The organism is Streptomyces sp. NPDC007875 (genome assembly GCF_042868035.1).
GTDB classification, from domain to species: Bacteria; Actinomycetota; Actinomycetes; order Streptomycetales; family Streptomycetaceae; genus Streptomyces; species Streptomyces antimycoticus.
The window spans coordinates 360937-417451 of sequence record NZ_JBIADZ010000007.1 but is presented as its reverse complement, the minus strand read 5'-3'; the positions used below and the strand labels follow the sequence as shown (position 1 = coordinate 417451).

General features: G+C 71.3%; 53 protein-coding genes (2 of these 53 running past the window's edge). 26 read left to right on the top strand and 27 right to left on the bottom strand.

The window, feature by feature from the left end:
* Nucleotides 1-62, top strand: part of the annotated coding region (locus ACFYOY_RS17990; protein WP_388587960.1) for a biotin/lipoyl-containing protein (this coding region is incomplete at its 5' end). 1078 nt of the annotated region lie to the left of the window's left edge; 62 of its 1140 annotated nt are in view.
* 113 nt (nt 63-175) lie between these two features.
* Here ACFYOY_RS17990 and ACFYOY_RS17985 read toward each other — a convergent pair.
* Nucleotides 176-1354 (bottom strand): alpha/beta hydrolase-fold protein, encoded by a 1179-nt coding sequence (locus ACFYOY_RS17985; RefSeq protein WP_351881064.1) that lies wholly within the window; start codon nt 1352-1354, stop codon nt 176-178.
* A gap of 147 nt (nt 1355-1501) precedes the next feature.
* Here ACFYOY_RS17985 and ACFYOY_RS17980 point away from each other — a divergent pair, with 147 nt between their 5' ends.
* Nucleotides 1502-2095, top strand: coding sequence for a helix-turn-helix domain-containing protein (locus ACFYOY_RS17980; RefSeq protein WP_351881067.1), 594 nt, complete (start codon nt 1502-1504; stop codon nt 2093-2095).
* A gap of 19 nt (nt 2096-2114) precedes the next feature.
* Here the strand turns inward: ACFYOY_RS17980 and ACFYOY_RS17975 are convergent, their stop codons facing one another.
* Nucleotides 2115-3095, bottom strand: a complete 981-nt coding sequence (locus ACFYOY_RS17975) for a DeoR/GlpR family DNA-binding transcription regulator (RefSeq protein ID WP_388587956.1) — start codon at nt 3093-3095, stop codon at nt 2115-2117.
* Nucleotides 3096-3232: 137 nt separating this feature from the next.
* Nucleotides 3233-4681 carry an NAD(P)H-quinone dehydrogenase gene (locus ACFYOY_RS17970; RefSeq protein WP_351881070.1) on the bottom strand — a complete coding sequence of 483 codons (1449 nt, stop codon included), beginning with the start codon at nt 4679-4681 and terminating at the stop codon, nt 3233-3235.
* Between the two features lie 111 nt (nt 4682-4792).
* Here ACFYOY_RS17970 and ACFYOY_RS17965 point away from each other — a divergent pair, with 111 nt between their 5' ends.
* The 3 genes from ACFYOY_RS17965 to ACFYOY_RS17955 all read left to right on the top strand — a co-directional run bounded on the left by ACFYOY_RS17965 (nt 4793) and on the right by ACFYOY_RS17955 (nt 8738).
* The gene (locus ACFYOY_RS17965; protein ID WP_014061302.1) at nt 4793-5230 is read left to right on the top strand and encodes a gamma-glutamylcyclotransferase; all 438 of its coding nucleotides are present in this window, start codon (nt 4793-4795) and stop codon (nt 5228-5230) included.
* Nucleotides 5231-5380: 150 nt separating this feature from the next.
* Nucleotides 5381-6205 (top strand): purine-nucleoside phosphorylase, encoded by an 825-nt coding sequence (locus ACFYOY_RS17960; RefSeq protein ID WP_043237321.1) that lies wholly within the window; start codon nt 5381-5383, stop codon nt 6203-6205.
* Nucleotides 6206-7040: 835 nt separating this feature from the next.
* On the top strand, nt 7041-8738 hold the full coding sequence (locus ACFYOY_RS17955) for a phospho-sugar mutase (protein WP_388587952.1): 1698 nt from the start codon (nt 7041-7043) through the stop codon (nt 8736-8738).
* Between the two features lie 507 nt (nt 8739-9245).
* Here the strand turns inward: ACFYOY_RS17955 and ACFYOY_RS17950 are convergent.
* Entirely contained in the window at nt 9246-9905 is a 660-nt protein-coding gene (locus ACFYOY_RS17950) for a PH domain-containing protein (RefSeq protein ID WP_351881077.1), read from the bottom strand.
* Nucleotides 9906-10030: 125 nt separating this feature from the next.
* Between ACFYOY_RS17950 and deoC the strand changes: the two genes are divergently transcribed.
* The 7 genes from deoC to ACFYOY_RS17915 all read left to right on the top strand — a co-directional run bounded on the left by deoC (nt 10031) and on the right by ACFYOY_RS17915 (nt 17726).
* Nucleotides 10031-11026: a deoxyribose-phosphate aldolase gene (deoC, locus tag ACFYOY_RS17945; RefSeq protein ID WP_351882230.1), complete on the top strand. Its 996-nt coding sequence runs from the start codon at nt 10031-10033 to the stop codon at nt 11024-11026.
* Between the two features lie 6 nt (nt 11027-11032).
* On the top strand, nt 11033-12466 hold the full coding sequence (locus ACFYOY_RS17940) for an aldehyde dehydrogenase family protein (RefSeq protein WP_388587949.1): 1434 nt from the start codon (nt 11033-11035) through the stop codon (nt 12464-12466).
* Nucleotides 12459-13322, top strand: a complete 864-nt coding sequence (locus ACFYOY_RS17935) for an aldehyde dehydrogenase family protein (RefSeq protein WP_351881083.1) — start codon at nt 12459-12461, stop codon at nt 13320-13322. Before ACFYOY_RS17940 ends, ACFYOY_RS17935 begins: the two co-directional genes overlap by 8 nt.
* Nucleotides 13323-13466: 144 nt before the next feature.
* On the top strand, nt 13467-14492 hold the full coding sequence (locus ACFYOY_RS17930) for an amidohydrolase family protein (protein ID WP_351881086.1): 1026 nt from the start codon (nt 13467-13469) through the stop codon (nt 14490-14492).
* A gap of 124 nt (nt 14493-14616) precedes the next feature.
* Nucleotides 14617-15537, top strand: coding sequence for an amidohydrolase family protein (locus ACFYOY_RS17925; RefSeq protein ID WP_351881089.1), 921 nt, complete (start codon nt 14617-14619; stop codon nt 15535-15537).
* Between the two features lie 76 nt (nt 15538-15613).
* Nucleotides 15614-16966 carry an MFS transporter gene (locus ACFYOY_RS17920; RefSeq protein WP_351881092.1) on the top strand — a complete coding sequence of 451 codons (1353 nt, stop codon included), beginning with the start codon at nt 15614-15616 and terminating at the stop codon, nt 16964-16966.
* A gap of 118 nt (nt 16967-17084) precedes the next feature.
* Complete coding sequence (locus ACFYOY_RS17915; protein ID WP_351881095.1) at nt 17085-17726, top strand: ATP-binding protein; 642 nt, start codon at nt 17085-17087, stop codon at nt 17724-17726.
* Nucleotides 17727-17881: 155 nt separating this feature from the next.
* On the opposite strand, the gene ACFYOY_RS17910 is transcribed toward ACFYOY_RS17915, so the two are convergent.
* Nucleotides 17882-18664, bottom strand: coding sequence for a SigE family RNA polymerase sigma factor (locus ACFYOY_RS17910; protein WP_351881098.1), 783 nt, complete (start codon nt 18662-18664; stop codon nt 17882-17884).
* Between the two features lie 156 nt (nt 18665-18820).
* Nucleotides 18821-19594 carry a hypothetical protein gene (locus tag ACFYOY_RS17905; RefSeq protein ID WP_388587943.1) on the bottom strand — a complete coding sequence of 258 codons (774 nt, stop codon included), beginning with the start codon at nt 19592-19594 and terminating at the stop codon, nt 18821-18823.
* Between the two features lie 244 nt (nt 19595-19838).
* On the opposite strand from ACFYOY_RS17905, the gene afsQ1 reads away from it, so the two are divergent.
* The 5 genes from afsQ1 (at nt 19839) to ACFYOY_RS17880 (ending at nt 23866) form a co-directional block, all read left to right on the top strand.
* Nucleotides 19839-20513, top strand: coding sequence for a two-component system response regulator AfsQ1 (gene afsQ1 / locus ACFYOY_RS17900; RefSeq protein WP_174887374.1), 675 nt, complete (start codon nt 19839-19841; stop codon nt 20511-20513).
* Nucleotides 20514-20730: 217 nt separating this feature from the next.
* Nucleotides 20731-22302: a HAMP domain-containing sensor histidine kinase gene (locus ACFYOY_RS17895; RefSeq protein WP_351882232.1), complete on the top strand. Its 1572-nt coding sequence runs from the start codon at nt 20731-20733 to the stop codon at nt 22300-22302.
* The gene (locus ACFYOY_RS17890; RefSeq protein ID WP_351881102.1) at nt 22299-22913 is read left to right on the top strand and encodes a hypothetical protein; all 615 of its coding nucleotides are present in this window, start codon (nt 22299-22301) and stop codon (nt 22911-22913) included. Before ACFYOY_RS17895 ends, ACFYOY_RS17890 begins: the two co-directional genes overlap by 4 nt.
* A gap of 113 nt (nt 22914-23026) precedes the next feature.
* Nucleotides 23027-23602 (top strand): VanZ family protein, encoded by a 576-nt coding sequence (locus tag ACFYOY_RS17885; protein ID WP_351881104.1) that lies wholly within the window; start codon nt 23027-23029, stop codon nt 23600-23602.
* Nucleotides 23603-23662: 60 nt separating this feature from the next.
* A complete protein-coding gene (locus ACFYOY_RS17880) occupies nt 23663-23866 on the top strand; it encodes a PspC domain-containing protein (protein WP_014061318.1) in 204 nt (67 codons plus the stop codon).
* A 107-nt stretch (nt 23867-23973) separates the two neighbouring features.
* On the opposite strand, the gene ACFYOY_RS17875 is transcribed toward ACFYOY_RS17880, so the two are convergent.
* Both ACFYOY_RS17875 and ACFYOY_RS17870 read right to left on the bottom strand, forming a co-directional pair.
* Complete coding sequence (locus ACFYOY_RS17875) at nt 23974-24228, bottom strand: hypothetical protein (RefSeq protein ID WP_351881107.1); 255 nt, start codon at nt 24226-24228, stop codon at nt 23974-23976.
* Nucleotides 24229-24352: 124 nt separating this feature from the next.
* Nucleotides 24353-25519: an adenosine deaminase gene (locus tag ACFYOY_RS17870; protein ID WP_351881110.1), complete on the bottom strand. Its 1167-nt coding sequence runs from the start codon at nt 25517-25519 to the stop codon at nt 24353-24355.
* A gap of 103 nt (nt 25520-25622) precedes the next feature.
* Between ACFYOY_RS17870 and ACFYOY_RS17865 the strand changes: the two genes are divergently transcribed.
* Nucleotides 25623-26387: an alpha/beta hydrolase gene (locus ACFYOY_RS17865; RefSeq protein WP_351881114.1), complete on the top strand. Its 765-nt coding sequence runs from the start codon at nt 25623-25625 to the stop codon at nt 26385-26387.
* 166 nt (nt 26388-26553) lie between these two features.
* Here the strand turns inward: ACFYOY_RS17865 and ACFYOY_RS17860 are convergent, their stop codons facing one another.
* Nucleotides 26554-27906: an MFS transporter gene (locus ACFYOY_RS17860; protein WP_388587938.1), complete on the bottom strand. Its 1353-nt coding sequence runs from the start codon at nt 27904-27906 to the stop codon at nt 26554-26556.
* A 125-nt stretch (nt 27907-28031) separates the two neighbouring features.
* On the opposite strand from ACFYOY_RS17860, the gene ACFYOY_RS17855 reads away from it, so the two are divergent.
* Entirely contained in the window at nt 28032-28952 is a 921-nt protein-coding gene (locus ACFYOY_RS17855; RefSeq protein ID WP_388587935.1) for a LysR family transcriptional regulator, read from the top strand.
* Between the two features lie 594 nt (nt 28953-29546).
* On the opposite strand, the gene ACFYOY_RS17850 is transcribed toward ACFYOY_RS17855, so the two are convergent.
* From ACFYOY_RS17850 to ACFYOY_RS17815, 8 genes are all read right to left on the bottom strand, one after another.
* The gene (locus ACFYOY_RS17850) at nt 29547-30824 is read right to left on the bottom strand and encodes a thymidine phosphorylase (RefSeq protein ID WP_351881120.1); all 1278 of its coding nucleotides are present in this window, start codon (nt 30822-30824) and stop codon (nt 29547-29549) included.
* Between the two features lie 64 nt (nt 30825-30888).
* A complete protein-coding gene (locus ACFYOY_RS17845) occupies nt 30889-31311 on the bottom strand; it encodes a cytidine deaminase (protein ID WP_351881123.1) in 423 nt (140 codons plus the stop codon).
* On the bottom strand, nt 31308-32603 hold the full coding sequence (locus ACFYOY_RS17840) for an ABC transporter permease (protein WP_351881125.1): 1296 nt from the start codon (nt 32601-32603) through the stop codon (nt 31308-31310). The genes ACFYOY_RS17845 and ACFYOY_RS17840 overlap by 4 nt, the downstream gene beginning before the upstream one ends.
* Nucleotides 32600-33733 (bottom strand): ABC transporter permease, encoded by a 1134-nt coding sequence (locus tag ACFYOY_RS17835; RefSeq protein ID WP_351881128.1) that lies wholly within the window; start codon nt 33731-33733, stop codon nt 32600-32602. The genes ACFYOY_RS17840 and ACFYOY_RS17835 overlap by 4 nt, the downstream gene beginning before the upstream one ends.
* Complete coding sequence (locus ACFYOY_RS17830; protein ID WP_351882236.1) at nt 33730-35346, bottom strand: ABC transporter ATP-binding protein; 1617 nt, start codon at nt 35344-35346, stop codon at nt 33730-33732. Before ACFYOY_RS17830 ends, ACFYOY_RS17835 begins: the two co-directional genes overlap by 4 nt.
* Before the next feature lie 116 nt (nt 35347-35462).
* The gene (locus ACFYOY_RS17825) at nt 35463-36497 is read right to left on the bottom strand and encodes a BMP family ABC transporter substrate-binding protein (RefSeq protein WP_351881131.1); all 1035 of its coding nucleotides are present in this window, start codon (nt 36495-36497) and stop codon (nt 35463-35465) included.
* A gap of 354 nt (nt 36498-36851) precedes the next feature.
* Nucleotides 36852-37148 (bottom strand): hypothetical protein, encoded by a 297-nt coding sequence (locus ACFYOY_RS17820; RefSeq protein WP_388587930.1) that lies wholly within the window; start codon nt 37146-37148, stop codon nt 36852-36854.
* Entirely contained in the window at nt 37145-37732 is a 588-nt protein-coding gene (locus ACFYOY_RS17815) for a methyltransferase domain-containing protein (RefSeq protein ID WP_388587927.1), read from the bottom strand. The genes ACFYOY_RS17820 and ACFYOY_RS17815 overlap by 4 nt, the downstream gene beginning before the upstream one ends.
* 46 nt (nt 37733-37778) lie before the next feature.
* On the opposite strand from ACFYOY_RS17815, the gene ACFYOY_RS17810 reads away from it, so the two are divergent.
* Together ACFYOY_RS17810 and ACFYOY_RS17805 are read left to right on the top strand one after the other, a co-directional pair.
* On the top strand, nt 37779-38303 hold the full coding sequence (locus ACFYOY_RS17810) for a RibD family protein (protein WP_388587925.1): 525 nt from the start codon (nt 37779-37781) through the stop codon (nt 38301-38303).
* Nucleotides 38304-38523: 220 nt separating this feature from the next.
* A complete protein-coding gene (locus tag ACFYOY_RS17805; RefSeq protein WP_351881140.1) occupies nt 38524-39012 on the top strand; it encodes a hypothetical protein in 489 nt (162 codons plus the stop codon).
* 151 nt (nt 39013-39163) lie between these two features.
* Here the strand turns inward: ACFYOY_RS17805 and ACFYOY_RS17800 are convergent, their stop codons facing one another.
* The 5 genes from ACFYOY_RS17800 to ACFYOY_RS17780 form a co-directional block, all read right to left on the bottom strand.
* On the bottom strand, nt 39164-40384 hold the full coding sequence (locus ACFYOY_RS17800) for an amidohydrolase (protein ID WP_388587982.1): 1221 nt from the start codon (nt 40382-40384) through the stop codon (nt 39164-39166).
* Between the two features lie 206 nt (nt 40385-40590).
* Complete coding sequence (locus ACFYOY_RS17795) at nt 40591-41766, bottom strand: hypothetical protein (protein ID WP_351881143.1); 1176 nt, start codon at nt 41764-41766, stop codon at nt 40591-40593.
* Between the two features lie 116 nt (nt 41767-41882).
* Entirely contained in the window at nt 41883-42815 is a 933-nt protein-coding gene (locus tag ACFYOY_RS17790; RefSeq protein WP_351881146.1) for an N-acetylneuraminate synthase family protein, read from the bottom strand.
* A complete protein-coding gene (locus ACFYOY_RS17785; RefSeq protein ID WP_351881149.1) occupies nt 42816-44024 on the bottom strand; it encodes an acylneuraminate cytidylyltransferase in 1209 nt (402 codons plus the stop codon).
* Between the two features lie 194 nt (nt 44025-44218).
* Nucleotides 44219-45544 (bottom strand): DUF6716 putative glycosyltransferase, encoded by a 1326-nt coding sequence (locus tag ACFYOY_RS17780; protein ID WP_351882240.1) that lies wholly within the window; start codon nt 45542-45544, stop codon nt 44219-44221.
* A 223-nt stretch (nt 45545-45767) separates the two neighbouring features.
* Between ACFYOY_RS17780 and ACFYOY_RS17775 the strand changes: the two genes are divergently transcribed.
* The 3 genes from ACFYOY_RS17775 to ACFYOY_RS17765 are packed head-to-tail and all read left to right on the top strand — an operon-like array spanning nt 45768 to nt 49353.
* On the top strand, nt 45768-46745 hold the full coding sequence (locus ACFYOY_RS17775) for a glycosyltransferase family 2 protein (protein ID WP_078641949.1): 978 nt from the start codon (nt 45768-45770) through the stop codon (nt 46743-46745).
* Nucleotides 46745-48154 (top strand): polysialyltransferase family glycosyltransferase, encoded by a 1410-nt coding sequence (locus tag ACFYOY_RS17770; protein ID WP_351881152.1) that lies wholly within the window; start codon nt 46745-46747, stop codon nt 48152-48154. The genes ACFYOY_RS17775 and ACFYOY_RS17770 overlap by 1 nt, the downstream gene beginning before the upstream one ends.
* A complete protein-coding gene (locus ACFYOY_RS17765) occupies nt 48151-49353 on the top strand; it encodes an acyltransferase family protein (RefSeq protein ID WP_388587920.1) in 1203 nt (400 codons plus the stop codon). The genes ACFYOY_RS17770 and ACFYOY_RS17765 overlap by 4 nt, the downstream gene beginning before the upstream one ends.
* 27 nt (nt 49354-49380) lie before the next feature.
* Here ACFYOY_RS17765 and ACFYOY_RS17760 read toward each other — a convergent pair whose 3' ends face one another.
* A complete protein-coding gene (locus ACFYOY_RS17760) occupies nt 49381-50340 on the bottom strand; it encodes an NADP-dependent oxidoreductase (RefSeq protein WP_351881158.1) in 960 nt (319 codons plus the stop codon).
* Nucleotides 50341-50473: 133 nt separating this feature from the next.
* A complete protein-coding gene (locus tag ACFYOY_RS17755; RefSeq protein ID WP_351881161.1) occupies nt 50474-51055 on the bottom strand; it encodes a helix-turn-helix domain-containing protein in 582 nt (193 codons plus the stop codon).
* 189 nt (nt 51056-51244) lie between these two features.
* On the opposite strand from ACFYOY_RS17755, the gene ACFYOY_RS17750 reads away from it, so the two are divergent.
* Complete coding sequence (locus ACFYOY_RS17750; protein WP_388587916.1) at nt 51245-51715, top strand: nuclear transport factor 2 family protein; 471 nt, start codon at nt 51245-51247, stop codon at nt 51713-51715.
* A gap of 26 nt (nt 51716-51741) precedes the next feature.
* Nucleotides 51742-52833 carry a Gfo/Idh/MocA family oxidoreductase gene (locus ACFYOY_RS17745; RefSeq protein WP_351881167.1) on the top strand — a complete coding sequence of 364 codons (1092 nt, stop codon included), beginning with the start codon at nt 51742-51744 and terminating at the stop codon, nt 52831-52833.
* Nucleotides 52834-52902: 69 nt separating this feature from the next.
* On the opposite strand, the gene ACFYOY_RS17740 is transcribed toward ACFYOY_RS17745, so the two are convergent.
* The 3 genes from ACFYOY_RS17740 to ACFYOY_RS17730 all read right to left on the bottom strand — a co-directional run.
* Complete coding sequence (locus ACFYOY_RS17740) at nt 52903-53793, bottom strand: aminoglycoside phosphotransferase family protein (protein ID WP_351881170.1); 891 nt, start codon at nt 53791-53793, stop codon at nt 52903-52905.
* A 308-nt stretch (nt 53794-54101) separates the two neighbouring features.
* Entirely contained in the window at nt 54102-55511 is a 1410-nt protein-coding gene (locus ACFYOY_RS17735) for a CoA transferase (protein ID WP_351881173.1), read from the bottom strand.
* Nucleotides 55512-55616: 105 nt separating this feature from the next.
* Nucleotides 55617-56515, bottom strand: the 3' portion of a protein-coding gene (locus tag ACFYOY_RS17730; protein ID WP_351881175.1) for a hypothetical protein. Its footprint extends 88 nt past the window's final position; only the last 899 of its 987 coding nucleotides appear in the window; its start codon lies beyond the right edge, outside the window — the gene reads right to left on this strand; the stop codon is at nt 55617-55619.

Here is a 56515-nt window from a genome sequence, read left to right as displayed (position 1 = left end):
TGGCCGCCGAGGTCGGCGCGTCCATCACCTCGGGCGCGGTCATCTGCGAGATCAAGGACTGACGCGCAGATCAAGGACTGAGGCGGGAATCAAGGGCTGACCCGCCCCCGCACATGACGGCGGGCCCCGACCGGAATCCTCCGGCCGGGGCCCGCCGTCTTCGTGCCGCGCCCGCTCAGCGGCCGTGCACCACGTCCTGGGGGAAGGTCAACTGGCCGTTCATCCAGCGCAGGGCCGTGGGCAGCTCGCGGCGCCAGGTGCGGAAGTTGTGGCTGCCCCGGTCGAGGATGATCGACTGCGCGCTCATCGGCGTGCGGACCGCGGCCAGGAAGTCGCGCGTGGCGGCGTAGTTGGGCTCGCCCCGGCGGCTGGAGGACACCAGCACCGACACCTGCGGCTGGGGCAGCCGGCGCAGCCGCCACAGCAGATCGTGCTCCCGCTTGCCGCGCTCGCCCTGCGGGCCCGGGCCGAAGAGGTCGCCGGTGGTGGGGTCGTTGACCACGCGGTAGTCGGGCGACAGAGCCGCGGCCGCGCTGTAGACGCGCGGATGACGCAGGGTCAGCTCAAGGGCGCAGGTGCCGCCCGAGGAGTAGCCCAGCACGCCCCAGGCGCTGGGGTCATGGCCGATCCGGTAGTGCCCCCGCAGCGCCTCGGGCAGGTCCTGGGCGAAGTAGGTCTCGGCCTGCGGGCCGCCGGGGACGTCCACGCATTCGGTGTCGCGGGGCGGGGCGATGGTGGGCCGCACCATCACGATGACCGCCGGCTGCATCGCCCCGGTGCGGATCAGCCCGCCCGCGGTCTGGGGCAGCCGCAGATGCTGGGCCAGCAGGAAGGATCCGCCCGGATAGCCGCTGATCGCCACGATCACCGGGAAGCGCTGCCGGGCGTACTGGCGCTGGAAGTACTGCGGCGGCAGATACACATACGCCGGGTTGGCCACCTGGCTGCGGCGGCCCAGGATCCGCACCGACTCGACCTTGCCCGCCTTGTCGGGGGGCCCGCTCGGCAGTCCGTGCACCGTGTCCAGCCCCTGCGGCGGGGCGGGCCGCACCAGCCCGCCCGACGCTCCGACCGGCTCCGCGGCGCCGCCCTGCACATGGGACAGGGCCGCCGGTGCCGCCTCGTCCCCGCCCAGCAGTTCGTCCCAGGACCCGTAGAACTGGAAGGTGGTGTTCACCGCGAGGGCCAGCGCGGCCACGATCGCGCACTGGGTCACCGCGAGGGCGGCCAGCCGGCCCAGCCAGGCCCGTACGCCCCGGCCCGCGAAGCGCGGCCACAGCCAGAGCGTCAGCCCCGCGCACCCCACGGCGAGGGCGATCATCACATACTCGAGTGAGCGGCTGGTCAGTCCCATCGTTCTTCCACTCCGGCGCACCGCAACGCACGATGCCGGCGCCCTGTTTGATGCCGTTCGCGATACCCGCATTGCCTGGCCCGGGCGTGCCTCCGGTCACGAAATGGCATGCTTGACTCACGGGCAGCCACGGCAGGGAGGACCGCGATGGCGATCGAGACAGCCACGGCGCAGATGCCACCGCGCCCCATGCGCGCCGACGCGCGCCGCAACTACGAGCGGCTGCTGGCCGAGGCGCGCACGGCCTTCACCCGGCACGGCACCGATGCCTCGCTGGAGGACATCGCACGCCGCGCGGGCGTCGGCATCGGCACGCTCTACCGCCACTTCCCCAACCGCACCGCGCTGATGGGCGCGGTCTTCCAGGGCGAGATATGCGCCCTGCTGGAGCGGTCGCGGGAGCTGGCCAAAGCGCCGCGGCCGTGTCAGGCGCTGATCGACTGGCTGCGCGCCATCGTCGACCACGCGAGCATCTACCGCGGGCTCTCCCGGGCCCTGATGGCGTGCTCGGGAGACGAGACCTCGGCACTGTCCCGCGGCTGCGGTCTGCCGCTGCGCGAGGCGGGCAGTGAACTGCTCGCCCGCGCCCAGCAGAGCGGTGCCGTACGGTCCGATGTGGTCATCGCCGATCTGATGCAGCTCACCAACGCGATCGGGCTGGCCGTGGAGGAGTCCCCGGACGACCCGGAGTTGGCCGACCGGCTGCTGGCGCTGGCCTTCACCGGTCTCAAGGCCCGCTGACACCCGCCGGCGCCCCTCGCTAGCGACGGCGCGGCGCCAGATCCGCCACCCGCCCCGGCTGCTCAGCCAGCGGCACCGCACTGCGCAGCTGCGCGGAGCCGGGGCCGCCCGGCGGATGGGGGTGGTTACGGCGCGGCCCCGGCAGCGGCAGGCCCTCCTCGCCGCCGCCACGGCCCTGGGACGCGCCCAGCCGCCCCGACTGCCGCCCCGCCGAACCGCCCCCCTCACCGCTCCCGGCCGGGCCGGACCCCGCGCCCGGCCCGGCCACGGCGATCTGAACCCCCTGGTCCGCGAGGGCCTGGAGCTCGGTCAGGGCACGGTCGTCATGGGCGGGTGGCTCATCGGTCACCAGCCGCGTGATCACATCGGTGGGCACCGTCTGGAACATGGTGTCGGTGCCCAGCTTCGTATGGTCGGCGAGCACGACCACCTCCGCCGCCGCCTGGACCAGCGCCCGGTCGACGCTGGCCGAAAGCATGTTGGAGGTGGACAGGCCGCGCTCGGCGGTCAGCCCGCTGCCGGACAGGAAGGCGCGCGAGACCCGCAGCCCCTGCAGGGACTGCTCGGCGCCGCTGCCGACCAGGGCGTAGTTGGAGCCGCGCAGGGTGCCGCCGGTCATCACGACCTCGACCCGGTTGGCATGCGCCAACGCCTGTGCGACCAGCAGGGAATTGGTGACCACGGTCAGCCCCGGAACCCGCGCGAGCCGGCGGGCCAGCTCCTGCGTGGTGGTTCCGGCGCCGACGACCACGGCCTCGCCCTCGTCGACGAGACCGGCCGCGAGATCGGCGATGGCCGTCTTCTCCGCGGTCGCTAGATGGGATTTCTGCGGGAAGCCGGACTCCCTGGTGAATCCGCCCGGCAGCACCGCACCGCCGTGCCGGCGGTCGAGCAGTCCTTCTGCCTCCAGCGCCCGCACATCACGCCGTACGGTCACTTCGGAGGTCTGGACGACGCGGGCGAGCTCCCGGAGCGACACCGCTCCGTTCGCACGCACCATTTCAAGGATCAATTGGCGACGTTCTGCAGCGAACACGAAACTGACAGTAACGCCAACGACCGTCTGTTTTCAGCAGCTTGCACCAATTAGCAGAAGTTGGACATCTCTGAAGGTACGAAGTGCTATAAGGACCGGATCTACGACTCTTCCTGAGTCTTCCGGGTGTGCAACTGCCGCGCCACCTCGGCGATCGAACCGGACAGCGAGGGGTAGACCGTGAACGCCTTGGCGATCTGCTCCACCGTCAGGTTGTTGTCGACCGCCAGCGCAATCGGGTGGATCAGCTCGCTCGCCCGCGGCGCGACCACCACACCGCCGACCACGATGCCGGTGCCCGGACGGCAGAAGATCTTGACGAAGCCGTCCCGGATGCCCTGCATCTTCGCCCGCGGATTGCGCAGCAGCGGCAGCTTCACCACCCGGGCGTCGATCTTCCCGCCGTCCACGTCCGCCTGCGAGTAGCCGACCGTGGCGATCTCGGGGTCGGTGAAGACGTTCGCGGACACCGTCTTCAGGTTCAGCGGCGCCACCGCGTCCCCCAGGAAGTGGTACATCGCGATCCGGCCCTGCATCGCCGCCACCGACGCCAGCGCCAGCACCCCGGTGCAGTCACCGGCCGCGTAGATGCCCGGCGCGCTGGTGCGGGACACCTTGTCGGTCAGGATGTGCCCCGACTCCGCGAGCTTGACCCCGGCCTCCTCCAGCCCCATGCCCGCCGTGTTCGGGATCGAGCCGACCGCCATCAGACAGTGGGTGCCGGAGATGACCCGCCCGTCCGAGAGCGTGACCTCCACCCGGTCCCCGACCCGCTTGGCGGCCTGCGCGCGCGAGCGGGACATCACGTTCATCCCCCGGCGCCGGAAGACGTCCTCCAGCACCGCCGCCGCGTCCGGGTCCTCGCCCGGCAGCACCCGGTCCCGGCTGGAGACCAGCGTGACCTTCGACCCCAGCGCCTGATACGCGCCCGCGAACTCCGCACCCGTGACACCGGAGCCGACCACGATCAGCTCCTTGGGGAGCTCGTCGAGGTCGTACACCTGCGTCCAGTTCAGGATCCGCTCGCCGTCCGGCTTCGCGTCCGGGATCTCCCTCGGATGGGCACCGGTCGCCACCAGCACCGCATCCGCCACCAGCGTCTGCTCGGTGCCGTCCACCGCCCGCACGATCACCCGCCGCGAGCCGTCCAGCGACTGCTGCGGCTCCACCCGCCCGTGCCCGCGCATGACCCGGCCGCCGGCCCGCGTGACCGACGCCGTGATGTCATGCGACTGGGCGAGCGCGAGCCGCTTCACCCGGCGGTTGACCTTGCCGAGATCCACGCCGACCACCCGGGCCGCCTGCTCCATCGGCGGGGTGTCGTCGGCGACGATGATCCCCAGCTCCTCATAGGAGGAGTCGAAGGTCGTCATCACCTCGGCGGTGGCGATCAACGTCTTCGACGGCACGCAGTCGGTGAGCACCGACGCGCCGCCCAGACCGTCGCAATCGACGACGGTCACCTCCGAGCCGAGCTGCGCGGCGACCAGCGCCGCCTCATAGCCGCCGGGTCCGCCACCAATGATCACGATCCGAGTCACATGCTCCATTGTCCCGCACCGGTTCGACTGACTTCAGCCCGGGGGGTTTCACGGGGGCGACTGACGTACGAACCTCCCACCCCGAGGGCCGTTCCGCCCCACTCCCGTACCCTCAGACCCATGTCGCTCTACGCCGCGTACGCCGGCAACCTCGACGCGCGGCTGATGTCCCGCCGCGCACCGCACTCCCCGCTGCGCGGAACGGGCTGGCTGAACGGCTGGCGTCTCACTTTCGGCGGAGAGCAGATGGGCTGGGAAGGCGCCCTGGCCACCATCGTGGAGGCGCCGCGCTCCCAGGTCTTCGTCGCCCTCTACGACATCGCGCCCATGGACGAGGACTCCATGGACCGCTGGGAGGGCGTCGGCCTCGACATCTACCGCCGGATGCGGATCCGCGTCCACACCCTGGACGGCGACGAACCCGCCTGGCTCTACGTCCTCAACGGCTACGAGGGCGGCCTGCCCTCGGCCCGCTACCTGGGCGAGATCGCCGACGCGGCGGAATCCGCGGGCGCGCCGCACGACTATGTGATGGAGCTGCGGAAGCGCCCCTGCTGAGTCCGGTGTTCCCGGTGGGTTCGTGTCTCCGGGCGAGCCGTGTGCCCGGGCGGCGCGGGGGCCCGGTCGGTCCAGGGGTTATGCAACGATCCGAATACCTCCACGGAGTCCGTCTACGCGCGTAGGCAGTTACCGGCTACCCTCGTGCGCGTGAACGCATCAGTTTCTTGGGACGACATCCAGGGCGACCCCCACGCCGCCGCCGACGACGCCGCCACCCGCCTGCGCGAGCTGACCGGCGCGGAGACCCACGACGTCGCACTGGTCCTGGGCTCCGGCTGGGTCCCCGCCACCGACGCCCTCGGGGCGCCCGAGCACGAGTTCCCCGTCACCGAGCTGCCCGGCTTCCCGCCGCCTGCCGTCGAGGGCCACGCGGGCCGGATCCGCTCGTACCGGATCAACGACAAGCGGGCGCTGGTCTTCCTCGGCCGTACGCATTACTACGAGGGTCGCGGTGTCGCCGCCGTCGCACACGGCGTACGCACCGCCGTCGCCGCCGGCTGCAAGACCATCATCCTCACCAACGGCTGCGGCGGCCTCCGCGAGGGCATGCGCCCCGGTCAGCCGGTACTGATCAGCGACCACATCAACCTCACGGCCACCTCCCCGATCGTGGGCGCGAACTTCGTCGACCTCACCGACCTCTACTCCCCGCGGCTGCGCGCCCTGTGTCAGCAGGTCGACCCGACCCTGGAGGAGGGCGTCTACGCCCAGTTCCCCGGGCCGCACTACGAGACCCCGGCGGAGATCACCATGGTCCGCACCCTGGGCGCCGACCTGGTGGGCATGTCCACCACCCTGGAGGCCATCGCGGCGCGCGAGGCGGGCGCGGAGGTCCTTGGCATCTCCCTGGTCACCAACCTGGCGGCCGGTATGACCGGCGAGCCCCTCAACCACGAGGAGGTCCTCCAGGCCGGCCGCGACTCCGCCTCCCGCATGGGCAGCCTGCTGTCGCAGGTCCTCGACCGCATCTGACCTCGCCGGTCGGGCGACCCTGTTCCGGCGCTGGCCGCGGTGGCGGCGGCGTCACGGCGTGCTGCGCGGGTACTCACCCCTCAGCCAACTGAACAGAGCGTCGCCTCGCGCCCTGTGTCGGGCCGGGGCGCGGCGCCGGGGCCCAGGGGCGTGGTGTGGGCCGGGGGTTGGCGCCACACATATGCGAAAGCGTCCAGGACACCACCCCTGCGACCCCGCCCCCTCCCGCCGTCTCGCGGCTCCCGGCCGGTGGCACCGGCCCCGGTTCCGGACCGCCTGGCGGCGGGCACTTCGTCGGCAACCGCGCCCAAGTCACACGGGTCCTGGCCCACCCCCGGATCACCGGATGGCGGTCCCTCCCCTGCCGCGAGGCTGGAGAGGGCCAAGGCCGAGCACCTCCGGGCACCCGAGCCACCACGACACGGACACCGACCAGCGAGCGGGAGACGGGCCGCACCCGGCACCCTGGCGGTCCGGAAACGGGCCGGGGCCCGTGCCACCGGGGTGCGGTCGCCGACGAGACGGGAGGGGGCGGGGTCGCAGGGGTGGTGTCCTGGACGCTTACGTGTATTTGTGGCGCCAATCCCCGATCAACTCAGCGCCCCCGGCCAATGGCGCCGTAAATATACGGTCCAGGGCGCCGCCCCGGAGGCCCCGCACCCGGCACCCACCACACACCCCGGCGCACCACCCACGCACCCGCACCCGGCACCGCACCCGCAAGCCGGACCCGTATAAGCCGGACCCGCACCGCACCCCGCACCCGCACCCGCACCCGCACCCGCACCCGCACCCGCACCCGCACCCACCAAACGACCACCCCCAGGAGGCCCCCATGGCCACGGAGCCCGACCTCATCGCACAGGCCCGCGCATGGCTCGCCGAGGATCCCGATCCCGAGACCCGCGACGAGCTCAGCACGCTGCTCCAGGCCAACACGGGCGGCGCGGAGGACGCGTTCGAAGAGATCGCCGACCGGTTCTCCGGGATGCTGCAGTTCGGTACCGCCGGTCTCCGTGGTGAGCTCGGCGCCGGTCCCACGCGGATGAACCGCGCCGTCGTCATCCGCGCCGCCGCAGGGCTCGCCGCGTACCTGCGCAAGCATCACGATCAAGGGCTCGTCGTCATCGGATACGACGCGCGCTACAAAAGCGCCGACTTCGCCCGCGACACCGCCGCCGTCATGACCGGCGCCGGATTCCGCGCGGCCGTGCTTCCGCGGCCCCTCCCCACGCCCGTCCTCGCCTTCGCCATCCGCCACCTCGGCGCCATCGCCGGCATCGAGGTCACCGCGAGCCACAACCCGCCCCGCGACAACGGCTACAAGGTCTACCTCGGCGACGGCTCCCAGATCGTGCCGCCCGCCGACGCCGAGATCGCCGCCGAGATCGCCGCCATCCGCAGCCTGAACGACGTGCCCCGCCCCGACAGCGGCTGGGAGACGCTGAACGACGACGTCCTCGACGCGTATCTCGCCCGTACGGACGCCGTCCTCACCCCGGGTTCGCCCCGCAACGCCCGCGTCGTCTACACCCCGCTGCACGGCGTCGGCCGCGAGACGCTCACCGCGGCCTTCGCGCGGGCCGGTTTCCCGGCGCCCGCGGTCGTCCCCGAGCAGGCCGAGCCCGATCCGGCGTTCCCCACCGTCGCGTTCCCCAACCCGGAGGAGCCGGGGGCGATGGACCTGGCCTTCGCGACGGCCCGCAAGGTCGCTCCGGACATCATCATCGCCAACGACCCGGACGCCGACCGCTGCGCCGTCGCCGTGCCCACGATCACGAATCCCACGGCCCCCACGGACGCCGCCGGCTGGCGGATGCTCCGCGGGGACGAGGTCGGCGCCCTGCTCGCCACCCACCTCGTCCACAAGCGCGCCCGTGGCTCCTTCGCGACCACCATCGTCTCCTCGTCGCTGCTGTCCCGGATCGCGGAGGACGCCGGGCTCCCGTACGCCGAGACGCTGACCGGCTTCAAGTGGCTGGCCCGGGTGGACGGGCTGCGCTACGCGTACGAGGAGGCGCTCGGCTACTGCGTGGACCCGGCGGGCGTACGCGACAAGGACGGCATCACGGCCGCGCTGCTCGTCGCCGAGCTGACGTCCGAGCTGAAGGAGCAGGGCCGTACCGTCACCGACCTGCTGGACGACATCGCGGTCGCCCACGGCCTGCACGCCACCGACCAGCTGTCCGTCCGCGTCACGGACCTCTCCCTGATCGGCACCGCGATGAAGCGGCTGCGCGAACAGCCGCCCACCGAGCTGGCGGGGCTCGCCGTGACCTCGGCGGAGGATCTGTCACGAGGTACGGAGACGCTGCCCCCGACGGACGGGCTGCGCTACCAGCTCGCCGGAAAGGACACCGTCCGGGCAGCCCGGGTGATCGTCCGGCCCAGCGGCACCGAGCCGAAGCTGAAGTGCTACCTGGAGGTGGTCGTCGACGTCCAGGCGGCGGTTGCCCTGGTCCCGGCCCGCGCCACGGCGGACAGCGTGCTGGCCGCGCTCAAGAAGGATCTTTCGGCGGCAGCGGGAATCTGATCGGTGGCGGTATCGATGACGGTGCCGGAGCCGGAGCCGCGTCGGATCCGGCTGAGGTAGCTGAACCCGGGAGCGGGTCCGACGCAGGGCTGAAGGGTGAGATCGCCCCAGTAGAGGCCGTGGGCGGGGGCGCCGCGCTCCGGGTTCAGGTAGTGGGCGTGGACGCGGAAGCGGAAGGTGCCGCGCGGTCCCGGTCACGGTGACGACCGGGCCGATGGGCAGGGTGGCGAACTGCTGGAACCCGCGGTAGTCATGGCCGACGACGGCGGCCGTACGCATCGCGGCACGGTTCTCCGTGCCGTAACCGAGAGTGGGCCCGGCCACTGGACGGCGACGCGACCGGCGTCCACGGCGTCCTGGCCGCCGCGGACGACCCGCGCGGACCAGAGCCGATGCGCAGCGTGGTGGCCGCCCCGCCCAAGCTCGTCCGCGCCTCGTCCGCGCTCCGGACGCGCGCCGCTCAGCACGTTCCGGACGCGCCCCGTCCGCGCCCCGTCCGCCCGGCGGTCAGCCGATCGCCAGCATGATGACCAACAGCACCGCACCCGCCAGCGTCGGCGCGATGACCTCGAAGGCCCACCGGACCTCGGGCGCCCCCTGGGCGCCTTCGCGCCCGGCGTTGAGTTCGGCCATTTCTCGCAGGTCGCCGATGGCCGCGTCGGAGGGGGCCCGCCGGTCCTCCCCGGCCTTGTTCGCCGACACATGGGCCGACGTGCGGCTGAAGGGGTCCTCGGAGGCCGCCCTGGCCTGCTGCCTCGCGGCCCGCTTGCGCTGCCGCAGCGAGACCGGGATCGCCCAGAGCTGGTAGGTCCCCCCGCCCGCCAGCACCTCGCTGGTGTATCCGGCGCGCAGCCCCTCGACCGAGGCCCAGGGCAGCGTGACCGTACGGAAGGGGTTGCGGACGAGCAGCCGGTCCTGCCCCGCGTACACCGCCGGGCGCACCGTGAAGGCGATCACCACCGGCACCGCGAACAGCAGACCGGCCAGCGCCAGCCACGGCGTGCGTCCCTCGCCCCGGATCATCGCGTCGATGCCCAGCCAGCCGCTGAGCGCGAGCAGCAGCACTCCGCCTCCGATCCCGCTCGGGGAGCGGTAGACCCGGTCCGAGAAGGTCTCGGGCACCGAGGAGGATGCGGCGGGGGCGGAGTCGTCGTCCGGGCTCGTCATGCGCCCGATTGTGCACCACACTCCCGGGACGGGGGACGCCCAGGGATCGCCCGCCCCGGTCCGCACGGAATCCGGGGCCGGGGGTGACATCCGACTACGCGCGTAGATATGCTCGTCTGGTGACCATGCCCACCACAGTTCCCGCATACGGCAAAGAGGCCGCGGAGCGACTCGCGTCGATGGCGGACGTGACCGCCGACGACCGCGCCCTGCGCCGCTTCCTGCACGGCCTGCCGGGCGTCGACGCGGTCGGCCTGCAGGCCCGTGCCGCGACCCTCGGCACCCGCTCGATCAAGACCACGGCGAAGGCGTACGCCATCGACCTGGCGATCTCGATGATCGACCTGACGACCCTGGAGGGTGCCGACACCCCGGGCAAGGTCCGGTCCCTGTGCGCCAAGGGGATCCACCCCGATCCCACCGACCGCACCGTCCCCCAGGTCGCGGCGATCTGCGTCTACGGCGACATGGTGGCCACCGCCAAGGAGGCCCTGAAGGGCAGCGGCATTCACGTGGCGGCCGTCGCCACCGCCTTCCCCTCCGGCCGGGCCGCGCTGCCGGTCAAGCTGGCCGACACCCGGGACGCGGTGGCCGCCGGGGCGGACGAGATCGACATGGTGATCGACCGCGGCGCCTTCCTCTCCGGCCGCTATCTTGAGGTCTTCGAGGAGATCCGGCAGGTGAAGGACGCCTGCGTCCGCGAGGACGGCACCGCCGCCCACCTCAAGGTCATCTTCGAGACCGGTGAGCTGCAGACGTACGACAACGTCCGCCGCGCCTCCTGGCTGGCCATGCTCGCCGGTGCGGACTTCATCAAGACCTCCACCGGCAAGGTGGCCGTCAACGCGACCCCGCCCGTCACCCTCGTCCTGCTGGAGGCGGTCCGCGACTTCCGCGCCGCGGTCGGCGTGCAGGTGGGCGTGAAGCCCGCGGGCGGCATCCGCACCTCCAAGGACGCGATCAAGTACCTGGTGATGGTCAACGAGACGCTGGGCGGCGAGTGGCTCTCCCCGGATTGGTTCCGCTTCGGCGCCTCCAGCCTCCTCAACGACCTGCTGATGCAGCGCCAGAAGCTGAGCACCGGCCGGTACTCCGGTCCCGACTACGTGACGGTGGACTGATACGCCATGCCCGTTTTCGAGTACGCACCGGCGCCGGAGTCCCGCGCGGTCGTCGACATCGCCCCGTCCTACGGCCTGTTCATCGACGGGGAGTTCGGCGAGGCGGGCGACGGCAAGGTCTTCAAGACCCTCTCCCCCTCCTCCGAGGAGGCTCTCTCCGAGGTCGCCCAGGCCGGCGCCGAGGACGTGGACCGCGCCGTCAAGGCCGCCCGTAAGGCGTTCACGACTTGGTCCGCGCTCCCCGGCACCGAGCGCGCCAAGTACCTCTTCCGCATCGCGCGCATCATCCAGGAGCGCTCCCGCGAACTGGCCGTCCTGGAGTCGCTGGACAACGGCAAGCCGATCCGCGAGTCGCGCGACGCCGATCTGCCCCTGGTCGCGGCCCACTTCTTCTACTACGCGGGCTGGGCCGACAAGCTCGCGTACGCGGGCTATGGGCAGGACCCGAAGCCCCTGGGCGTCGCCGGCCAGATCATCCCCTGGAACTTCCCGCTCCTGATGCTGGCCTGGAAGATCGCCCCGGCACTCGCCACCGGCAATACTGTCGTCCTCAAGCCCGCCGAGACGACGCCCCTGAGCGCCCTGTTCTTCGCGGACATCTGCCGCCAGGCCGGGCTCCCCAAGGGCGTGGTCAACATCATCACCGGCGACGGCTCGACCGGCGCCGAGCTGGTCGCCCACCCCGGGATCGACAAGGTGGCCTTCACCGGCTCCACCGAGGTCGGCAAGGCGATCGCCCGTACGGTGGCCGGCACGAAGAAGAAGGTCACCCTCGAACTCGGCGGCAAGGCCGCGAACATCGTCTTCGACGACGCCCCCATCGACCAGGCGGTCGAGGGCATCATCGGCGGCATCTTCTTCAACCAGGGCCATGTCTGCTGCGCCGGCTCCCGCCTCCTGGTCCAGGAGTCCGTCCAGGACGAGCTGCTCGACGCGCTCAAGCGCCGGATGGCCACCCTGCGGGTGGGCGATCCACTCGACAAGAACACCGACATCGGCGCCATCAACTCCGCCGAACAGCTGGCCCGGATCCGCGCGCTGGCCGACGCGGGCGAGGCCGAGGGCGCCGAGCGCTGGGCCCCGGAGTGCGAACTGCCCAGCTCCGGCTACTGGTTCGCGCCCACCCTCTTCACCGGCGTCACCCAGGCCCACCGGATCGCCCGTGAGGAGATCTTCGGCCCGGTGCTGTCGGTGCTCACCTTCCGCACCCCCGAAGAGGCCGTGGCCAAGGCCAACAACACGCCGTACGGACTCTCGGCGGGCATCTGGACGGAGAAGGGTTCGCGCATCCTGTGGATGGCGAACAAGCTCCGGGCGGGCGTCGTGTGGTCCAACACGTTCAACAAGTTCGACCCGGCCTCCCCGTTCGGCGGCTACAAGGAGTCGGGATACGGCCGCGAGGGCGGCCGTCACGGCCTGGAGGCATACCTCGATGTCTGACAACCGACTCTCCGTGCTCAAGACCTACAAGCTGTTCGTCGGGGGCAAGTTCCCCCGGTCCGAGAGCGGGCGGGTGTACGAGGTGACCACAGCAAAGGGCCAGTGGCTCGCCAACGCCCCCCTGGCCTCCCGCAAGGACGCCCGGGACGCGGTCGTCGCCGCGCGCAAGGCATTCGGCGGCTGGTCCGGGGCCACCGCGTACAACCGGGGCCAGATCCTCTACCGTGTCGCCGAGATGCTGGAGGGCCGCCGCGACCAGTTCGTCGCGGAGGTCGCCGACGGTGAGGGGCTGAGCAAGGCCAAGGCCACCGCCCAGGTCGACGCCGCGATCGACCGCTGGGTCTGGTACGCGGGCTGGTCGGACAAGACGGCCCAGATCGCCGGGTCCGCCAACCCCGTCGCCGGGCCGTACTTCAACCTCTCCTCCCCCGAGCCGACCGGCGTGGTCACGCTCCTCGCGCCCCAGGACTCGTCCTTCCTCGGCCTGGTCTCCGTGATCGCCCCCGCGATCGTCACCGGTAACACGGCCGTGGTGGTGGCGAGCGAGAAGTCCCCGCTGCCCGCCCTCTCCCTGGCCGAGGTGCTGGCCACCTCCGACCTCCCCGGCGGCGTGGTCAACATCCTCTCCGGCCGCACCGCCGAGATCGCCGCACCGCTCGCCGCGCACCAGGACGTCAACGCGATCGACCTCGCCGGCGCGGACCCGGAGCTCGCGGTCGAGCTGGAGAAGGCCAGTGCGGAGAACCTCAAGCGGGTCCTTCGTCCACAGCCTGTGGATTGGGCGGCCGACCCCGGCACCGGCCGTCTCCTCGGCTTCCTGGAGACCAAGACCGTCTGGCATCCGATGGGCGTGTAGCCCGGCACCACCGCGCCTTGGTCACCCCGCCCCCGCGGCGTCCGCATCCCGGACATCGCGGGGGTCTTTTTTCGTCGCACATATTGTCAACAATTTCATCGACAGTTAGGTTGCGAGGAACCGCACGCCGAGAAGGAACAGCGAATGATCATCGACTGCCATGGCCACTACACCACCGCGCCACCGGCGCTGGAGGCATGGCGCACCCAGCAGATCAACGGACTCACCGACCCCGCCCGCACCCCCTCCCGCGCCGATCTCCGCGTCGGCGACGACGAGCTGCGCCACAGCATCGAGCCGAACCAGCTCCGGCTGATGGACGAACGCGGCATCGACCTGACGGTCTTCTCGCCCCGGGCGTCCTTCATGGCCCACCACATCGGCGATCTCCACACCTCCGCCGAGTGGGCGGCCCTCTGCAACGAGCTCTGCTTCCGCGTCAGCGCGCTCTACCCGGAGCGCTTCGCCCCCGCCGCGATGCTTCCGCAGTCGCCGGGCGTCGACCCGGCCACCTGCGTGCCCGAACTCGTCCGCTGCGCGGAGCAGTACGGCGCCGTGGCGGTCAACCTCAACCCCGATCCCTCGGGCGGCCACTGGACGGCCCCACCGCTGACCGACCGCTCCTGGTACCCGATCTACGAAAAGCTGGTGGAGTACGACATCCCGGCGATGGTGCATGTGAGCACCAGCGTCAACCCCGCCTTCCACACCACCGGGGCGCACTACCTCAACGCCGATACGACGGTGTTCATGCAGCTGGTGCAGGGCGATCTGTTCGCCGACTTCCCCACCCTGCGCCTGATCATCCCGCATGGCGGCGGCGCCGTTCCGTATCACTGGGGCCGGTTCCGCGGCCTGGCGATGGCCCTCGGCAAGCCGCCCCTGGAGGAGCACGTCCTGGGCAATGTCTTCTTCGACACCTGCGTCTACCACCAGCCCGGCATCGATCTCCTCCTCGACGTCATCCCGGCCCGGAACATCCTCTTCGCCTCGGAGATGATCGGCGCCGTCCGCGATGTCGACCCCCGGACGGGCCGGCACTTCGACGACACCCGCCGCTACGCCGAGGCCGCCGGGCTCTCCGCGGCCGATCTGACCGGCATCTACGAACATAACGCCCGTACCGTCTACCCTCGCCTGGACGCCCTGCTGACAAAGCAGGGCCGCTGATGGCCACCACCTGGTCCGCCGATCGCGATCACAGGTCCCCTGATGACGACCTCCGGTCCGCGATGACGACCGTACGGCCCACGAGGACGACCGCAGGGCCGCTCACTCGCCCAGAGGAGCCCTCATGAGCACGCTCTCCCCCAAGACCCCGGGCTGGCTGGACTGGCACCCCGACCCGTCCCAGCCCGCCTTCGCCCTCCCGCCGGGCACCGTCGACACCCATTGCCACGTCTTCGGCCCGCAAGCCGCTTTCCCCTTCGCGCCCGAGCGCAAGTACACGCCCTGCGACGGCGGCAAGGACGACCTCTTCGCCCTCCGCGACCACCTCGGGGTCGGCCGCAATGTGATCGTCCAGGCGACCTGTCACGGCGCGGACAACAGCGCCATGGTCGACGCCGTCCAGGCGTCCGGCGGCCGGGCGCGCGGTATCGCGACCGTACGCCCGGATGTCACCGACGCCGAGCTGCGCCGGCTGGACGCGGCGGGGGTGCGCGGGGTGCGCTTCACCTTTCTGCGACGCCTGGCCGACGCCGCGCCCCAGCACGATCTGGCCACCCTCGCGAAGCGGATCGCCCCGCTCGGCTGGCATGTCGTCCTCTACTTCGAAAGCGCCGACCTGCCCGAGCTGGAACGTTTCTTCAGCTCCCTGCCCACCCCCCTCGTCGTGGACCACATGGGACGCCCCGATGTGACCGCACCGGCCGCGGGACCCGATTTCACCCGCTTCCTGAGGTTTGCCGAACGCGACGAGGTGTGGGTGAAGGTCACCTGCCCCGAGCGCCTCAGCGTCACCGGGCCCCCGGCCCTGAACGCGGAGCGGCACCCGTACACCGATGTCGTGCCCTTCGCCCGCCGCGTGATCGAGGAGTTCCCCGACCGGGTGCTGTGGGGCACGGACTGGCCGCATCCCAACCTCACCGGCCATATGCCCGACGACGGGCTGCTGGTCGACTACGTGCCCCAGGTGGCGGTCACCGCCGAGCAGCGGCGGAAGCTGCTGGTCGACAACCCCATGAGGCTCTACTGGCCCGGCGAAGGCGCCTGACCCCGATCCGCCCGCCGAGACCCGACCCCCTCCCCTTCCCGCCTCCTCCTCCCCGCCTCTTCGACAAGGGCCGCCCATGCAGCACTCCAATGCGGTGAACCGGCTGAACAGACTCCCCATCTCCCGGTTTCACAAGATCACTTTGCTGGCCGTCTCCTTCGCCTACTTCTTCGAGTTCGCGGACATCAACACCTTCGCCACCACCGCTCCCCAGCTCATCGACCTCTGGGGCATCACGGTCGACCAGATCGCCTACGTCACCTCGCTGTCGTTCGTCGGCATGTTCATCGGCTCCGTGGTCGCGAGCACCCTCGCCGACCGCTGGGGCCGCAAGAAGGCGCTGATCCACACCACGCTGTGTTTCGGGGTCTTCTCCCTGGCCTCGGCCTTCTCCTGGGACCTCGCCTCACTGAGCGTGTTCCGGGTGCTGACCTCGGCCGGGCTGTCGGCGATGACCGTCGTTGCGGTCATCTACGTCAACGAGATGTATCCGGCGGCCGTACGCGGCAAGTTCCAGGCGTACGCGATCGTCATCGGCATCTGCGGCACCCCGGCCACCAACCTCATCGCCAGCGCCGTCGTACCGCTCAGCGACTGGTCATGGCGGCTGGTCTATCTCTGGGGCGCCCTCGGCATCCTCTTCGTCCTCTTCACCCGGCACCTGGAGGAGTCCCCCCGCTGGCACGAGAGCAGAGGCGAGTACGACGCGGCGGAGGCGATCCTCACCGGGATCGAGGCCCGCGTCGCCACCGAGAAGGGCCCACTCCCCGAGCCCGCGCCGCCGATCGACGAGACCCGGCCCGCCAAGGCGTCGCCCCGCCTCCTCCTGCGGAAGCGCTACCTCGGGCCGACCCTGCTGCTCACGGTCCTGTGGGTGACCCAGACCATCGGCTTCTTCGGCTACTCGAGCTGGGCACCCACCCTGCTGGCCAAGGAGGGCTTCAGCGTCGAGAAGTCGGTCTTCTATGTGGCGCTCACCACTGTGGGCGCTCCGCTCGGCTCGTTCCTGGCCTCCCTGGTCACCGACCGGTTCGAGCGCAAATGGTGTCTGGTGGCCTTCGGCACGGTGATCGCCCTGTGCGGTCTGCTGTACGGACTGACCTTCAACCCGGTCCTGATCGTGGTCTTCGGCTTCCTGGTGAACCTCTTCGAGCGCGGCTACACGGCCCTGGGGTACGCCTACTCCCCCGAGCTGTTCGACACCCGCGGCCGCTCGCTGGGCACGGGCGTCTCCTACGGGCTCGGCCGTCTCTCCAACGCCGCCGGACCGCTGATCATCGCGGCCCTCTACCACCGCACCGGCTATCAGAGCGTCTTCTACTTCATCGCCGGCACCTGGCTCCTGGGCGCCCTCATCCTGGCGGTCTTCGGCCCCCGGACCCGCCCGGCCCGTACGGCGGCGGCGGAACGGCCACGCGCGGTCGTGTGACGGGGGCGGAGGCACGTGGGCGGTGACGTGGCGACGTGGTGACACGGCGACGCCGGGCATCACGTCGTCGGTCACGCGCGGGTCACATGGGCGAAAGGATGCGCCACACTGGTCTTCCGTGACCAGCCAACCGCCTTCCGCCCGCGTCGTCCTGCTCACCGGCCCCTCGGGCTCGGGAAAGTCCTCCCTCGCCGCCCGCACCGGGCTGCCCGTGCTCAACCTCGACGACTTCTACAAGGAGGGCGGCGACCCGACGCTCCCCCAACTCGCCGACGGCGGGGGCGCAGACTGGGACTCGCCACGCTCCTGGGACGCGGACGCGGCGATCGCGGCGATCGAGACGCTCTGCCGTACGTCACGGACGACCGTGCCGCTGTACGACATCGCCACCAGCTCCCGCGTCGGCGAGGAGACGCTGGACATCGGGCGGGCGCCGCTGTTCATCGCCGAGGGGATCTTCGCCGCCGACATCATCGGGCGCTGTGCCGATCTCGGGGTGCTCGCGGACGCGCTCTGTCTGCGCGGCCGTCCGTCCACCACCTTCCGGCGCAGGCTGCTGCGCGATCTGCGGGAGGGCCGTAAGCCCGCGGGCTATCTGCTGCGGCGTGGCTGGCGGCTGATGCGCGCGGAGCGCGGGATCGTGGCACGGCAGACGGCGCTGGGCGCCTACGCGTGCGGCAAGGGCACGGCGATGGGCCGGATAGCGGCCGCGACGGCGGGAGGGCGGGTCCCCGCCTCCGGCCAGAAGGCGTCCGTATAGCGAAAAAGGGCGTGAGAAAAGGCGCGAGGCCGGACAATCCCCCTCGGATGTCCGGCCTCGCGCCTGTTTCCCCCGTACTCCCCCGATTTCTTGTTCCCCTCCCGTTTCCCCCGTGTTCCCCCGATTTCCCCCCGCCTTCGGTCGTCCCGCCGCCGTCAGGCGACCAGTTCGCCGAAGGACTCCTCCTCGTCACGGCCGAAGCTGAGGGTCTCGTCCTCGCGCAGCCGGCGCAGCGAGCGCCAGATGCTGCTTTTGACCGTTCCGACACTGATGTTCAGGATGTCCGCGATTTCCGGATCCGTCCGGCCCTCGTAGTAGCGCAGCACCAGCATCGTGCGCTGCAGCTCGGGCAGCCGGGCCAGGGCCTGCCACAGCACGGCGCGCAGCTCGGTGCCGCGCATCGCGTCATGGTCGCCCACCGTCTCCGGCAGCTCCTCCGTCGGGTATTCGTTGAGCTTGCGCCGACGCCAGGCGCTGATGTGCAGATTGGTCATGGTGCGGCGCAGATAGCCGCCGACCGCCGCCTTGTCACTGATCCGGTCCCAGGCCCGGTAAGTCGAGAACAGCGCGCTCTGCAGCAGGTCCTCGGCCTCGAAGCGGTCACCGGTCAGGTGGTAGGCGGTTGCGTACAGGGAGGCGCGGCGCTCCTGGACATAGGCGGTGAACTCCGCCTCCGACGTGATGCGCCGCTCCCCCTCTGCCTCCCTGTACGAGCTTCCCCCGTGTCCCCCCGGTCCCCCGTTGTCCCCCCCGAGGCCGTGACCGGCCTCCTTCTCCCCCGTGATCGCGTCAATGGCCACCATGTAAGGAGGCCGCTGACGCCCGGCGCCGCGAGCGCACCCCCGCCCGCTCACGGCACCGGACTTCTCGTTGCCCCGGCCGGTGTCGTGGAGGCGCGTGCGAACTGCGCTGGTGTTCGTGAAGTGCAGTGTGCTCATTTCGCGCCCCCCGTCGGTGGAGCCTGATCGGTCTGCTGGCTGCCCCGGCCGGTGGCGTTCCGCCCGGTGCACAGAAGACTTTGCCGGGTCAGTTTCATGGGGCTGTCTGTCGACTGTCACAGGCTCGTCACAGGCGATCGGACCGATAAACCGTTCCTAAGGACTGAGCGGCAGTGAACCCTGTTGCCAGGGGTGTTGCTCGGCCGCGTGCGCCGAACGGTGTTGGGCACGCTGGTCATCCGCGTCGACTCCGCATCCGGGCGGCACGACTCGTGATCGCGGTCCAGGGATGCTGAGGCGGGTTCCCTCACGCCGCTGGGCCGCCGGTCGGGCCTGGACGGTCCGATGCCCCACACGATCTCTCTGGGCGTGGGGGGGCGATGCCGTCCGTCGCCGGATCGAATGCCCGAGGGCGCGCCTTTTGATCGCCACGGCTGCCGCATCGTGGCGAGTGGTCTTGCGGGCGGGAGTGGTCAGCGGCCGCTGCCAGTGCTGAGCTGCCCACCGGGAGGTACAGGCCGGATCCACCGTGACGAGGGCGATGCTCTGCTCGGCGGCCATCGACACCGGCCGTGCCTTCACCTTCGCGGTGGGGAACCGGGAGATCAGGCGCCGGAAACGCTTGTTGCGGCCGTACCGCTCACGGCTGCGTCCGTCAGCGAAGTCGAGGTCCTCGATGGCTATCGCGGCGGCTCCGCTCCGGCGGGTGTAGCGCAGCAGCCGCGTGAGTGCATGGCGGATCTGCGCGTCCCGATGCGCGGCCGAACCCAACAGGTCGTAGGAGAAGTGCCGGGGTCCGCCGACCGGATTGCCGTGCACATCGAGGTGCCAGGCGGCGAGGTGGTCGTCGTTCATCAGTCGGTCCCGGACCGCCACCCCAGCCGGGCCGGGCACCACGAACGGCGCCGTCATCTTGCGCTGCTCGCCCACGCGCCCCCCTTGTCGCGCCGCCGGAGATCCTGTCGCCGCACTCAACGAGCCACGCCCGCGAAGGTCGCCCATGCGACATACGAACTTCCCTTCCGACCGCGGCAGCCCCGTCGCGCTCAGACCCGGAAGCCAAGGGAGCCGATGCTCACTCGTACTCGCCCAGTCACGCTCGGGGACAGTCCAGCAGCAGCTCCCTTCCCCTGACGGTCGAACTACAGGCCCCTTGTAGGCCAGAATGACCAACGTGCCTTTCCTGTTGCTGATCGAGGACGACGACGCCATCCGCACGGCCCTCGAACTCTCTCTGTCCCGCCAGGGCCACCGTGTGGCGACCGCGGCGACGGGCGAGGACGGCCTGAAACTGCTGCGCGAGCAGCGGCCGGATCTGATCGTGCTCGATGTGATGCTGCCCGGGATCGACGGCTTCGAGGTGTGCCGCCGGATCCGCCGTACCGACCAGTTGCCGATCATCCTGCTGACCGCGCGCAGCGATGACATCGACGTCGTCGTGGGCCTGGAGTCCGGCGCCGACGACTATGTGGTCAAACCCGTCCAGGGCCGGGTGCTGGACGCCCGGATCCGCGCGGTGCTGCGGCGGGGCGAGCGGGAGGCCAATGATTCCGCGGCCTTCGGCAGTCTGCTGATCGACCGCGCGGCCATGACGGTCACCAAGAACGGCGAGGACCTGCAGCTCACCCCCACCGAGCTGCGGCTTCTGCTGGAGCTCAGCCGTCGGCCGGGGCAGGCGCTGTCCCGGCAGCAGCTGCTGCGGCTGGTGTGGGAGCACGACTACCTCGGGGACTCGCGGCTGGTCGACGCATGCGTACAGCGCCTGCGCGCGAAGGTGGAGGACGTCCCGTCGTCGCCGACGCTGATCCGTACGGTGCGCGGGGTCGGATACCGGCTGGACGCTCCATAGTGAGCGACGCACGTGCGGCCACCGGCCCGCAGCCGACGACGATGCCCGCACCCTCGCCGCACGGGCGGAGAAGCGAACAAACCGGCACAGCGGGAACGATGCGTGGTGCGCGCGGGGGCGGAGAAGTACGGAATTGAGCGCAGTGAGCGATGAGCCCGGTCGGGCCCGGGGCTGGGCCGCGGGGCTCTTGCGGTGGTTCAGCCTCCGGCTGCGGCTGATGCTGGTCTTCGGCCTGGTGGCGCTGACCGCCGCCGTGTCCGCGTCGGCCATCGCGTACTGGCTGAACCGTGACGCGGTGCTGACCCGTACCCAGGACGCGGCGCTGGACGAGTTCCGTAAATCGCTGAAGGACGACACCGACCCGCTGCCCTCCGTCCCGACCTGTTCCGAACTGCGGGACGCGGCGGGTCGTATGGCGGACAACACCCAGAAGTACGAGGTGCTGCTGATCACCCGGACCCGGGACGCCGAAAGCTGTCCGGCGGCCTCGGGCAAGGATCTGTTTACCCTCGACGCCGTGCCCGCGTCCCTGCGGCGCGCGGTGGACCAGAAGCGCCCGGTGGGCAAGGGGAACACTTCCCCGTACCACCTCTACTGGCAGCGGATCACGCTGGACGGCACCCCGTATCTGGTCGGCGGGGCCAAGGTGAACGGCGGCGGGCCGACCGGCTACATGCTCAAGTCCCTGGACACCGAGCGTCAGGATCTGAACTCGCTGGCCTGGTCGCTGGGGATCGCCACCGGCCTCGCGCTGATCGGCGCCGCGCTGCTGGCGCAGGCCGCCGCGGCCACGGTGCTGCGGCCGGTGCAGCGGCTAGGGGAGGCGGCGTACCGGCTGGGCGAGGGGCATCTGGACACTCGGCTGCAGGTCTCGGGCTCCGATGAGCTGGCCAATCTCTCCCACACCTTCAACCGGGCCGCGGAGCGGCTGCAGAAGCGGGTGGCGGAGCTGTCCGCGCGGGAGGCGTCCAGCCGGCGCTTCGTCGCGGACATGTCGCATGAGCTGCGGACCCCGCTCACCGCGATCACGGCCGTCTCGGAGGTGCTGGAGGAGGAGGCCGATTCGCTCGACCCGATGATCGCTCCGGCGGTGCAGCTGGTGGTGAGCGAGACCCGGCGGCTGAACGACCTGGTGGAGAACCTGATGGAGGTGACCCGCTTCGACGCGGGCACGGCCCGGCTGGTGCTCGACGATGTCGATGTCGCCGACCAGGTGACGGCGTGCATCGACGCCCGCGCCTGGCTGGACGCGGTGGAGCTGGACGCGGCGCGCGGGATCGTGGCCCGGCTGGATCCGCGGCGGCTGGATGTGATCCTGGCGAATCTGATCGGGAACGCGCTCAAGCACGGCGGCTCGCCGGTGCGGGTTTCGGTGCGTACCGACGGCGATGAGCTGCTGATCAAGGTCCGGGACCACGGTCCCGGCATCCCCGAGGATGTGCTGCCGCATGTCTTCGACCGCTTCTACAAGGCGAGCGCGTCCCGCCCGCGCTCGGAGGGCAGCGGGCTCGGGCTGTCGATCGCGATGGAGAACGCGCATATCCACGGCGGCGACATCAGCGCCGCGAACTCCCCGGAGGGCGGGGCCGTCTTCACGTTGCGGCTGCCGATGGACGCCTCCCGGATCGCCTCCGACGAGACCGAGGACGAGCTCGACGATCGCGACCGCGAGGGCGCCGCCGAGGGCGAGCGCGGCGACGGAGGCAAGGCCAGGGGCAAGGGCAGGACCTGGGGCAAGGGCAGGAATTCGGCCAAGGGCACGGGCCGGAACGAGGAGGGCAGGCCATGAGCGCGCGGTGGAGCCGGTCGGCCGCTCTTCTGCTGGCCGGCGCGGTCGCACTGCTGGCGTCCGGCTGCGGGATACGCGGCACCTCGGTGCCGGTGGACGCCGGGGCCGCGCCCTCGCGGGCGTCCTGCCGGGCGCCCGAGTCGGAGCGGGCCGCCGAGGGGATGAGCCGGGTCTCCGCACGGATCTATCTGCTGTGCTCCTCGCGGGTCCTGTCGGTGAGCCGGACCACCCGGCTGGGCGACGAGAAGACGTCCCAGGAGCCGGTGCGGGTGGCCCAGGCGCTGCTGGAGCAGCTGCGGCTGCCGCCGACGGCGGCCGAGGCGGCGGCCGGGTTCTCCACGGCGGTCGAGGACTGGGTGGAGATCTCCGGTCCGGCCAAGGACGACCCGGACAGCGCGCTGCGGCTGAGCCGGCCGCCGGAGGAGATCCAGTCCCTGGCGCTCGCACAGATCGTCTGCACTCTCGCGGACACCCCGGTGGCCGGGGATGACGGCAAGGTGGTGCTCGGCGGCCCGGACAGCCAGCGGGATCCGCTGAAGGCGTACCGGTGCACCGAGGAGATGCGCCGCAACCCCATGATCGCGGTCAACTCCGGGGTCCTGGTCTCCTGATTCGTTACCTGCCGGTACCGCCTCGTCCCAGGTCGGCGACTTGTCGGTAACAAGGTGCTGACCAGCGGGGTGCGGGCGGAACCACGACCCCCGCGGGCGGCGTCCTGATTTTCGTGCAGGGTCCCTTCGGCCGCAGGGCCGCCTTTCGCTACCGCGTCGCGGGCTTCGTCCTCCTCGTCGCACATCTCGCGCTCGTCTGCTGGCTGACCCTGCGACCGACGAACGTGCCCTGGGTGTCCGCCGCTACCCTCGAACCGCTGGCCACCATCCGCGCCGATCTGGCCCTCAGCCCCTGGGAGGCCGCCCGTTCCATCGGAGGCGGGCTGCTGCTGCTCGCGCCGCTGGGGGTGCTGCTGCCGCTGGCCGGGGGCCGGGTGGAGGCGTATCCGCTGGCCTCACTGGCCCGTACGGCCTTCAGCGGGGCGATGGCGGCCCTGGGGGTGGCGCTGCTGCGCAGCGAGGTGACCGGGCAGATCATGAACGTGGACGCGGTGCTGCTGAACACCGTCGGTGTCGCCCTCGCGCATGTACTGGTGGTCCCCGCCGTCCGGACGTGGCTCCGCCGTCGGGCTGACCGGGGCCGGGCCGCGCCCCTCCCCCGGGACGACGGCGCCCAGGCCCCGACCCCGACGATTCCCAGGGTCGGGATCGCACCGTGGAGCGACGTCTCCTCCAGCACGCGGACATAGCGTTGAGGACATCGGGAACTTGGCTCTTCCCGAGCCCACTCGACGAGGAGGAGTCCCATCATGAGCGCACCGCTGGTCCGCCCCCGCCACGAGAAGAAGATCGCCGGTGTCTGCGCGGGTCTCGCCCGGCGCTTCGGGACCACCCCGACGACGATGCGGGTGCTCTTCGTGGTCTCGTGTCTGCTGCCGGGGCCGCAGTTCCTGCTCTATCTCGCGCTGTGGTTCCTGCTTCCGGCGGAGGACGCCTACCGCGAGGCGTGGTGACCCGGCTCGGCCGGCGTCACGGCGTAGCGGCGTGACCCTGGCATACGGAACGGCCGGGCCGCACACCCCATCGGGATGTGCGGCCCGGCCGTGTGCCCAGGCGGAGATCAGCCCAGCTTGATGAGGTTGCCGGTCGGCAGACCTTGCAGCGGGAGCTGACTCAGCATGCCCTGGCCGGGCTTGGCCTGGGCGGCGGGCTTTCCGGCGGGCTGGGCGGCGGGCTGCCCCGGGGCGGCGACACGGCCCGCGGAGCCGCCCGGGACCGGCGCGCTGTTGGCCGCGGACGCGGCGCTGCCTCCGGTGATGACGGCGACGGCGCCGAGGGCAATGACACCGAGAGTCTTGAGCGTTCCCTGCTTCATCAGAAATCTGTCCTTGAGACGGGGGCTTGACCGATACGGAAACGTAGCCATGGATTTCGGCTGCCCGCAAACGCCGAAAACGGCCCCCGATACCTCGCCCAGGCCATGAGCCCAGTGTGCTCGGTCAGCTGCCCTCGGACACGGAATCCCTGGTCACGGCCGACGCGGAGGCCACATTTCGGAACAGCCATTCGGACTTCAGCTCGGCGTATCCGGGCTTGATCACGTCACTGATCATCGCCAGACGTTCGTCAAAAGGAATGAAGGCCGATTTCATGGCATTGACCGTGAACCATTGCATGTCGTCGAGCGTGTAATGGAACGTTGTTACAAGATGCTGGAATTCCGCGCTCATGCTCGTCCCGCTCATCAGACGATTATCCGTATTCACGGTCGCGCGGAAATGCAGTCGGCGGAGCAGCCCGATCGGGTGCTCGGCGTAGGAACTGGCCGCGCCCGTCTGGAGGTTGGAGGTCGGGCACAGCTCCAGCGGGATGCGCTTGTCGCGGACGTACGAGGCGAGGCGGCCGAGGGTGAGGGAGCCGTCGTCCGCGACCTTGATGTCGTCGATGATGCGGACGCCGTGGCCCAGCCGGTCGGCGCCGCACCACTGGAGCGCCTGCCAGATGGACGGCAGTCCGAACGCCTCGCCCGCGTGGATCGTGAAGTGGTTGTTCTCCCGCTTCAGATACTCGAAGGCGTCCAGGTGCCGGGTGGGCGGGAAACCGGCCTCGGCGCCCGCGATGTCGAAGCCGACCACGCCCAAGTCGCGGTAGCGGTTGGCGAGTTCGGCGATCTCCAGGGCGCGGGCCGCGTGGCGCATCGCGGTCAGCAGGGCGCCCACCCGGATGCGGTGGCCGTTCTCCCAGGCCCGCCGCTCCCCTTCGCGGAAGCCCTCGTTGACCGCCTCGACGACCTCTTCCAGGGTCAGCCCGCCCTCGAGGTGCTGTTCGGGGGCGTAGCGGATCTCGGCGTAGACGACGCCGTCCTCGGCGAGGTCCTCGGCGCATTCGGCGGCGACCCTGACGAGCGCGTCGCGGGTCTGCATCACGCCGACGGTGTGGGAGAACGTCTCCAGATAGCGCTCCAGCGATCCGGAGTCCGCCGCCTCGCGGAACCAGACGCCCAGCTTGTCGGGCTCGTTCTCCGGCAGCGCGTCGTACCCCGTCTCCCTCGCGAGGTCGACGATCGTGCCGGGGCGCAGCCCGCCGTCGAGATGGTCGTGGAGCAGCACCTTGGGGGCGCGGCGGATCTGTTCGGGGGTGGGCTCATGGCTGTGCTCGCTCGTCATCTGGGCACCATAGCCCCTACGCGCGTAGAACGTGAGGGATAGATACGGAACAGTGACCCGCACAGGTAGTGGAGTACACCAGTCCTTCTGCGATCGTGTCGCCATGGCTCAGCAAGCGTTGCCCGAGCGGGGCGCACGGCTGGGGCGGCCGATGGGCGCGGCCGCCGCGCAAAGGACCGTACACGGTGTGGTGTTGCTCCTCCCCGAGGGCGAACCCAACGGGACGAGACGGCCCTCCAGACTCTCGGCGGCCGCCGCCCTGCCGCTGGCCCGGCGGCTGGTCCGGGCGGGCCGGGAGGAGGGGCTGGCGGCCCATGTCGTCCACTACCGGCGCCGGGGCTGGAACGGGGCCGCCGCCGATGCCGCCGCCGATGCCGCGTGGGCCGTGGAGGAGGTGGTGCGGCGCTACGGCGATGTGCCGGTCTGCCTCGCGGGCCATGGCATGGGCGGGCGCGCCGCCCTCCGCGCCGCCGGCCACCCGGCCGTCACCTCGGTGGTGGCGCTGGCGCCATGGCTTCCGGCGCCGGACGAGGTGCTCGAACCCGAGCCGGTGAAACAGTTGGTGGGACGGCAGGTGCTGATCGCTCACGGCACGAACGACGAGCGGTCCGACCCCGAGCTGTCCTACCGGCTGGCGGAGCGGGCGAAGAAGGCCAACCGCGATGTGTGCCGCTTCGAGGTGCACACCGACGGGCACGGGCTGCATCAGCACCGCTCCGAGGTGCAGGCGCTGGCCGTGGACTTCCTCCTCGGCTCCCTCTTCCACTCCGGCTTCTCCCGCCCGGTCGCCGACGCGCTGGCGGCTCCGCCGCCGCTGGGACTGCGGATGCCGCTGGCGGCGGGCTTCGGGGCGAACCTGCGGCGCTGAGGGCGCTTGGGTGTGCGCTTGCGTCTCTGGTGGGCGCTTGTGGGTGTGCGCCTGCGCTTTGGGGTGCGTCATAGGCGAAGGGGCCGGCCCCGCCGGGACAGTGGCGGGCCGGCCCCTTCGGGCTTCAGAGGGCCGGGCTGATCCGCGAAGATCCACCGGACAGGGCCTAGGCCGGTGCGCCGACCAGTTCGCCGCGCGCGACCTCCGCGCGCCGTTCGGCCTGCGCCTTGCGCGTCGCGTACACCGTGATCGCCGCCGCGCCGCCGACCGCCACCAGGCCCATGGCGACCGTGCCGCCCCATCCGGCCGCGTGGAAGGCGAGCGCGCCCAGCGCACCGCCCACGCTGCTGCCGATGTAGTACGACGCCTGGTAGAGCGCCGCGGCCTGGGCGCGCCCGGTCTTGGCCGTACGGCTCACCGCCGAGGACGCCGCCGCGTGGCCCGCGAAGAAGCCCGCGGTGATCAGCACCAGACCGGCCAGCACCGCCGGGATCGAGTTCAGCAGGGACAGCAGCAGTCCGGCCGCCGTCGTGGACACCGCCACGTACAGCGCGCCGCGCCGCCCGAGCCGCCCGACCAGCTTGCCGGTCGCCGCCGAGGAGACCGTGCCGACCAGGTAGATCAGGAAGATCGAGCCGATCAGGCTCTGCGAGAGGCCGAAGGGCTCGGCCACCAGCCGGTAGCCGATGACCGTGTAGACCCCGCCGAAGACCGTCATGAACAGCGCGCCGATCGCGTACAGCCGGCACAACAGCGGATCGGAGAGATGCCCGGCGAGGGTGCGGGCCAGCGCCCGCGGGCTCACCGCGGCCGGGGTGAAGTTCCGGGCCTTGGGGAGCAGCAGCCGGAAGGCCACCGCGCACAGCAGCGCCATCGCGCCGACCGCGGCCAGTGCGGCCCGCCAGCCCCAGGCGTCCGCCACCCAGCCGGTGAGGATCCGGCCGCTCATACCGCCGACGCTGTTACCGGCCACGAACAGCCCGATCGCGCCGACCAACGCCTTCGGGTGAACTTCCTCCGAGAGATACGCCATCGCGGAGGCCGGGATCCCGGCCAGCGCCGCGCCCTGGACCGCGCGCAGTCCGATCAGCCAGCCCAGGTCCGGTGCGAACGGCACCAGCAGGGCGAGGACGACCGCGACCGTGAGCGAGCCGGTCATCATGGCGCGTCGGCCGAACCGCTCGGACAGCGCGCTCAGCGGCACGACCGCGAGCGCCAGGCCGAAGGTGGCCGCGGAGACGCTCCAACTGGCCTGGTCCGCCTGGACCCGCAGATCGTCGGAGATCGCGGGGAGCAGCGCCTGGGTCGAGTAGAGCAGGGCGAAGGTGGCGAGTCCGGAGGTGAAGAGGGCGAGCCGCATCCGGACGTAACCGGGGTGGCCCGGGCTCATCTGCCTGGACGCGGTACTCGCGGCGTCGTTCGTGGCAGCGGGTTGGGAGGAGTTCGGGTTCGTCGACATCGAAGCGGAGGCGTCCACACGGTGGGTTCCGGTGGACGCCCCGGTATCAGCAGGAGGCATGGTTCGACCGTACGTAAGCACGGTTGATGCGTCCAATGCACGGAATGGCGATAATCAATCCACCGCAGCATGAGTAAAGGTCAGGGTCGTAGGTGTCACGCATCAGTTACGAAAACGACATTCCGGTGACAGTCGACGTCGAGGCGGAGTCCTGGGCCGCCGCCCTCACACCGCGCCTCGCCCAGTTCGCCGCCGTCGCCCGCCATGAGCATGTGACGCGCGCCGCACAGGAGATGGGGGTGCCTCAGTCGACGCTCAGCCGGGCGATGGTCCGGCTGGAGGAGGACCTGGGCGTGGCGCTCTTCGCCCGCCGGGGCCGTACCGTGGCGCTCACTCCGGCGGGACGGACGTTCCTGCGCTCGGTCGAACGGGCCCTCGCCGAGGTCGACCGCGCCGCCGAGTCCGTACGGGCCGACGCGGATCCGGCGGCGGGCCTGGTCTCCTTCGGCTTCCTGCACACGCTGGGGACCGAGACCGTGCCCGGGCTGATCCGGAGCTTTCGGGTGGACCATCCGCGAGTGCGGTTCCAGCTGGTCCAGAACTACGGCGAGGCGATGCTCGAACGGATGCGCGCGGGCGGCCTCGACCTGTGCCTGACCTCCCCGGTGCCGGACGCCCCCGACCTGGTCGCCCGCCGCCTGGACGAACAGCGGCTGCGGCTGGTGGTCCCCGACGACCACCGGCTGGCCGGACGCCGCCGGGTCCGGCTCGCCGAGGCCGCCTCGGAGCTGTTCGTCACCCTGGAACCGGGCTACGGGCTGCGGCGCATCACCGATGCGCTGTGCGCGGAGGCGGGGTTCACGCCGCGGATCGCCTTCGAGGGCGAGGAGGCGGAGACGCTGCGCGGCCTGGTCGCGGCGGGCCTCGGCGTGGCCCTCCTCCCGCCGCCTGCCGTTCCCCGCCCCGGGGTGGCGGAGCTGACCGTCACCGCGCCGCGTGCCGTCCGCGAGATCGGTGTTGCCTGGCTGGACGGGCACCCGGACACGCCGCCGGTGGCGGCCTTCAAAAGGTTTCTGCTGAGTCGGCGGGGTCAGTTGCTGACGTAGTGGGTGCGGGGTCCGCTGGGTGCGGGTGCGTGGGTGCGCCTGCTGTTCGTGGTGGGTGCCGGGGGCGGGGCCTCCGGTGCGGCGCCTCACACTCCGTGTCGGGCCGGGGCGCGGTGGGGTGCGTGGTGGGTGCCGGGGGCGGGGCCTCCGGTGCGGCGCCCTGGACCGCACATTTACGGCGCCGGTGCCCAGGAGCGTGGAGTGGGCCGGGGATTGGCGCCACACATATGCGAAAGCGTCCAGGACACCACCCCTGCGACCCCGCCCCCTCCCGTCTCGTCGGCGGCCACCCGCCGGTGGCACAGAGCGCCTGCCCGTCCCGCGTTCAGCCCGGGGACCGTGGATTCAGCCCCTCCGGCGCTTGAGGTGCCGGGCCCGAGGCGGAGCCCGCTGTTCAGCCCTTCCGGTGTTTGAGGAACGGGGTCCGGGGGCGGAGCCCGTTCCTCAGCCTCTCCGGCGTTTGAGGAGCGGGGTCCGGGGCGGAGCCCCTCGTTTCGGGAAGGGGCGGGGTGGGGGACTTTCCGCCCCAGGCGCCCACGGTCCGCACCCGGTATTCGGCCCCGGGGCCGGGCGTTGGGTGGGTGCGGCCCCCGATCAGGCGATGCGTTCCAGCACGATCGGGGTGGGGGTGAAGTCCGTGTTCTGGGGGGCGTAGGTGACCGCGTCCTCCAGGGCCTCCAGGGCGTAGGCGAAGGTCGACGGGGTGTCGGTGTGGAGGGTGAGGAGGGGCTGGCCCGTTGTGACGCGGTCGCCCGGTTTGGCGTGGAGTTCGACGCCCGCGCCCGCCTGGACCGGGTCCTCCTTGCGGGCGCGGCCCGCGCCCAGGCGCCAGGCGGCCAGGCCGACCGCGTAGGCGTCGAGGCGGGTGAGGACGCCGTCGGCGGTGGCCGTGACGACGTGGTGTTCGCGGGCGGTGGGGAGCGGGGCGTCCGGGTCGCCGCCCTGGGCGGCGATCATGCGGCGCCAGTGGTCCATCGCCGTGCCGTCGGCCAGGGCCTTGGCGGGGTCGGCGTCCAGCAGGCCCGCCGCGTCCAGCATTTCGCGGGCCAGGGCCAGGGTGAGTTCGACGACGTCGGCGGGGCCGCCGCCCGCCAGGACCTCCACGGACTCGCGGACCTCGAGGGCGTTGCCGGCCGTGAGGCCGAGCGGGGTGGACATGTCGGTGAGGAGGGCGGTCGTCCGGACGCCGTGGTCCTTGCCGAGGCCGACCATCGTGGTGGCCAGTTCGCGCGCCGAGCCGATGTCCTTCATGAAGGCGCCTGAGCCCACCTTGACGTCCAGGACCAGGGAGCCGGTGCCCTCGGCGATCTTCTTGGACATGATCGAGGAGGCGATGAGCGGGATCGACTCGACCGTCCCGGTGACATCGCGCAGCGCGTACAGCTTCTTGTCGGCCGGGGCCAGGCCCTCGCCCGCCGCGCAGATGACCGGGCCCACGTCGCGCAGGACGGCCAGCATGTCCTCGTTGGACAGCTGTGCGCGCCAGCCGGGGATGGACTCCAGCTTGTCGAGGGTGCCGCCGGTGTGGCCGAGGCCCCGGCCGGAGAGCTGCGGTACGGCGGCTCCGCAGGCGGCCACGAGGGGGGCGAGCGGCAGGGTGATCTTGTCGCCGACGCCGCCGGTGGAGTGCTTGTCGGCGGTCGGGCGCGGCAGGGAGGAGAAGTCCATCCGTTCACCGGACGCGATCATCGCGGCGGTCCAGCGGGCGATTTCGGCCCGGTCCATGCCGTTGAGGAAGATCGCCATCGCGAGCGCGGACATCTGCTCGTCCGCCACCTCGCCGCGCGTGTAGGCGTCGATGACCCAGTCGATCTGGGCGTCGGTCAGGCGGGTGCCGTCGCGCTTGGCGCGGATGACGGAGATGGCGTCCATGGGGGCGGTACGGGGCCTTTCGTGTGCAGGGGCCGACCGGGTGGGCCGGGGCGGCGCGCGGGCGTCAGCCGTGGGCGGCGGCGCGGCGCAGATCGGCGGGGCCGAAGGCGTCCGGGAGGAGTTCGGCGAGCGGGCGGATGCCCGTGAGGGTGTCCATCTGGAGTTCGGGGCCGCCGTGCTCCCACAGCAGCTGACGGCAGCGCCCGCAGGGCATCAGCACGGCGCCCTCTCGGTCGCAGCAGGTGAAGGCGGTGAGGCGGCCGCCGCCGGAGGCGACGAGGGAGGAGATCAGACCGCATTCGGCGCACAGCGCGACGCCGTACGCCGCGTTCTCCACATTGCAGCCGCTGACCGTGCGGCCGTCGTCGACGAGCGCGGCGGCGCCCACCGGGAAGTCCGAGTAGGGGGCGTAGGCCCGGGACATGGCGTCCCGGGCCTGTGCGCGCAAGCCGTCCCAGTCGGGGGCCGCCGCGGCGGAAGTGCTCATGTGCCCTGTCCCTTTCGATAGGGCCTGTTGTTCGCCTTGGGCATCCGCAGCCGCTGTGAGGCGAGCCCCATGACCAGCAGGGTCACGATGTACGGCGTGGCGCTGACCAGGTCGTTGGGGACCGTGTCGGTCAGGGCGTACCACAGCAGCAGCGCGACGGCCGCGGCACCGGACACCGCGCCCGCGACATAACTCTTGCGGACAATCCGCCAGGCCGCCAGCGCGGCGAGGCCGAGTGCGACCAGAAGCAGCAGGGCGTGGACGGTCGCCCCGCCGTTGCGCAGCTGCAGGGCGTCGGAGTAGCCGAAGAGCCCGGCGCCCATCGCGAGCCCGCCCGGCCGCCAGTTGCCGAAGAGCATGGCGGCGAGGCCGATGTAGCCGCGGCCGCCGGTCTGGCCCTCGTTGTAGATGTGCGAGCGGACGAGGGCGAGGAAGACGCCGCCGAGCCCGGCGAGGGCGCCGGAGATCACCACGGCCGCGTACTTGTAGAGGTAGACGTTGACGCCGAGGGACTCGGCCGCCGTCGGGTTCTCACCGCAGGACCGCAGCCGCAGTCCGAACGAGGTCCGCCACAGGGCGAAGAAGCTGCCCACGACCAGGAGGATGGAGACGATGGTCAGCGCGGAGATGTCGGTGACCAGACCGCCGAGGATGCCGGCGATGTCCGAGACCAGGAACCAGTGGTGGTTCTCCAGGTCCGCGAGCCAGTCGGACAGTCCGGGGACGGTGAACGTCTGGATGGGGTCGACCTGCGGGGAGTTCTTCGGGGAGCCGCCGATGTCGGACAGCGGCTCGAACCAGCGCTTGGCCAGATAGGTGGTGGCGCCGAGGGCGAGGATGTTCATCGCCACACCGGAGATGATGTGGTCCACCCCGAAGGTGACGGTGGCCACCGCGTGGACCAGACCGCCGACCGCGCCGCCGAGGACGCCCGCGAGCACGCCCACCCAGGGGTTGGTCTGATAGCCCGCCCAGGCGCCGAAGAAGGTGCCGAGGATCATCATGCCCTCGAGGCCGATGTTGACCACGCCGGCCCGCTCGGACCACAGTCCGCCGAGGCCCGCGAGGCCGATGGGCACGGCCATGGAGAGCGCGGCGGCGATCTGCCCGGAGGAGGTGACGCGGTCGAAGTCCGCCTGCTGGGCGGCGTCGACGAAGGCCCGCAGCACCGACAGCGCGACCAGCGCCCCGGCGACGATCAGCAGCACCTTGCCCAGGGACATCCGGGAGGCGGGCCCGTTCCCCTTGCCCGGCGCGCTTGTGCTCTTGGTGGTGGTCACCGTGGCACTCATGCCGGCACCTCCGTCTCCGTCTTGTCGATGCCCTTGTCGGCCCTGGCCTGGGCGGCGAGCTCCGCGCCGACCCTCTGCTGCTGGCGCTTGAGCCCGTAGCGGCGCACCAGTTCGTACGCGATGACGACACACAGGACGATCACGCCCTGCATCACGCCGACGATCTCCTTGTCGTAGCCCTCGAACTCCAGACGGTTGGCGCCGCGCTCCAGGAAGCCCCACAGCACGGCGGCCAGCGCGATGCCGACCGGGTTGTTGCGGCCGAGCAGCGCGATGGCGATACCGGTGAAGCCGATGCCGGTGGGGAAGTCGGAGGTGAACTGGTGGGTGTCGTTGAGCAGCGTCGGCATGCCGATCAGACCGGCCATCGCGCCCGAGAGCACCATGCTGGTGAGCACCATGCGCTTGACGTTGACGCCGCTGGCCTGGGCGGCGGACTCGGAGCGGCCCACCGCGCGCAGGTCGAAGCCGAACCGGGTGCGCCCGAGCAGGAACCAGAAGCCGACGCCCGCGAGCGCCGCGACGACGATGAAGCCCCAGATGGGGTCGAGGTCGCCGCCCGCCGGGAAGGTGAAGAAGTGGCTGGAGGACGGCAGCGGGTCGGTGGCCACGATGTTGGTCTGCTTGTCGAGATCGGCCAGCCGCCCGTCCACCAGCAGATAGCTGATGAGGATGCCCGAGAGGGAGTTCAGCATGATGGTGCTGATCACCTCGCTGACGCCCCGGTAGACCTTCAGCAGACCGGCGATGGACGCCCACATGGCGCCGACGAGCATGGCGACCAGGATGATCAGCGGGATCTGCACCAGCCCCGGCAGCTCCAGCGCCCCGCCGACCACGGCGGCGAAGAACGCGGCGAGCCGGTACTGGCCGTCGACGCCGATGTTGAAGAGGTTCATCCGGAAGCCGATGGCCACCGCGAGCCCCGCCAGGTAGTACGTCGTCGCCTTGTTGAGGATGTAGACCTGGCTGTCGGCCTTCACCCCGTAGTCGAACATGATGCCGAAGGCGTTGAACGGCTCCTTGCCGGTCGCCAGCAGCACCAGCGCGGTCACCACGAACGCGGTGGCGAGCGCCAGCACCGGGGCGGCGACCGCGAGCAGCACCCGCTCCTTGTCCAGCTTCTTCATCGGGCCTCTCCCCCGGTCGCGGCCTCGGTCCCGTCGTCGGCCGGGTGATCCAGACGTCCGGAGGCGGCGCCGGTCATGGCCGAGCCCAGCTCCTCCGGGGTGATGGTGGCGGGGTCGGCGTCGGCGACCAGCCGGCCGCGGAACATCACCCGCAGGGTGTCGGACAGGCCGATCAGCTCGTCCAGGTCGGCCGAGATCAGCAGCACCGCAAGGCCCTCACGGCGCGCGGTGCGGATCTGGTCCCAGATCTGCGCCTGGGCGCCCACGTCCACGCCCCGGGTGGGGTGCGCGGCGATCAGCAGCTTGGGGTGGTGGCTCATCTCCCGGCCGACGATCAGCTTCTGCTGGTTGCCGCCGGACAGCGAGGCCGCGGTGACCTCGATCCCGGGGGTGCGGACGTCGTACTCGGCGACGATCCGCTCGGTGTCCCGCCGGGCGGCGGCCGGATTGAGCAGACCGCCCTTGCTGTTGGGCACCTCGGTGACATGGCCGAGGATGCGGTTCTCCCACAGCGGCGCCTCCAGCAGCAGTCCGTGCCGGTGGCGGTCCTCGGGGATGTAGCCGATGCCGTCCTCGCGCCGCTTGCGGGTGGGCGCGTGGGAGATGTCGGCGCCGTCGAGGGTGATGGTGCCGGCGTCGGGGTCGCGCATGCCCATGATGGCCTCGACCAGTTCGGCCTGGCCGTTGCCCTCCACACCGGCGATGCCGAGGACTTCGCCCTTGCGGATGGTGAAGGCGATGTCGTCGAGCACGGCCCGCTCCACCCCGTCCACATCGGTGGCGGTCAGCCGCAGCGCGTCCACGACGAGCATCTCGGTGTCGGTGACGGTGGATTCGCGGGTCTCGGGCGAGGGCAGCTCGCTGCCGACCATCAGCTCGGCCAGCTGCCGGGGGTCGGTCTCGGACGGTGCGACGGAGGCGACCGTGGTGCCGCGGCGGATGACGGTGATGTCATCGGCCACGGAGAGCACCTCGCCCAGCTTGTGCGAGATGAACAGCACCGTCAGGCCCTCGGACTTGAGCTCGCGGAGGTTGTCGAAGAGCGCGTCGACCTCCTGCGGGACGAGGACGGCGGTCGGCTCGTCGAGGATGAGCGTCCGGGCGCCCCGGTAGAGGACCTTGAGGATCTCCACGCGCTGACGGTCCGCCACCCCCAGGTCCTCGACGAGGACATCGGGGCGGACGCCCAGCCCGTAGGCGTCGGATATCTCCTTGATCCGGGCGCGCGCCTTGCCGCTGATGCCGTGCAGCTTCTCCGCGCCGAGGACCACGTTCTCCAGCACGGTGAGGTTGTCGGCGAGCATGAAGTGCTGGTGCACCATGCCCACTCCGCGGGATATCGCGTCCGCCGGGGAGTGCAGTTCCACCGTCTCGCCGTCGATCGCGATGGTGCCCTCGTCCGGGCGCTGCATCCCGTAGAGGATCTTCATCAGGGTCGACTTGCCCGCGCCGTTCTCGCCCACGAGGGCGTGCACGGTGCCGCGGCGCACAGTGATGTCGATGTCGTGGTTGGCGACGACTCCGGGGAACCGCTTGGTGATTCCGTGGAGTTCTACGGCGACGTCGGTGACGGCACCGGCGGGAGCGCCCTTGGGTGGGCTGGCGGCTTCGATGGCGCACTCCTGAGGGGCGGAGGGGGGTGGGGCTGGCCGGGGGCCGGACCGGCCTGGGTATGCCACGGACCCGGGCGGGCACCCGGGAGGTGCCGTACGGGTCCGTGACGCGAGAGTCAGTCCTTGTAGGTGTCGTTGACCTTGATCTGGCCGTCGACGATCTTCTTCTTGGCCGCCTCGATCTTCGGCTTGATGTCGTTGATGAATCCGCCGGAGTAGGAGAGGGAGACGCCGCCGCGCTTGAGGTCGTAGGACTGGACGCCGCTCTCGGGCTTCTTGTCCTTGACGACGCTCTTGATGAAGTCGTAGACCGAGCCGTCCACGGTCTTGACCATGGAGGTCATGATCGAGTTCTTGTACTGGGCCAGGCCCTTGTCGTAGTACTGGTCGCCGTCGACGCCGATCGACCAGGTGCCCTTCTTCCCGGCGGTCGCCTCGATGGCGCCCGCGCCGGAGCCGCCGGCCGCGGAGAAGATCACGTCGACCTTGTTGGAGAGCATGCCCTCGGCGATGTCCTTGCCGCGGTCCGGCATGCCGAAGCCCTTGGGCGAACCGACCTGCACCCACTGGACGTCCAGGGACGCCTTGGGGTTGGTGTCCTTCAGGCCCTGCTGGAAGCCGCCCGCGAACTTCTTGATCAGCGCGCTGTCGGTGCCGCCGATGAAGCCGACCTTGTTGGACTTGGTCTTCAGCCCCGCGGCCACGCCGGCGAGGTAGGAGCCCTCGTGCTCGGCGGAGACCAGGCTGGCCACGTTCTTGGCCTCGACGACCGAGTCGACGATGGCGAAGTCGGTGTCCTTGTACTTCTTGGCGGCCTTGGTGAGCGAGGGGGTCCACGCGTAGCCGACGCCGACGACGGGGTTGTAGCCCGCCTCGGCCAGGCTCGCCAGCTTGTCGTAGCGGTCGGCGTCGGTGTCGCCGTCCTTCGCCGTCAACTCCTTGCCCTTGACGTCGAAGTCCTTCAGGGCCTTGTCATAGCCCTTGGCGGCGGAGTCGTTGAAGGAGTGGTCGCCACGGCCGCCGACGTCGTAGGCCAGGCCGATGCCGGCGTCCTTGCTTCCCTCTTCGGAACTGCTGCCACACGCGGTGACGGAGAGTGCGAGAGCCGCGGTGGCGATGCCCGCGACAGCTATCGTGGATACCCGGCGCACGAGGGTCCCCTCTGATGTTCTCGAAGCGCCCCTTGCGGCGCTGGTTCCGCCGCATCGTAACGCGCGTAGATGCCAGATAAAGGCCCCCTCGGAAGCCGTTATCGGATCGTCGCGAACCACTCGTGTCCGCCAGGTCTACACAATGTTTCGGGCGGGCAAAACGGCCGCGATTGCGCCCGGTACGTCCCGGTATGAGATCCGCCGGACGAGGCTCCGGGTTCGAGAAGGAGGGCCGGGCCGCCCGGCCCTCCGCCCACACCACCGGCCCTAGTGCATGGGCACCACCGGACGTGCGGGCCCCGCCCGCGCACTACGGCGGTGGCGCACGGGCGGAGCCGGGGTGGGCTTCGTCCGTCAGTCGAGGGGTTCGTCAGGTGAGCGGAGCCAGAGTCGCTGTCCGCCGGGGGACACGGTCAGCCCGAAGTCGCCGGAGTCCGGGCTGCCGTCGTTCACGTATGCGGTGTGCACGGCGATGGCCTCCTCCCACAACTGACGTGGGCCGTACTGCCACACCTCCCCCTGGGTGACCGTGGCCGCCGACCCATCTCGATCATGGAGCCAGATCTGATACCTGCCGTCCGGTGCGCCGTCGGCCATGACCACGCCCGGCAGTTTCGCGCCCGCGTACAGGGCGAAGCCAAGGCCGGTCACGCTGTCGGCGGGAAGCGGGCCGGTGCTGCCGTGCCGCCCGGTTCCGCTGTCCACGGGACGTCCGGGCCAGGGCGCTCCGAGCGCATCGGCATGAACCGGGCACCGCCGACGAACCGGCCGGAGGCAACCCCATCGCCGCCTACGTCGAGCCGCACCAGAGCCCCGGACCAGAAGTCCCCCGCCAGCGGGGCGAGGACGCGCCCGCCCGGCTTGGTCTGCCGTACCCATGCGTAGGGAATGCGGCGCACCGAACAGGTCGCGATGATCCGGTCGTACGGCGCTCCGGACTCCCACCCCTGTGCGCCGTCGCCCCACACGACGTCAGGGCTGTATCCGGCCTCCTTGATGACCTTCGCGGCCTTCTCCGCCAGCACGGGATCGACCTCGACGGTGGTGACGTTCTGGCTCCCCAGGCGCGCCGCGAGCAGCGCGGCGTTCCAGCCGCTGCCGGTGCCGATCTCCAATACGCGCTGCCCGTCGGCGACCTCCAGCGCGGTGAGCATGCGCGCCACCATCGTGGGCATGGAGTTGGACGAGGTCGCGATTCCCGGGCCGTCACTCCGCCCGTCGTCCACCTGCGTCACGATCGGCACATCCCGGTAGACGAGGTCCCACCACGCCGCGTCCGTCGTGACGGGGACGCAGGTGGTCCGCTATCCCCACCTCGCCGTGCGCTCGGTGAAGGACGACCCCAAGCTGAAGGTGGCCGTGCCGGTTGATGAGCAGCCATGGCGCGTGATCGTCGACACCAACGCCCGGACCCCAGCCGATGCCCGGGTCCTCGACGATGCCGCACCCACCATGATCGCCGTCGCCGATGACGCCGACGCCTCCCACCTGGACGGCGTGGCCACCGTCGTACGGCTGCCCCGTGCGAAGGTCGGCCTGGACGTGGAGGCGCTCCTCCGTGAACTGCACCAGCGCGGCGTGCGTGGGATGTTCCTCGAGGGTGGCCCCACTCTCGCCGCGTCGTTCGTGTCGACCGGGCTGGTGGACCGCATCGTCGCCTACATCGCGCCCGCGCTCCTCGGTCGCGGAAAGAGCGGACGCGAAGGCGGCACCATCGAGACGATTGGCGACATCCTCCGATGCGAGCTGGTGGACGTGGCGCGGTCCGGCCCAGACGTCAGGCCGATCGCACGCCCGCTGCGCTGAGCGGTCCGAAGGTGGGCTGCCGGGGCCGTCGTCCGGTACGGGGACCCAGACACCAGCGACCCGCCCGGTCCATGGGTCCGGGGGGCCGTCACCGGAGCCAGACTGCGCGCACAACTGGCACAGCCGTACCCCTACACAGTGGGAGACGGCGCACCCCGGGCCGTGGCTGACGTGCGCGGTAGCATCCGGAGCCTGCTGACCGCATAACGAGGAAGCCGCAATGACGACGATCGCTGTGACGGGGCACATGGACATCACCGACGCGTCGGTGCCGCTGGTGCGAGGAGAGCTGGACAAGATCCTTGCCGCCTATGAGCCCTCCAGCCTGGTAGGAGTGTCGTGCATCGCGAAAGGCAGCGACAGCCTCTTCGCGGATGCGGTCCTGGCCGCGGGCGGGCGCCTGGCCGTGGTGATCCCTTCGGAGGACTATCGGCAGGCGAAGGTGAAGCCAGAGCATGCCGAAACCTTCGACCGGCTGGTGGAGGCAGCGGACGAAGTGCTGGTGATGCCTCATGTCACGGCAGACCGTCACGCGTACGAAGCGGCGAACGCCGTGCTGCTGGGACGTGCCGATCGGCTGGTGGCCGTGTGGAACGGCCGGCCGCCCACGGGCAAGGGCGGCGGGACGGCGGACGTGGTGCAGCAGGCGCGTGAGGCGGACATCCCCGTGGATGTCGTCTGGCCGGACGGGGCATCCCGCCGGGCATGACCCGCCCAAAGCCCCTCGTCCGGCCCGAAGGCTGGACGAGGGGGGGTATTGCAGAGGCGCTGGCGGTCCGGTACGAGCGCGGCCGGGTGCGGGGGCCGGGCGGCGCGCATGCCGCCCGACCGCCGCGGCTAGGCTCTTCCGCCCGCCAGGGCTACGCGTTCCGGTCCAGCAGCACGGCGGCCGTGAACAGCTCCACGCCCACCGCGATGGCGTCCTCGTCCACATCGAAGTCGCCCGCGTGGAGGTCGCGCCGGGTGGTGTCGCCGACCGGGCGGACGCCCAGCCGGGCCATCGCTCCCGGCACCCGCTCCAGGTACCAGGAGAAGTCCTCGCCGCCCAGCGACTGTTCGGTGTCCTCGACCGCGTGCGCGCCGCGGCGGGCGATCATGGCGTCCCGCAGCAGCTCGGCGGAGCTCGCCTCGTTGACCACCGGCGGGACCCCGCGGATGTAGTTGATCTCCGACTTGGCGCGGTGCAGGGTGGCGATCTCGTCCACCGCGGCATGCACCAGGTCGGGCGCCTCCCGCCAGGCGGGCAGGTCCAGGCAGCGGACCGTGGCGGACAGCTCGGCGTGCTGCGGGATCACATTGCAGGCATGGCCCGACTCCACCCGGCCCCAGGTGACGGCCAGGCCCGAGCGGGCGTCGACCCGGCGGGCCAGCAGCGCGGGCACCTCGGTGATCACCTTGGCGGTGGCGGTCACCAGGTCGGTGGTCAGATGGGGGCGCGCGGTGTGGCCGCCCGGCCCGTCCAGCGAGATCTCCAGCCGGTCGCAGGCCGAGGTGATCGGCCCGACGCGCAGCCCGATCCGGCCGACCTCGACCTTCGGGTCGCAGTGCAGCGCCAGGATCCGGCCGACGCCGTCCAGCACGCCCTGCTCGATCGCGTCGGCCGCGCCGCCGGGCAGCACCTCCTCGGCGGGCTGGAACAGCAGCCGCACCGGACGCGCCAGCCGCCCCTCGCGGGCCAGCTCGGCCAGGACCAGACCGGCGCCGAGCACCACGGTGGTGTGCACATCGTGGCCGCAGGCGTGGGCGCGGTCGGCGATGGTCGAGCGGTAGTCGACCGTCTTGGTGTCGGGGATGGGCAGTCCGTCGATGTCCGCGCGCAGGGCCAGCAGGGGCGCTACGCCATCGCGCGGGCCGATGTCACAGATGAGGCCGGTGCCGGACGGCAGCACCCGCGGCTCGAGTCCCGCCTGCTCCAGCCGCGCCTTGATCGCGGCGGTGGTGCGGAACTCGCAGTTGCCGAGCTCGGGGTGCATATGTACATCGCGCCGGAAGGCGATGAGTTCGGCACGCAGCTCGTCGGGGAGCGTGCCGGGCAGGGCCGGCGCTTCGGCGGGTGTGGCATCGGTCGCATCGAGGGACATCAATTGCTTCACCTGAAGAAGCGTAGAACGCCAGGTGGGCCCACCGAATGTCGATCAACAAAAATTCAATCTCTTCGGGTACGCAAAAGTACCCGGCGCGGTGCATGATCCCCCTAGTCAGGGGGTATAAAAGACCGTTTTGCGGCCGGTCGCGGGTGAGAAGCGCCACACGGCCGTACGGGCGACGAGCTCAGGAGCTCAGCGGCTCAGGACGCGGCGACCGGTGCCGCGGGCGAACCCGGGCTCCCCGGCGGGGCCGGGTCCCTCGGCGGGACCGAACCCTTCGGCGGAGCCGGGTCCGTCGGCGGCCCCGAGCTCAGCCGGCGCACATCGCGGGCCGTCCCGGTCACTCCGGACAGAAAGCCCTGGGCGCGCGGGGAGGCGTTGCTGGTCAGCCAGGCGGGGTCCACATCGCAGACCGCGACCTGCACGCCGGTGCCCACGAGCGCGAGTGGCAGGGTGTGCACCACGGTCGAGGGGAAGCTCACGATCGTGTGGCCGATGGGGCCTCGGCGGGCTATCAGCTCGAGCGGCAGATCGGGCCGTACGATCTCAAGACCCACCTCGGCCGAGACCCGGTGCAGCTTCTCGGCGCTCTCGCGGCGGTGGGCGAAGTAGCGGGTGGCGCCATGGGCGCGGGTCAGCGAGCCGACCGCTTCCAGATAGCGCTCCAGGTCCACCACGCCCGTCTCCACCAGGGAGGTGCCGACCAGGTCGGTGCCGCCGGTGAGCCGGGGCGGGCCGAACCGGGCCCGGGTCCAGGCGAAGTCGTTGGCGGTGACGGTGACCCCGGCGGGCGGCTCCACCGGCATCGAGCTGAAGACCTCGACCCGGCGCTTGGCGCCCGGGGTGAGCCGACGCCGCGCGGTGGCGGAGACCGGCGCGAACACCATGTCGCGCGGTCCTCGGTTGCCGCGCCGGTGCCAGCGCACCAGGGGCTCCCCCTTGGCGAGCTGGGAGATGAACTCCATGGTGGCCGTGCCGTCGTCCACCACGACCAGGTCCTTGGCGCGGGTGAGGGTCAGCAGCAGCTGGACATAGCGGGAGAACGGATCTCCTATCACGATCCGCGCGGCCCGGCGCAGCGGTCCGCGCAGCCCGCCGATGGTCTTGACCGGCGCACCGGCCCCACCCCGCGCGTCCTCCCAGCGCACGGCGAATCCCTCGTCCCGCGCCAGCTCGGCCATCCGGCGCAGCTGGCCGCGGGTCATCGGGTCGTGCGGGGAGAGCACCACCACGGTGAGGTCCTGGGGCGCCGTGGCCGCCGGGCCTCCGGCGCGCTGGGCGTCGGCGTACGCCCACTCCAGCACGTTCAGCAGCTGAACCGGGCTCTCGACGAAGGCAAGCGTGGCCAGAGGGGCAAGGGGGGCAGCGGAGACCATCGCACCGTCCAAAGGCAGGGCCCGGAAGCGGCGGGCAGCCCCTGACGCGTCAGAGGTGCCCGCCGCTTCCGGGCGGGGGCCGGGCTCACCGGCCGGAGGATTCACGGCAGAGTGCCTCAGACCGCGGCGGGCTCGCGGTCGGCGGAGTCGGACTCGGCGACGACGCCCGCGACACGGCGGAGCTTCTTCATCGGGCCGAGCTCGCTCTCGTAGACCTTCTTGACGCCGTCACCGAGGGACTCCTCGATGGTGCGGATGTCCCGGACCAGCCGCGTCAGGCCCTGCGGCTCGACGGAGGCGGCCTGGTCCGAGCCCCACATGGCGCGGTCGAGGGTGATGTGGCGCTCGACGAACGCGGCACCCAGGGCGACGGCGGCCAGCGTGGTCTGCAGACCGGTCTCGTGGCCGGAGTAGCCGATCGGCACGTTGGGGTACTCGGCCTGCAGCGTGTTGATCACGCGCAGGTTGAGCTCCTCGGCCTTGGCCGGGTACGTGGAGGTGGCGTGGCACAGCAAGATGTTGTCGCTGCCCAGCACCTCCACCGCGTGGCGGATCTGCTTGGGGGTGGACATGCCCGTCGACAGGATGACCGTACGGCCGGTCGCGCGCAGGGCGCGCAGCAGCTCGTCGTCGGTCAGCGAGGCCGAGGCCACCTTGTGGGCCGGGACGTCGAACTTCTCCAGGAAGGCGACGGCCTCGGTGTCCCACGGGGAGGCGAACCAGTCGATACCGCGCTTCTTGCAGTGCTCGGAGATGGCGGTGTACTCGGCCTCGCCGAACTCCACGCGGTGGCGGTAGTCGATGTAGGTCATCCGGCCCCAGGGGGTGTCACGCTCGATGTCCCACTGGTCACGGGGGGTGCAGATCTCCGGGGTTCGCTTCTGGAACTTGACCGCGTCACAGCCGGCCTCGGCGGCAGCGTCGATCAGCCGACACGCGTTCTCCAGGTCGCCGTTGTGGTTGATACCGATCTCACCGGTGACGTAGACCGGGTGACCGGGACCGGCGATCTTGTCGCCGAGGGTGCGGAGGCGAGAGTTGGAGCTCACTTAAGACAGTTCCTTTCCGAGAATCCACGAGGCGATCTCGCGGATCGCGCCGTCCCCTCCGGGGGTGGAGGTGACCGCACGTGCAGCGCCGCGCACGACGTCGTGCGCACCTGCGACCGCCACGGGCCAGCCGACAAGGCCGAAGCACGGGAGGTCGTTGACGTCGTTGCCGACGTAGAGCACGCGCTCCGGCGCGATGCCCTGCTCCTCGCACCACTGCTTCAGTGCGAGATCTTTTCGGTCGATGCCGTGGAGCACGGGGACCTGGAGTTTGCGGGCCCGTGCGGCGACGACCGGGTTCTTTTCCGTGGACAGGATCAACAGCGCCAGCTCCGCGCGGCGCAGGGCGGCGATCCCGAGCCCGTCGCCGCGGTGCACGGCCACGAGTTCGCGTCCTTCGGAGTCGACCAGCACCCTGTCGTCGGTCTGGGTGCCGTCGAAGTCGAGTACCACCGCGTCGATGTCGTCACGAGTGGGAAGGGCGCCCGGCCGCTCGGCGTCGAGCAGCGGGGCGAGCGCGCGGGCGCGGGCCAGATCGTGCGGATCGTCGATCTCCAGCACCCGGGCGGGATCGGTGCGCACCAGGTCGGTGCGGCCGAAGAAGCGGTGCCCGGCCTCGCGGAAGCCGCGGGCGTCCATCGCGTAGGCGGCGCCGGTCTCCAGGAAGTCCTGGGGGCGGTCCTGGCGGCGCGGGCGGTAGGACTTGTCGTGGTTGACCCCGTCGCCGCCGTCCGCCGCGTCTCCTTGGGCGTCTTCGCCCTCGCGCCAGACGAAGCCGTGGAAGGGGGCCACGGTCAGGGCGGTGTCGGCGCCCTTCTCGGCGACCGCCGCGGCCACTCCGTCGATGTCCTCGCGGATGATGAACGGGCTGGTGCACTGCACCAGCAGGACCACGTCCACGGTGGTGTCGTGCGACGCCTCGTACGCGTCCATGGCGTGGGTCACCGCGGCCTCGCTGGTGGCGGTGTCACCGGCGATGCCGGTGGGCCGCTGGATGACCACGGCGCCCGCACCACGGGCGGCGGCGGCGATCCCGGCGTCGTCGGTGGAGACGACCACGTCGGTCACCAGCCGGCTGGCCCGGCATTCCATGACGGCGCGAACGACCAGCGGCACGCCTCCCACGGCGGCGAGGTTCTTCGCGGGGACGCCCTTCGACCCGCCGCGGGCGGGGATCACGGCGAGCACGCACGGGCTCGGGGCGGTCATGGCGGCTCCTTCAGGGGTTGCAGAGGTGATCGAGGCCGTCCCGGCCTCCTCCTGGTTCGCGCGCACGTCGTCGCTCACAGCCGTCTTTTTGTTCGCTTCTCCGTCCGCGCGGCGCAGAGGTGCGGGCATCGTCGTCGGCCGCGACCCGGCGGCCGCGCGCACTCCCCCAGCTACCGCTGGGCGGTGCCCCCTGCTCACAGCTCCCCCATCCGCCGGATGACCGGGGCCACCCGCTGCACGCCGTGGCGGTAGGCACCGCGGGCCGCTTCGCGCATCGTGTTGCGCACCACCCGCCGCAACGCCGAGACCTGTGCCTCGTCCTCGGCGGAGGCCCCGGGGCGGGGCGAGCCGTCCGGCTCGAAGCCGTACCGGGCGAGCCGGCCCGGCAGATATCCGGGTGCGGTGGTGGGGGTGTAGAAGGGGGCGAGCGGCGGGAGGGTCGGTGCGGCGGCCAGCTCGGCGACCCGCTCCCGCGCGGCGTCGAACCAGGTCTCGTACGGCCCGTCGGCGGCGACGCCCTGGCGGCTGAGCCACTCGGCGTTCGGCTCCGGCAGGTGCCCGGCGTCCAGCTGGTCCCAGGAGGCGAGACAGCCGGAGCCGAGGAAGTGGTGGTTGCCGAGCGTCTCCCGCACCCCGAGGTCGGTGAGGACGGCGGTCGGTATGGAGCGGTGCAGCGACTCCAGGGCGGCCGTGGAACTGACCGTGACCAGCAGGTCCGCGGTGTCCAGGACCTCGCCCATGTTCCCGTAGGCGAGCCGGAAGTTGGCGGGCAGATCGTCGCCGAACTTGGCGATCAGCTTCTGGTAGGGAAGCTCTTCGATATGCGTGGTGTGCTCGCCGGGCTTGCTGCGCAGCTTGACCACGACCTCGCGGTCCGGATGACGGCGCGCGTGCTCCACCGCGCGGCGCAGCAGATAGGTGCGGTCGGCGCGGTTGTCCGGGACGGACGGCTGGACGGCGAAGACGACCGTGCCGCCGGGGTACTTCCGCGCCAGCCGCGCCTTCGCGTCGTAGCGGTCGCCGCCGAGGAAGGGCAGCGCGCATTCGACGACGCTGTCCCCGTCGGCGCCGACGCCCGTGTAGACGTCGCGGAAGCGGTCCGCGTCATGGCGGGAGTTGGCCAGCACCACATCGGCGCCGTGGCGCAGCAGCAGACCGTCGGCCAGCTTCTCGTAGACGACACCGACATAGCCGGTGACGACCACGGGGCGGCGCTCGTCGTCCTGCCAGGCGTGGCTCAGTCCGTGCAGCATGGCCTGGACGGCGCCGCCGACCAGGGAGAGCACGATCACGTCATAGCGCTCACGGTCCACGGCCCGTACGAATTCCACGCCCGTGACCTCGCGCATCGCGTCGGCGCGCACCCCGACCTCGGTGAGCTGCCGGGCGGTCGGCGTGGCGCGGCCGCGCAGCAGGAAGCCGTCGAGGCGACGGCCCGAGGCTGAGCCCGACTCGTCCGGTACGAGGCGATGCGCGGTGAGCGCGCCCCATTTCCACCGGGTGTCGGAGTCGGCGAGCACGGCGACTCGCACAGGGGATTTGGTACGTGAGGACACGTCGCAGACGCTAGGAAGCGTTGTCGATTCACGGCCCAACGCAAGAGCAACAAAGGGTTAACAGAACATCGACGATTGGAGAATCGGCTGGCTGGAGCGGCGGGTTAACCGTTCCGACGTGTTTCGTTCACCTCTACGTACACCCTAGGTCAAGACGAATGCCGACCAGCGACCTAGCGTCACCCGCGTGGTTAAGCTCTCCGTCATCGTGCCGTTCTACAACGTGCAGACCTATGCCCCCGACACGCTCAGAAGTCTGCGCGCGAACGCGCGTGAGGACTTCGAATTCATTCTCGTCGACGACTGTGCCACCGACGGGACGCCGGAGATCCTGGAGCGCGCCGAACGCGACCTTCCGGGGGCCGTCTATGTACGGCACGAGAAGAACGGTGGGCTGGCCACCGCCCGGAACACCGGCCTGGACAACTCCACCGGCGAGTACATCACCTTCCTCGACGGCGACGACTGGCTCGCCCCCGGCTACTACGAGCAAATGCTCGCCGCGATCGAGGACTTGGGGTGCGACTTCGTCCGCACCGACCATGTCCAGTGCACCGCGCGAGCCCGCTCGATCACCCGGGTGCCGCACGGCCGCCGCAATGTGGTGATGAACCCGCGGGACGCGATCCTCCCGGCCGACCGCTCCACCTCCGTCGACTACCCCTATGCCTGGGCGGGCATGTACCACCGCCGCCTGGCCGACGAGGGGCTGCTGCACTTCACCCACGGGCTGCGCACCGCCGAGGACCGGCCCTGGATCTGGCGGCTGCACCGCGAGGCCCGCAGCTTCGCCGTCCTCGGCGTGCACGGGGTGTTCTACCGGCGGGGGGTCTCCTCCTCGCTCACCCAGATCGGAGATGTGCGGCAGCTCGACTTCATTCGCGCATTCGACCAGGTCATCGAGGAAACCGCGCGGGACCGCGACGCCGACGCCCTGCTGCCGAAGGCCGTCCGCACCTATTGCGCGATCATTTCCCACCACCTGGGCAACATCGAGAGATTCGAACCACAAGTGGCCCGCAAACTCCGATCCATGTCGGCGGCGGCGATGAAACGCATGCCCCAGGACGTATTGAAGGACGCACTGGATTCCATGGACTACGAGCGCGCCGCACGCCTGCGGCGAGTCAAGCGCCGGCCCGCCGGGGCGGAGGTGGCGGCCTGATGTCCGCCTACAAGCCGCTGGCGGAGCGCAAGCGCACCCAGATCTTCCTCGCCTCGACCCTGTACGGGGCGGCGACCCTCGCGGCCGCGATCGACGCGGACAGCGTCGGCCCGGCCGACCGCCGGCTGCTGCTGATCAGCAATAACGCCGCGACGCCGGAGACCACCCCGCCGGTCGACGAGATGCCCGGCTTCGAGCGGCTGCGCGGCCGCTTCGACCGGGTGCTCTCCTGGAACGAGGCGATCTCGCCGTTCCACCCCGGCGGCTGGGCCCCGCGGCTGGACGACGCCCCGCTGTGGGAGCGCCATCTGCGGCTGCTGTGGAACCTCGGCGACGACAACATCGAGCTGGTCCTGGAGTCCATCCAGGTCAACCCGGCGATGGCGGTCGCCAATGTCTTCCAGGGCGCGCCCATCGACGTCTACGCCGACGGTCTGATGAGCTACGGCCCGACCCGCAACAAGCTGGACCCGCTGATCGGCACCCGGATCCGCCGGCTGCTCCACCTGGACCTGGTGCCCGGGCTGCGGCCGCTGCTGCTGACCGAGTTCGGTGTCGAACCGGAGATCCTGCCGACCGAGGTGTTCACCAAGGTGCTCACCGAGGTCGCCGACGCCGCCCCGCGCGGTGTCGTCTCCGCCGGCGAGCGGATCGCCGTCGGCAACGGCCCGGCGCTGATGCTCGGGCAGTATCTGTCCGCGCTGGACATCCTCACTCCGCAGGAGGAGGAAGCGCTGCATGTGCGGATGTTGCGCGGCGCCGTGGCGCTGGGCCACCGCACCGTCGTCTTCAAGCCGCACCCCACCGCCCCGGCCCGCTGGTCGCGGATGCTGGAGAAGAAGGCCGCGGAGCTGGGCGCGGAGCTGACCGTCATGGACACCCCGGTCCTGGCCGAGGTGCTGTACCAGCGGATGAGTCCGGCCCTGGTCATCGGCTGCTTCTCCACCGCGCTGCTCACCGCCGACGTCTTCTACGGACTGCCAGTGGCCCGGATCGGCACCGATACGCTGCTGGAGCGGCTCACCCCGTACCAGAACAGCAACCGCATGCCGGTGACGATCGTGGACGCGCTGCTGCCCGACCTCGAGGACCACAAGGCGGTGGCCGCCGCCCAGCGGGTGGACGAGCGGGCGGGGAAGAAGCTGACCGGGCTGGTCGCCGCGGTCGGCTTCTGCATGCAGGCCAAGATCTACCCGGATCTGCGGCCCGCCGCCGAGCGCTATCTGGCCGCCCACCTGGACAACCAGACCTGGCGCTACTTCAAGAAGCGCCGGCTGACCGCGCTCGCCCTGCCCGGGGCGGTCCCCTCGCAGCTGGCCTTCATCCCGCGCAATGAGACGGTGCGCAAGGTCGCCCGCCGGGCCCGGGCCATCAAGCGGGCCGCCCTCAAGCGGACGGTCACCGGATGAGCGCGCCGCCCGCCCCCGACGCCGGGCCGATATCCACCGCGGCGGCGACGGCTCCCACGCCGGCGCCGCCGCGCGCCCCCGACATCGCCCTGGAGCGATCCGCCGAGCGCACCGCCAAGGCGGCCGCGCGCGGCGGCGGCCATCCGGTGCGGCTGCGGGCGCTGGACGGGCTGCGGCTGCTCGCCGCGCTCATGGTGGCCGCGTACCACTACGGCGGCCGCGACGGTGAGATAGCCCAGGCGTGGGGCTCCTCGCCCCGCGCCCAGTTCCCCACCCTCTCCAGCTACTTCGCCTACGGCTGTCTCGGCGTCCAGATCTTCTTCGTCATCAGCGGCTTCGTCATCTGCATGAGCGGATGGGGACGGCCGCTGCGCTCCTTCTTCGCCTCGCGCGTCTCCCGCCTCTACCCCGCCTACTGGGTCGCGATCATCCTGGTGACCGCCGTCTTCGCGCTCCCCTGGGTCACCTACAAGGCGGTGTCGCCCAGCGACGCGCTGGTCAACCTCACCATGCTGCAGCAGCCACTCGGGGTGGACCGGGTGCTGGGCGTGTGCTGGACCCTCTGGGCGGAGCTGCGGTTCTACGCCCTCTTCGCGCTGTTCGTGGTGCTGCCGGGGGCGACCCGGCATCGGGTGGTGCTCTTCTGCGCCGTCTGGACGCTGGGCTCGGCATTCGCCGAGGCGGCGAACCTGCCGCTGCTGGACGTCGTCCTGATGCCGGAGTACTCCTCGTACTTCATCGGCGGCATGGGCATCTATCTGCTCCACCGCTTCGGCCACGACGCCCTGTCCTGGGGCATCATCGGGATCAGCTTCCTGATCGGCCAGCACTACGCGATCCGCGAGCTGTGGCACCCGGCCAACATCGACGCCTTCTCCTACCGCTCGGCCGTCGGCATCATCGGCGTGGTCGCCTTCGGCTATGTGGCGGTGACGCTGATCGCGCTCTCCAAGCTGAACTGGGCGAACTGGCGCTGGCTGACCGTGGCGGGCGCCCTGACCTACCCGTTCTACCTGGTCCATGAGCATCTGGGCTGGGTGGTCGTCTGGATCCTCCACCAGAAGCTGGGCATCCCCTCCTACGGGACGTTCGCCCTGACCGTGCTGGTGATGCTGGGCCTCGGCTGGCTGCTCTACCGCTTCGTCGAACAGAAGCTCACCCCGGTGATCAAGCGCTCGCTGACCACGGTCCGGCTCTGAAAGAGCGACCCGGGGTCGGTCCCGTAGTCAGAATTCGAGAACGATGCGGCCCCGCGTCCCACCGGCCTCCAGCAGCCGGTGGGCCTCGGCCGCCCGCGCGGCGGGAAGGGTGCGGGCCACCCTCAGGGTCAGAACACCGCTCTCGGCCTGGCGCCGCAGGGTGTTAAGCCGGGCGCGGTCACTGACGTAGTCGGGGACGTAGATCACGCGGTAGGAGAGCGAACGCCGACGCAGTTCGGCGGGGCTGACGGCTCGTGAGTCCTCGTCACGCAGTACGGCCACTCCGCCGCCATCGCCGATGGCGGGCGCCAGGCGCGCCGAGCCGATGAGGGCCGCGTCGACTATCCCGTCCACGCCGCCGGGTACGGCATCCAGGATCCGATCGGCGATGTCGTCCCCCCTGGGGACCACGACGTCCGCGGACAGGGACCGCACCAACTCCTCATCGGCGGGCGCGGCGTCCGCGACGACATGCAGCCCGTCGGCCTTGGCCAACTGCACCACGTACCCGCCCACCACACCGGCGGCACCGGTGACGGCGAGAGTCCGGCCGGGCGCGAGATCCAGCCGGTCGAGGGCCAGGCGCGCGGTGAGGCCGTTCATCGGCAGGGTCGCCGCCCGGACGTGGCCGGCCCCGGCGGGTGCCGGGGCCACCGAGGAGACGGGCAGCACGAGATATTCGGCGTAGGCCCCGCCCTCCGGCCTGATCGGCATGACCATCGCCATCACGTGGTCCCCGAGCCGCAGGTCGGTGTCCGCACCCTCACCGATCTCGTCCAGCACCCCGGCGGCTTCCATCCCGGGGATGTGGGGAGGCTCGACGGCGCCCAGGTCGATCATCCCGCTGCGCAGGAGCGTGTCCCCCGGGTTGACGGTGGCGGCGTGCACGCGGATCCGCACCTCTCCCGGGCCGGCATGCGGTTCGGCCAGGGAGAAGGTGCGCAGGACCTCCGGCCCGCCGAAACTGGTCAGCCCTACAGCCTTCATGGTCGTCTCCTCGGATCGAGCTGGTGCGTCGGTGGGGCGTTCACTGTTGCCCGGCACACGTTTCCGTAAAATTTTTTGATCGTACATTCCATTTTCCGCCCATGCGCATACGCACTCAGCGGTCCCGGCCGCCTCAGCCGAGGGAGTCCAGGGCCACCTCGGCGGAGGCCATCAGCGCGCGGCGGTCAGGGTTGATCGAGCCCATCACCCGCAGCCCCTGCATCACCGACAGCAGGAACCGGGCCACGTCCCGGGCGTCCCGGGCGCTGCCGAGCTGACCCTGGGCCTGCGCCTCGGCCACGACCTCGCACAGCGCGTCCTCCAGCGACGAGGCCGTCGCACGGAGATGCGCGGCGACCTTCGGGTCGTGCGCGACCCGCTCCGCCGAAGCGCCCACGATCAGACAGGCGCGCCTGCTGCCATCGCGCACGACCTCGTCCACCACGCCCACCAGCACCTCGCGCAGCAGCTCACGAGCCGGAGCTCCGCAGCGCAGGATGTCCACCAGGGGGGTCGCGTACATCAGGCGGTAGCGGTCCAGGGCGGCCAGATAGAGGCCCTCCTTGCTGCCGAACGCCGCGTACAGCGAACCGCGCCCCACGCCGGTCGCGTCGACCAGGTCCTGCACCGAGGTGCCCTCGTAGCCCTTGCGGCGGAAGGCATTCATCGCCGCGTCCACCGCCGCCTCGGTGTCGAACTCCCTGATCCGCGCCATAGCCGCACCGTACGCCAATCAGGAATGAGCGGTCAAGATTCAATGACGGTCATCGAACAAGAAGATTTTTTGACTATACGTTCCACATAGTGTTCCCTGTCGGCAGCCGCGGACCCTCTCGATCGGGGCCGCGGACCCTGTCCCCGTACGTCCGGCCCTCGCGGGGGCCGCCCACGGAAGGAACCCGGCATGCCCGGACCCGAATCCCCATCCGCGACGACGCGGCAGCTGGCCGACATTCAGGACATCCAGCAGCTCAAGGCCCGCTACTTCCGCTATATCGACACAAAGCAGTGGTCGAAGCTGGCGGCGCTGTTCACCGAGCGCCCCACCATTGACGTCGGCGCGAAATACCACAGCGGCACAGAGCTCGCGGAGCGGACGGCGGCGCTGATCGGTGATGCCCCAACCGTCCATCAGGGTTTTCTGCCGGAGATCAGCGTGAACGGCGACCACGCGTCCGGGATATGGGCGATGGAGGACCACGTCAGCTTCCCGCCCGGCTCACCCCGGGAGTCCGGCTTCCACGGCTACGGCCAGTACCGCGACACCTACCAGAAGATCCACGGCCGCTGGTACATCTCCAGCACCGTACTGTCCCGGTTCCGGGTGGACCCCGTCCCCAACTGGACGCCCCCGGCCACGGCACCGAAGAAGTGACCACGGAACCCCACAGGAGTGACAGCATGACCCCCATCGGTGTCGGCATCATCGGCGGCAGCCGGGGAGGCTGGGCCTCCCTCAGCCATATCCCCGCGCTGAAGGCACATCCGGACTTCGAACTGCGCGCCCTCAGCACCTCGCGCCGCGAATCCGCGCGGGCCGCCGCGGAGGAGTTCGAGGTGGAGGCCGCCTTCGACCACTACGCCGACCTCATCGCCCATCCGGGTGTCGACGTCGTGGTGGTGGCGGTCAAGGTCCCCCATCACCGGGAACTGATCTCGGCGGCGATCGACGCGGGCAAGACCGTCTACGCCGAATGGCCCCTCGCCCTGGACCTGGCGGAGGCCACCGAGCTGACCCGGCGCGCCGAGGCCGCCGGAGTGCGCACCGCGATCGGTCTGCAAGGCCGCTACCACCCCGCGCTCCGTTACGCCCGCGCGCTGATCGAGGACGGCCGGATCGGCCGGGTGCTCGGTACCACCCTGGTGGCTTCCGGCATGGTCTGGAACGGGGAGACCACACGCTCCCACGCGTACTGGTACGACCGGACGCGGGGCGCCACACCTCTTGCGGGCGCCGCCCTGCACGCCGTCGACGCGCTCAACGTGACGCTCGGCGAACTGGTCCATCTGTCGGCGAACCTGGTCCTCGGACGCACGGAGGTGACCGTGACCGACGACCGGAACGCCGTCCTGCCGGTGACCGCCCCGGACCAGATCTCCCTCATCGGCACCCTGGAGTCCGGCGCGGCGGCCTCCGTCTTCTACCGCGGCGGCCGCTCCCGCGGTGACAACTTCCGCTGGGAGATCAACGGCACCGACGGCGACCTGGTACTGACCTCCGCCTGGGGCAACATCCAGGTCGCCGACCTCACGCTCCATGCCGGGTTCGGCGCCGACACACAGGTGTCCCCGCTCGAGGTGCCCGCCGAGTACTCCGCCGACATCCCCGACGGCCTCACCGGCCCCGCCCGGAACGTCGCCGCCCTCTACACACACCTGGCACAGGACCTCCGGGACGGGACCCACACCGTCCCCGACTTCGCCCACGCCCACTCGCGCCACCGGCTCATGGATGCCATCGAGCGGGCAGCGCCCGGACAGACGGCGGCGTGAACGCCGCGGGCGCCGGCTCGCGGCGAGGGCTCCCCTCGCCGCGCGGCGAGGGGAGAGGGCCCCTGCTCGTCATGACGGCGACAGCAGCACCTGATCGATGACATGGCGCGCGTTGGCCGCCATCGTCGGGTTCGTCTCGCGGTAGTACGGAAGCTGGATGAGCGCCATGCTCAGGGCCCAGCCGCGGCCCCGGGTCCAGGTGGCGTCGTCCACGTCGAGCGCGGTGCGGAAGTCCTTCCGTACCGGCGCCGGGAGCAGATTCCAGGCCGGGATCAGATCGCAGGCGGGGTCGCCCACCCCGGCGGTTCCGAAGTCGATGACCGCGCTCAGCCGGCCGTCCGCGACCAGCAGGTTGCCCGGCATCAGATCGGAGTGCACCCACACCGGTGGCCCGTCCCAGCCGGGCGCCGCCAGCGCCTGCTCCCATGCGGTGGCCGCCGCCCCGGTGTCGATCGTCCCGCGCAACCGGCCCAGCGCGGTGCGGGTTTCCTCGTCCACCTCCCGCAGCGGTCCGCCCCGGTAGGCGGGCGGACCCTCCGCGGGCTCGATACCGCGCAGCGCGATGATGAACTCCGCGAGATCGGCGGCGAGCCGCCCGGGCCGGGCGACCCGCCCCTCCCGCGGGTTCTCCCCGTCGAGCCAGCGGTGCACGGTCCACGGCCAGGGGAATCCGTCGCCCGGCGCGCCCTCGCCGAGCACCGTGGGGATGGGGACCGGCAGCGCGGGGGCGAGCCGTGGCAGCCAGTGGTGCTCCCGCTCCACGTCCCCGGCGCCGCCCGCGATCCTCGGCAGCCGTACGGCGAGGTCGCCACCGAGCCGGAACAGGGCGTTGACGGTGCCCGACGAGGCGAACCGTTCGATGGGCAGCTCCGCCCACCGGGGGAACTGCGCGGCGAGCAGCCGCCGTACGAGAGCCACGTCGATGGGCCGTTCGTCGGCGTGCATCGTGCTCGCGCTCATCGGCACCGCCCTTCCTGAGTCGTGTGGGACACCACTACGCGCCAGGGGAGGGCCCGGCGGCAACCCAATTTGCCCGGAGGGCATCAGGGGGTGCCCGGCGGGTGGAGACACCTGCGGCGAACGCCCCCTCCCCGCCCCTTCCCGCAGCACCGATATGCGGCTCCGCCGCGTGACAGAGATCCGCCCCAGCCCCCGGCCCCGAGGGCGAAGCCCCATCCAGCCCCTCCGGCGCTTGAGGAGCGGGGCCGGGGGCGGAGCCCCGGTTTCGGGAAGGGGCGGGGAGGGGAAAAGTCCGCCCCTGTCCGGGCTCAGAGCCAGCGCGGAGCGTCGACGCCCAAGCGGCCGGGCGGACGGGCCCAGTCCAGTGAGCCGTCCAGGGAGCCGTCCGGGGAAGCGATCGGCGAGCAGGCGTACCGCAGCATGCCGAGGCCCGACGCGGCCTCGGCCAGCCAGGGCGCCGGGTCGTAGGCGGGGCCGCCGCCCCGGGGCACGGGAGCTATATCGTGCAGAAGCCAGGACGCCGTGCCCGCCAGCGAGAGCCGCAAATGACCCCCGCCGCCCACCTCCTGCCGCTCCGTCAGTCCCCGCAGCACCCCCGCCGCCAGCAGATAGCCGGTGCCGTGGTCGAGCGCCTGGGCGGGCAGCACACCGGGGTGACCGTCGGCGTCGGTGTCGGCGTCGGCCTTCGCCTCGACCGCGGCGATCCCGGTCGCCGCCTGGACCAGACTGTCGAAACCGCGCCGCCCGACCCAGGGCCCGGACCAGCCCCATGCGCACAGCTGGGCGACGATCAGCCCGGGGTGACGCTCCAGCAGGGCGTCCGGGGCGAGGCCGAAGCGGTCGAGCGCACCGGGGCGGTAGCCGGTGACCACCACATCGGCGTCGGCGAGCAGCGCCTCGAAGGTCCGGCGGCCTTCAGGCGCGCCGAGGTCGAGTGCGGCGGAGCGCTTGCCGAAGCCGGTGTCGGCGTGTGCGTCCGGGTCCTCGGGCAGCCCCGGGGAGTCGATGCGCAGCACATCGGCGCCCAGCAGCGCCAGGGTGCGGGTGGCCACCGGCCCGGCGATGACCCGGGTCAGATCGAGCACGCGCACGCCGCGCGCGGGCAGGGCCGCCTCCGGAAGCGGGCGCGGGCACGGGGCGCCCTCCCCCATCCGCCGGGACTCGATCAACGGCAGCCCGGCAAGCGGGATCTCGCTCTCGCCGGGCTCCGCCACGGCCACGGCCAGCCCGCCCGCCGCATATACGGTCTCCTGGATCACCCGGGCGGGGCGGGCCACGAGCACCGCCGCGAGCTCGTCCGGCCCGCTGTCGCCGGGCAGGCCGAGGGCGGTGAGCAGCCGGTCGCGGTGGTGCGGGTAGTTGGCGTGCGTACGGACCCAACCGTCGGCCACGCGCCAAAAGCCGGACAGCGGGGCGAAGTTGGTGGGCTTCCGGCCGTCGATACGAAGGTGCCGTTCGCTGACGAACGCGGTGGCGACGGCGCCCTCGTCGACCCGTACCGCCGGAACGGCCCCGCCGGAGCGCCGCGCGCCCAGTTCGGCGGCGGCCAGCGAGCACACGCCCACGGTGGCGCGGGCCAGCTCGGCCACGGGCAACCGGGCGGGCAGTCCCCCGCTCACCGCGCGGTATGCCACGTTCCCCAGCAGCGCCGGATCGCCGCCGAGGGCACTCCAGGCGTGGGCGGTGGCGGGGTCCGGTGGTGCGTCGCTCCTCGTCATGCGCTCATTGTGCGCCGCGGCTCCGGCCCGCCCCGCGGCGAGTGCCCCGCCCCCTCCTCCTGATCGGGGACGGAGAGGGCGGGCCGTACACGGTAGGTGGTGGGCCTATGCGGCGCCCGCCCGGCGGTAGAGGTCGAGGGCCTCATTGCCGAGGGTCGGGTGGTATTCGTTCGCACCGGCGCTGACGCTGATGTTGCCGATCAGATAGCCCCCGCCGCCCGAGAAGTCGGCGAGGAAGCCACCTCCGCTGGACCCTCCGGTCTGGACGCAGTCGATGCCCCACATCGTGGAGCCGGGGCGGCCCGCGTCGGGGAACTCATTGCCCTCGCAGTGGTTCAGCCGCTCGCCGTTGCCCTCGGCGGCGGAGCCTCCGTAGCCGAAGGAGTGGACATGGCGGCCGGTCTGCGAGTTGAAGGCGATGCCCTGCGCGCCCACGGTCTCGGCCAGAGTGCGGCCGTTCAACGTGTTCATGACGGCGAAGGCGTAGTCCCAGTTGGCGTTGCCCCGCGTGGAGACGTACTGGGGCTCCCAGAAGAGGCTGCGGGCGGAGAAGGTGCCGTAGGGGCGGTTGCCGCCTGTGTAGCCCGGGATGAAGACCCAGTTGCGGTAGCCCGTGCCGGTGGCCGCGTCCACGACGCAGTGGCCGGCGGTGAGCACGACGGACCGGTTGTCGCTGTTGGCGACGGTGGCCGAGCAGGCGAAGGTGCCGCCCGAGGCGTTCTGGAAGAAGACCTTGCCCGCCGTGGTACTGATCAGGCCGCCGCCGGTCCAGGCGGTGGGGGACGTGGCCCGGGTGGAGGGCGCGGAGGTGGCGGCGGCGGGACCCGGGAGCGGGGGCACACTCACCCGCTCGCCCGTGGTGGGTGGGGCGGTCGCGAGTTTCGCGGTGCGGGCGGCGGGCAGGGCGGTGACGTCCTGGGCGGCGCGCAGCCGGTCCGTCGTCCAGAAGCGGGCGGCGGCGCGCTGCTCCTCGGTGGAGACGGAGGTTCCGGCTCCCTTGGCGG

Excerpts from the sequence above, each read along its gene's own strand:
- ACFYOY_RS17985 (WP_351881064.1), bottom strand. The coding sequence starts at position 1,354 with ATGGGACTGACCAGCCGCTCACTCGAGTATGTGATGATCGCCCTCGCC.
- ACFYOY_RS17980 (WP_351881067.1), top strand. The coding sequence starts at position 1,502 with ATGGCGATCGAGACAGCCACGGCGCAGATGCCACCGCGCCCCATGCGC.
- ACFYOY_RS17975 (WP_388587956.1), bottom strand. The coding sequence starts at position 3,095 with ATGGTGCGTGCGAACGGAGCGGTGTCGCTCCGGGAGCTCGCCCGCGTC.
- ACFYOY_RS17970 (WP_351881070.1), bottom strand. The coding sequence starts at position 4,681 with ATGGAGCATGTGACTCGGATCGTGATCATTGGTGGCGGACCCGGCGGC.
- ACFYOY_RS17965 (WP_014061302.1), top strand. The coding sequence starts at position 4,793 with ATGTCGCTCTACGCCGCGTACGCCGGCAACCTCGACGCGCGGCTGATG.
- ACFYOY_RS17955 (WP_388587952.1), top strand. The coding sequence starts at position 7,041 with ATGGCCACGGAGCCCGACCTCATCGCACAGGCCCGCGCATGGCTCGCC.
- ACFYOY_RS17950 (WP_351881077.1), bottom strand. The coding sequence starts at position 9,905 with ATGACGAGCCCGGACGACGACTCCGCCCCCGCCGCATCCTCCTCGGTG.
- deoC (WP_351882230.1), top strand. The coding sequence starts at position 10,031 with ATGCCCACCACAGTTCCCGCATACGGCAAAGAGGCCGCGGAGCGACTC.
- ACFYOY_RS17940 (WP_388587949.1), top strand. The coding sequence starts at position 11,033 with ATGCCCGTTTTCGAGTACGCACCGGCGCCGGAGTCCCGCGCGGTCGTC.
- ACFYOY_RS17935 (WP_351881083.1), top strand. The coding sequence starts at position 12,459 with ATGTCTGACAACCGACTCTCCGTGCTCAAGACCTACAAGCTGTTCGTC.
- ACFYOY_RS17930 (WP_351881086.1), top strand. The coding sequence starts at position 13,467 with ATGATCATCGACTGCCATGGCCACTACACCACCGCGCCACCGGCGCTG.
- ACFYOY_RS17925 (WP_351881089.1), top strand. The coding sequence starts at position 14,617 with ATGAGCACGCTCTCCCCCAAGACCCCGGGCTGGCTGGACTGGCACCCC.
- ACFYOY_RS17920 (WP_351881092.1), top strand. The coding sequence starts at position 15,614 with ATGCAGCACTCCAATGCGGTGAACCGGCTGAACAGACTCCCCATCTCC.
- ACFYOY_RS17910 (WP_351881098.1), bottom strand. The coding sequence starts at position 18,664 with ATGAGCACACTGCACTTCACGAACACCAGCGCAGTTCGCACGCGCCTC.
- ACFYOY_RS17895 (WP_351882232.1), top strand. The coding sequence starts at position 20,731 with ATGCTGGTCTTCGGCCTGGTGGCGCTGACCGCCGCCGTGTCCGCGTCG.
- ACFYOY_RS17890 (WP_351881102.1), top strand. The coding sequence starts at position 22,299 with ATGAGCGCGCGGTGGAGCCGGTCGGCCGCTCTTCTGCTGGCCGGCGCG.
- ACFYOY_RS17880 (WP_014061318.1), top strand. The coding sequence starts at position 23,663 with ATGAGCGCACCGCTGGTCCGCCCCCGCCACGAGAAGAAGATCGCCGGT.
- ACFYOY_RS17875 (WP_351881107.1), bottom strand. The coding sequence starts at position 24,228 with ATGAAGCAGGGAACGCTCAAGACTCTCGGTGTCATTGCCCTCGGCGCC.
- ACFYOY_RS17870 (WP_351881110.1), bottom strand. The coding sequence starts at position 25,519 with ATGACGAGCGAGCACAGCCATGAGCCCACCCCCGAACAGATCCGCCGC.
- ACFYOY_RS17865 (WP_351881114.1), top strand. The coding sequence starts at position 25,623 with ATGGCTCAGCAAGCGTTGCCCGAGCGGGGCGCACGGCTGGGGCGGCCG.
- ACFYOY_RS17860 (WP_388587938.1), bottom strand. The coding sequence starts at position 27,906 with ATGCCTCCTGCTGATACCGGGGCGTCCACCGGAACCCACCGTGTGGAC.
- ACFYOY_RS17850 (WP_351881120.1), bottom strand. The coding sequence starts at position 30,824 with ATGGACGCCATCTCCGTCATCCGCGCCAAGCGCGACGGCACCCGCCTG.
- ACFYOY_RS17845 (WP_351881123.1), bottom strand. The coding sequence starts at position 31,311 with ATGAGCACTTCCGCCGCGGCGGCCCCCGACTGGGACGGCTTGCGCGCA.
- ACFYOY_RS17840 (WP_351881125.1), bottom strand. The coding sequence starts at position 32,603 with ATGAGTGCCACGGTGACCACCACCAAGAGCACAAGCGCGCCGGGCAAG.
- ACFYOY_RS17835 (WP_351881128.1), bottom strand. The coding sequence starts at position 33,733 with ATGAAGAAGCTGGACAAGGAGCGGGTGCTGCTCGCGGTCGCCGCCCCG.
- ACFYOY_RS17805 (WP_351881140.1), top strand. The coding sequence starts at position 38,524 with ATGACGACGATCGCTGTGACGGGGCACATGGACATCACCGACGCGTCG.
- ACFYOY_RS17800 (WP_388587982.1), bottom strand. The coding sequence starts at position 40,384 with ATGTCCCTCGATGCGACCGATGCCACACCCGCCGAAGCGCCGGCCCTG.
- ACFYOY_RS17795 (WP_351881143.1), bottom strand. The coding sequence starts at position 41,766 with ATGGTCTCCGCTGCCCCCCTTGCCCCTCTGGCCACGCTTGCCTTCGTC.
- ACFYOY_RS17785 (WP_351881149.1), bottom strand. The coding sequence starts at position 44,024 with ATGACCGCCCCGAGCCCGTGCGTGCTCGCCGTGATCCCCGCCCGCGGC.
- ACFYOY_RS17770 (WP_351881152.1), top strand. The coding sequence starts at position 46,745 with ATGTCCGCCTACAAGCCGCTGGCGGAGCGCAAGCGCACCCAGATCTTC.
- ACFYOY_RS17765 (WP_388587920.1), top strand. The coding sequence starts at position 48,151 with ATGAGCGCGCCGCCCGCCCCCGACGCCGGGCCGATATCCACCGCGGCG.
- ACFYOY_RS17760 (WP_351881158.1), bottom strand. The coding sequence starts at position 50,340 with ATGAAGGCTGTAGGGCTGACCAGTTTCGGCGGGCCGGAGGTCCTGCGC.
- ACFYOY_RS17755 (WP_351881161.1), bottom strand. The coding sequence starts at position 51,055 with ATGGCGCGGATCAGGGAGTTCGACACCGAGGCGGCGGTGGACGCGGCG.
- ACFYOY_RS17750 (WP_388587916.1), top strand. The coding sequence starts at position 51,245 with ATGCCCGGACCCGAATCCCCATCCGCGACGACGCGGCAGCTGGCCGAC.
- ACFYOY_RS17745 (WP_351881167.1), top strand. The coding sequence starts at position 51,742 with ATGACCCCCATCGGTGTCGGCATCATCGGCGGCAGCCGGGGAGGCTGG.
- ACFYOY_RS17740 (WP_351881170.1), bottom strand. The coding sequence starts at position 53,793 with ATGAGCGCGAGCACGATGCACGCCGACGAACGGCCCATCGACGTGGCT.
- ACFYOY_RS17735 (WP_351881173.1), bottom strand. The coding sequence starts at position 55,511 with ATGACGAGGAGCGACGCACCACCGGACCCCGCCACCGCCCACGCCTGG.